The following is a 43,794-nucleotide window of genomic DNA, read 5'->3' as shown; positions in this document are numbered from 1 at the left end:
GGCCTACCACTCCGGCTCGTCCGGGGCGACTGTCGGCCTTCCGACGGTCAATTCTCCGGCCACCGGGCTCTGGATGTAGCGCGCCAGGGCCCCGGACGAGCCGGAGTGGTAGGCCAGCCCCTGCATCAGCTTCACCAGGGCCGCCGACGGCGTCATGTCCGCGCCGCCCATCGCCCCGGCCTCCAGGGCCGCCGCCCCGGACTCATACAAGGAGAGATCCACGCCATTCCGGTGCGCCTGGCTCACCACCACCACCGGGACGCCCCGCTCGCGCGCCTGGAGGAAGAGGGGCGTCAGCGAGCGCCCCAGCTCCGGAGCGATGGGGAAGTTACCTGCCCCGTAGGCCTCCAGCACCAGTCCCCGGACGTGCGGTAGCAGCTGGAGCGGCAGCGCAGGGTCCAGCCCCGGGTACACCTTGAGGAGGAAGACCTTGGCGTCCAACCGCTCATAGAGGCGGAAGGCCCCGCGGGACTTGAGGCCCGGCTCGAAGGTGGTGTCCACGCCCAGCGTGCCCAGCACGGGGAAGTTGGGGCTGTCGAAGGCGTCGTACTCGGACACCTTCACCTTGCGGGCCCGGTTGCCCCGGTACAGGCGCGAGTCGAAGCAGATGGTGACCTCGCGGGGCCCGTGCAGCGCGGACAGCACCGCGTCGATGAGGTTGAGCCGCGCGTCCGAGCGAATCTTGCCCAACGGCCGCTGCGAACCCGTCAGCACCACGGGGCAGGGCGGGTTGCGCAACATGAAGGAGAGGGCGCTCGCGGTGTAGGCGAGCGTGTCCGTGCCATGGGTCACCACGGCCCCGTCGAAGTGGGGCAGGCGCGCGTGGAGGTGCGCGGCCATCCGGCTCCAGAGCTCCGGCTGCATCTCCGAGCTGTCCAGGTTGCTGAACAGCTCCAGCTCGATGTCGGCCAGCTCGAACAGCTCCGGCACGCGGGCCTTGAGTGTCTTGAAGAAGGCCGCGGGCTTCAGGGCGGACGGGCGCCCCCCGGCCATTCCGAGCGTACCCCCGGTATGCAGCAGCAGGACTCTGGGCATGATGAACAGGCGCTTCCCTGCCAAGGCTGGCGTTGCTTTACAAGCCCCGCGCGCGTCGCTAAGACCCGCCGCGTGCTCCTTTTCTGCTGGAAGCGTGTCGTTCCCCTGCTGGCCGTTGCGGTCCTGACGGCCCCGGGGTGCAAGAACCCCGAGAGCGCGGCCCCGACGGGTGGGCAGTCGGCGTCGCCCGCCCCGCAGGCTTCCGCCGCTCCGGCCCCGGCCGAGCCCGCCGCCGCGCCTGTGGACCCGGCCGAGGCCGTGTCGGGCATCCCGGGCATGGATTTCTCTTCGCTGTCGCCCACGGCGAAGCGGGAGTTGGGCACGGTCTTCAACGACGAGTTCTGCTACTGCGGCTGCCCCCACACGCTGGGCGCCTGTCTGAAGTCGCACACTCCCTGCAAGCACGCCCGGCGCATGGCGCAACTGGCCGCGCGCAGGGTGTCCGAGGGCAGCCCGGCCACCGAGGTCATCCTCTCCCTGTCGACGTACTACTCCGCCTTCCGTGACCCGCGGGCGCAGTTCAAGGTGGATGACCGGATGTGCATGGGCCCGGCCGGCGCGCCGGTGACGGTGGTGGAGTTCTCCGACTTCGAGTGCCCGTATTGCGCCAAGGCCCGGCCGGTGCTGGAGGCCTTCGCCAAGAAGCACGCGCAGCAGGTGCGCTTCTGCTACCTGCCGTTCCCCCTGTCCATGCACGCCAACGCGAAGCAGGCCGCCCAGGCGGCGCTGTGGGCGAGGGACCAGGGCAAGTTCTGGCAGATGCACGACGCCCTCTTCGAGCACCAGTCCAACCTCAAGCCCGATGCGATTGCCGCCCTGGCGACGTCGCTGGGCCTGGATGGCGCGAAGCTGGCGGCGCTGCTGAAGACGGACGCGTATAAGGAAGAGCTGGACGGCTACCGCAGCCAGGGCCGCGCGGCGGGCATCAGCGGCACGCCCTCCGTGTACTTCAACGGACGTGCGCTGGACCTGTCCTTCGTGGAGGCGGAGATGCTGTCGCACAGCCTGGAAGACGAGCTGGAGTGGTCCGCCAACAAGAACGCCTGGGCGGCTGACTGACGCCGCCATGACACCCCGCTTCCGCATCGACGCGTCGGCGCAGCTCGTCCCCGAGGACCGGCATGTGCCTTCACCGCTGGCGGGGCGGTCGGGAACGTACGCGCTGATGGCGACGGCGCCCGACCTGCTGGTGTTCTCCCGCACGCCCGCGGAGGGCGGCTCCATCCCGGTGCCGCGCGTGGTGCTGGCGGGGGACGCGGGCGGCTTCCCGCTGTCGGACCTCATCGCCTTCCTCAGCCAGTCGCGCTGGAGCGGCGTGGTGCGCGTCCACTCGCCGGGCGGAGAGCGCTCCGTCACCCTGCGCGAGGGGGAGGTGCGCGGCGCCTCCTCCGACGACCCGGCCGACCGGCTGGGCGAGGTGCTGGTGCGGATGGGCTACGTGGAGCGCGCCCAGGTGGAGGCGGCGCTGCGTGAGCAACCGCCCTCCAAGGTGGGGCGCTCGCTGGTGGAGAAGGGGCTGCTCAAGTCGCACGACCTCTTCAAGTGCGTCACCCACCAGGTGAGCGAAATCTTCCACGCCATCGTCCTGTGCCGGGAGGGGACCTTCTTCCTCATCGACCAGCCGGTGGAGGACAAGTCCGGTCACATCATCCAACTGTCCACGCAGAGCCTGCTGATGGACAGCATCCGGAAGATTGACGAGATGGCGCACTTCCGGAAGCGCATCCCCCACGGCCGGCTGTACGTGACGCGCAAGCGCGCCTCGGACGGCAAGCTGGAGGAGGACGAGGACCGGGTGCTGGGCCTGCTCGACGGCCGGCGCACGATTCTGGAGCTGGGGCACGCAGCGCGCCTGTCGGAGTTCGACGTCACCAAGGTGGTCTTCCGCCTGCTGGAGGGCGGCTTCGCCTCGGTGACGGACAAGCCGCTGATGGTTCCTGGCCCGGGCGTCCCGACGCCGATTCCCCAGCCGTCCGAGCGCACGGCGCAGGCTCCGGCCCGCGCGCCCTCGCGCCCGGTGGTGACGGTGGATCCGCGCCCGGTGGCCCGCGTCTTCAACTTCATCTTCCGGGAGATTCGCGACGAGGTGGCCAAGCAGGGCATGGATCGCGAGTTCATCGCCGCGGCCAACGCGGCCCTCTCCGGTCAGGGCCTGTCGTCGTCGCCGGTGCTGGAAGGGCTGGCCTTCGCTCCGGATGGCAGCCTCCCGGAGAACAAGCTCATCGAGAGCTTCGAGCGCCACCGCGCACAGCTGGGCAGTGAGCCCCTGGCGACCTTCAGGCAGGCGCTCAGCGACATGATGTTCTTCCTGCTCTTCCAGGCCGGTGAGTTGCTGGAGTCTCGCGCGGACGAGGACCTGGCCCGCCGCGTGAAGGAACTGCTGTCCACGCTCGAGGCATCGTGACGGATTTGGGTTGGCCGCGCCTGACGGCGGAGGTGCCCGGCTGTGGGGGCGCCTTCAAGCTGGTTCCCGAGGACTTCGAGGTCGAGGAGGTTCCCGCCTACCTGCCTTCCGGCGAGGGCGAGCACCTCTACCTCTGGGTGGAGAAGCGGGGCCGTGACACGCGTGAGCTGGTGCGCGCGCTGGCCGCGTCGTTGGGCGTGTCCGAGGACGACATTGGCGTGGCGGGGATGAAGGACCGGCACGCCATCACCCGGCAGTTGGTGTCCGTGCCCGCGCGCGCCGAGCCGAAGGTGCCGGAGTTCGCCCTGGACGGCGTCCAGGTGCTGTGGACGAAGCGCCACGGCAACAAGCTCCGCACCGGGCACCTGCGGGGCAACCGCTTCCGCCTGCGCCTGCGCGACGTGAAGGATTCCGGCGCGGCGCGGGAGACGTTCTCCCGGCTGGTGGCGCAGGGCGTGCCCAACTACTTCGGCGAGCAGCGCTTCGGCCGGGCAGGGGACAACGCCGACCTGGGCCGGCTGCTGGTGCTGGGCCAGCGGCTGCCGAAGCGGCCGGACCGTTTCCAGCGCAAGCTGTACCTGTCCGCCTTCCAGTCGCGCCTCTTCAACCAGGCGCTGGCGGCGCGGCTGCACGCGGGGACGCTGGCCACCGCGCTCGCTGGCGACGTGCTGCGCAAGGAGGAGACGGGCGGCCTCTTCGTGTGCGAGTCACCCGAGGTGGACGGCCCCCGCGTGGCCGCCTTCGAGGTGAGCCCGGCAGGCCCGCTCTTCGGGCCGAAGATGACGGCCTCCGCCGGAGCCGTGGCCGAGCTCGAGGCGCGGCTGCTGACGGAAGCGGGCGTCACGCCGGAGGACTTCAAGCGCGGCGGTGGTGAGACGGAAGGCAGCCGCCGCCCCTACCGCGTCCGCCTGGGCTCGCCCGAGCTGACCGCGGAGAAGACGGCGGACGGCGAGGACCTCTGGCTCACCTTCGAGCTGCCTCGGGGCGCATATGCCACCGAGGTCCTCCACGAGCTGCTCAAGGACGGCTGAGCCCCAAAACGACGACGCCTCCGCGGGCGCGAGGCCCCGGAGGCGTCTGGTGCGTCGTGCCCCGGCCAGGTGCGGCCGGGGCAGGGCGGTTGCTACTCCGCCACCTTGAACTCGGTCCGGCGGTTCATCGCGCGGCCCGTCTTGGTGCTGTTGGGGGCAATGGGCTGCGTCTCGCCAAAGCCCACGGCCTGGATGCGGCCCGGGTCGATGCCGCGGCGGAGGAGCTGCGCCATGACGGCGTCCGCGCGGCGCTGGGACAGCCGCAGGTTGGAGGCGTCGTTGCCCATCGAGTCGGTGTGGCCCTCGATGCGGATGCGCTTGATCCACGGCGCGTCGCGCAGGGCCTGCGCCACGTCGTCGAGCACCGCGGTGCTCTGCTTGCCGTAGATCTTGTGCGAACCGGAGCTGAAGAGGATCTGCTTCTTGATTTCAATCCGGTCGCGCTTGATGACGACCATCTTGTACTGCTTGGCGCAGCCGCGCTCCTCCTGGACGCCCGGTTCCTCGGGGCACGCATCCAGCCGGTCCACGATGCCGTCACCGTCGGTGTCCTTGTCCGGGCAGCCGCCGTTCTCCGTCGGGCCGGCCTCGTTCGGGCACTTGTCCTGGACGTCCGGCGTACCGTCGGCGTCATTGTCCAGGTCGGGGCAGCCGTCCTCGTCCTGGAAGCCGTCCTTGTCCTCGGGCTCGTCCGGGCACTTGTCGTCCACGTCGAGGACGCCGTCACCGTCCTTGTCGACGATGGGGCAGCCCAGGTTCTGCATGGGGCCGGCCTCGTTGGGGCACTTGTCGGCCGTGTCGACGATGCCGTCGCCGTCATTGTCCAGCTCAGGGCAGCCGTCCTCGTCCTGGAAGCCGTCCTTGTCCTCGGCCTGGTCGGGGCACTTGTCCTCGGAGTCGATGATGCCGTCGCCGTCGCGGTCCTTGGGGGCCTCGGCCGGGCAGCCCTGGTTCTCCGGCACGCCGGGGGTGAGCGGGCACTTGTCGTTGCCGTCCAGCACGCCGTCGTTGTCGTTGTCCGGGTCGGGGCAGCCGTCCTCGTCCTGGAACCCGTCCATGTCTTCGGCCTGGTCGGGGCAGGGGTCGTCCTTGTCCAGGATGCCGTCGCCGTCGCTGTCCGTCTCCTCGATGCGGACCACCACTTGCGGCTGTTGCGGCTGCTGGGGCTGTTGCGGCTGCGAGGCCTCCGGCCGGTCGCGGACCAGCACCTGGCGCGGGCCACAGTTCTTGGAGAGCTCCAGCGCGCGGTTCACCGCGGCGTCGGCGGTGCGCGCGTGGGTGTCGGCGCGGCCGCTGTTGCCCTGGCTCAGCTCGCCACGGGCGAAGTCGAGGTGGGCCTCGGCGGTGGCCAGCTCCACGGGCGCGCAGCGCAGGGCGCCGCTACGGCGGGCGCGCTCCACGTTGGCCGCGAGCACCTCCGTGTCCGCGCGAATCTTGCTGCCGCTGACACAGGAGAGGGAGAAGAGGAGGGGAAGCAGCGTGACCAGGGAAGGACGCGTCATCGGGAAGCGCTCGGTCATCACGGGTTCGGAGTCCGGCCGCCGGCCTCGGTGCTTCCGGCCACGGCCATGGCCTTCTCGCGGGCCTCGTTGGCGTAGCGGGAGGCCTTCACGGCGAAGTCGACGCCGGCTTGATAGTCGGAGTACCCCACCTCCTCGCGGGCCTTGCCGATGTACAGGTTGGCGGCGGTCCACTCGTAGGGAGCGAGCTTCTCCGCCCCGGCGGTGCGCGCGGCCTGAATCTGCACTTCAGCGTCGAGGATGTTCGCGGTGGACTTCACGGGGCCGCACGCGGTGAGCGTCCCCGACACCGCCACCAACGCCATCAGCTTCTTCATAGGGTGGCGCCTTGAGAGAGAGGTGAAACCTGGCGGTCGTATCAATCGCCCCCTGGAGGGTCAAGAATCGGGCAGACGTGCCGGCCGGGGAACCGGGCATGTGGTGGGACTTTGACGGCCGCCGCCGCCCTTGCCATCGTCGGGGGCCCGTGCCTCCGTCCGTCCGACTCGTCCTCCTGCTCTCGCTGCTCCTCCCCTGGACCGCCCTGTCCGGCCCCGCGTCCGCCGCCAAACGGAGCTCCCGGCGCGCGGACACGGACGCGGTCATCCAGACCGTGGTTCAGGGGGGCGCCGTCCCCGCGGCCGTCTCCCGCCTGCGTTTCCTGCGCGAGGAGGCCTACGCGGCCCGGGAAATCGCCACCACGCTGCGCACCGTCCACGAGGAGCGGCTCCGTCGCAACCTCACCGCGGTGCTTGCGGGGCTGGGAACGCGCGCCGCCGAGCCCACCCTGGCGGGCCTGGCGTCGGATGAAGACAGCGCGGTGCGGATGTATGCCGCGCAGGGCCTGGCGAAGCTCAACAGCCGGTACACCCAGGTGCTGGTGCCGCTGCTGGAGGACAAGAGCAGCGGGGTCCGTCGCGAGGCGGCGCGGGCCCTGGGCGCCTCACGCAATCCGAAGATGGGCGCCCTGTTGGTGAAGACCGCCCGGAAGGAGCCGGAGGTGGAGGTGCGCGCGGCCCTGCTCGCCGCCGCGGGGGAGGCCGGGGACGCCAAGCAGGCGTCGGCCCTCAAGGAGTTCCTCGCCAGCGATTCGGAGAGCACCCGCTTCGCGGCGGCGCGCGGCCTGTGCCGGCTGGGCTCGCCGGAGGGCTTCGCCTTCGCGGGCAAGCTGCTCGGCTCGGACGACCGCTTCGTGCGCCGGCAGGGCCTGGAGCTCTACGAAGGCGTCAGCGCGAAGAAGGCTTCGCCCGCGCTCAAGCCGCTGCTGGAGGACAAGGACCGCGCGCTGGCCGCCAGCGCCGCCCGCATCCTCCACGAGGGCGGGGACGCGTCGATGTTGGAGTGGCTGGTGCTGGCGTCGTGGAACGCGAAGTCCGACGAGAAGCTCGCGTACGAGCGGGAGCTGGAGACGCTCCAGCTGCGTGACGACCGGCGCAAGGCCATCCTCCGCAAGGCGGGTGTCGCGCAATGAAGGTCGTCGCGGTCCTGGCCGCGGCCCTGCTATCGCAGGCGCCCGCGGTCCCCACGCCCCCGGAGGACGTGGACACCCGGCCCGGTGCCGAAGTGCTCCTGGAGTCGCCCTCGGCGTCCAAGCAGCTCGCCACGGCCCGTCCGGTGAAGCCCAATGGCTGGGGGGGGCTCAGCGCGGAGGCGCGCGCCGCGCTCGTGTCGGAGGACGCGGACGCGCCGCTGGCCGGGCGGCTGCTGCGGATGAGCGAGCGCTTCATCAACACCCCATATGTCCTGTCGCCGCTGGGCGAGGGCCAGGGCGTGGACCCCGACCCCACCTTCCGGCTGGACGCGGTGGACTGCCTCACCTTCGTGGAGCAGTCGATGGCGCTGAGCCTCGCGGGCAGTGAGGACGAGGTGGCGCCGCTGCTCGAGCGCATCCGCTACGCGAGCTCGCCCACCTATGAGGACCGCAACCACCTCATGGAGGCGCAGTGGCTGCCCAACAACATCCGCAAGGGCTTCCTGAAGGATGTGACGCGGCGCTACGCGGGGGAGGACGCCGTCACGGTGACGAAGTCGCTGACGAAGGTCACCTGGCAGTCGCGCTCGTCGCAGGCGCTGGGCCTGCCCAAGGCGCAGCAGGTGGTGGGCACGTACCCGCTGAACATGCTGCCTCTGGAGCGGGTGATGGCGCACGCGCGCGACATCCCCTCGGGCACCATCCTGGTGGTGATGCGCGAGGACCTGCCGCTGAAGGCCACCCGCATCACCCACCTGGGCTTCGTGGTGCAGCGCAAGAAGCGCACGTACCTGCGCCACGCCTCACGCGGCGGCTACAATCGCGTGGTGGACGAGGACCTGGAGACGTTCCTGGCCCGCAACGGCCGCTACTCGAAGTGGAAGGTGACGGGCGTCAGCCTCTTCGAGCCGCGCCGCCCCGATACGGCGAGCGGCGGCTCGGTGGCGCGCCCGGTGCCCTGAGCGCGTTCAGTAGGCCGGTGGTGGCGCGGCGGGGGATTCGGTCTCCCGCTCCTCGGCCTCGGCGGCGGGGGATTCGGTCTCCCGCTCCTCGGCCTCGGCGGCGGCCGCGGCCTCGTCGTTGGTGGCCAGCTCCCGCAGGCGCTCCTGCTCAATCAGCGTCGTGGCCCGGACCTGCTGGTCGGCGGGGACGTGGATTTCCCACCAGGGCAGCACGTTGCCGGTGGTCAGCTTGTCCACGACACCCGAGCGGCCAGCGCGCACCAGGACGGGGATGTTCGCGTCCTGGAGGAGCTGTGTGTAGACCTCGGCGGTGAAGGGGTCCTCCGCGGAGCCGGCCCGGACGAAGACGCGGGTATCCAGCTCATGCGGGAGCGGCAGCCCCCTGCTGCGCATCTCCTCCGCGCTCACGAGGAGCGGGTTGCCTGGACAGTCAGCACACGCGTTGACGCTGTCCTGATACTCGGAGCCGCACCTGGCACAGTATTTCATCGCCGTCCCTCCAGCCCGTGGGTGTCTGGAGGGAAATAGTAGGTCTGGGGGGCCGTGGACGGCACCCGGGGCTCGTCACTTCGTTCAGTGTCGAGCTTCGTCGCCCAGCCTGCACACCGCGGCGCTGAGGCGCTCCACGTCGATGGGCTTGCGCAGCACCACGTCACAGTGTTCGGAGCCCTGCACCTGTGTGTAACCGGACACGAGGATGACGCGGGCGCGGGGTTCGCGCTCCTTGACCTTCTGCGCCAGCTCGGTGCCGCACATGCCTGGGAGGGATTCGTCCGTTACCACCACGTCCGGGTGCTCGGCCTCGAACATCTCGAGGCCGGCCAGTCCATCCGTGGCCGTCTTCACGTCGAACTCCGACTCCAACAGCTCCGCCAGCAGCTCCCGGCTGTCCCCGTCGTCCTCGACCAGCAAGACCTTGATTCGTTCGGCGCCCATGCCCTTGAGAAACCCGCGCGGCGGTGGGGATTCGTCCATCCCGGATGCGAGCGCTTCGCTGCCCACCCGGCCGGAGAGCAGGGGAGCGTCAGGCGGGCTCCATTAATGGGCAGGGGGTGGCTCACCACCGGGCGTCAGGCTGCCCATCTTTGGGCTCGGAGGAAATGCCATGAAGGTGTTGCTGCGTGGAGTGCACCTGAACCTGTCGGATGCTCTCAAGTCGTATGTCGACGAACACCTGGTGCGCCATATCGAACGGTTCGCGGATGACGAGGCAGCGGAAATCGACATCTCGCTGGTGGACACCAACGGGCCCAAGGGCGGCATGGACAAGGAATGCCGGGTCACGGTGCGACTGCCCGGGCTCTCCTCGGTGCATGTGACGGAGACGGCGGACTCGTTGTTCCCCGCCATCGACGCATCGCGTGACCGGTTGGAGACGAGCCTCAAGCGCATGCTGGGGAAACGGCGCGACGTTCATACCAACGGCCTGCCCGAGGACGTGGCGGCCGACGTTCCCACCTACTAATCGCGGTTGGCGGTGGCAAGAGCCCGGCCCCCCAGGTCGTACACCTGGCGGCCGGGCTCGTCGTGTCCAGTGCCCGAATCTTGCTGGGGCCGAACGGTGAACGCTATAAGCGGAACCCTTCAACCTCGGGCTAAAAGGACGGCGATGGTCCGCCTCAAGTTCCTCGTCTTCGCATTCCTGGTCATCGGACTGGGCGTTGCTCATCTGCCGATGCTGTCGGGACCGCTGCGCGAGCGCGCCGTCGCCGGTGCATCGGCCCAGGCTTCCGCGGGCGCCGCCGAGGTGGCGCGCCGTGTGGACTCTCGTCGTGCCGAAGTGCAGTCGCTGGCGCTGAAGCTCGCGGCCATGCCGGAGGTGGTGTCCGCCGCCGCGCCGCCGCTTCCGGAGCAGCCCGCGCCGCGCAACCAGCGCGAGCGTGAGCGTGAGCGCGTCGAGGTGGATGCCTCCGCCGCCCGCGCTTTCACCGCCGAGCGCTTCGCCGCGTTGCGTAGCGCCGTCGAAGCCTTGATTCCCCAGGAACTCAAGGGCGCGGTGGTGGCCGTGGTCGCCCAGGACACGCAGTTCCACGCGGTGGCCGGGGCCGAGCCGTCCTCGGACGCGGCGAAGCTGGACGTGGTGAGCCTCGTCAAGTCCGGGGCCAGCGTGGTGGATGCCTTCGGTGCGCCGCATGCCTTCGCGGCGGTGCCGCTGTCGTGGAATGCCGGGGCGCCGGCGGTGACGCTGGTGCTGGGCGCGCCGCTGCTGGATGAGGGCGGGCTGGAGGCCGCCGTCCAGGCGTCGGGCGCGGCCGCGCTGGCGCTGGTGAAGGGCGACGCGCTGGCGGGCGTCGCCGGTCCGCAGAAGCTGCTGGCGGAAGGTTCGTTGACGAAGGTCGCCGCGGATGCCTCGGGCGTGGTGCTGAGCACCGGCAAGTTCCTGGAGCTGGGCCCGGTGGCGCTGCCTGTCTTCACCCAGAATGACCCCCTGGGGGGGAACGCGCCGTTGATGGTGGGCTCGCGCCGCGCGCTGGCCAGCACGCCGCTGGAGGTGCTCGCCATCGCCAGCACGCAGCCGGTGCTGGGCATGCTGGCCGCGTATCAGCAGAACGCGCTGTTCGCCCTGGCGGGGCTGCTGGGCCTGAGCCTCCTGTGGACGCTGATGATGGGCTCCGGCCGCAAGGCGGCTGACGTGGAGGCCTCCAGTGGCAGCTCCGACACGTTGAGCCTGTCGGCCGCCATGGCCTCGGCGCCCGCGCCGGCCGCCGTCACGCCGCCGCCGGCCCCTGTGCCTGCCGCGGACCCGTTCGCTTTCGCGCCGCCGCCCGCCGCTCCGGCACCTGCCGCGGACCCGTTCGCCTTCGCGCCGCCGCCCGCCGCGGACCCGTTCGCCTTCGCGCCGCCGCCCGCGGCTCCCGCGCCCGCCGCCGACGCGTTCGCTTTTGCTCCTCCGGCCCCCGCGCCCGCCGCCGACCCGTTCGCGCTGCAGGCGCCGCCGCCGACGGGAGACCCGTTCGCGATGTCGCGCCCGGCGCAGGCGCCCGTGGGCGATCCATTCGCGTTCGCCCCGCCGGCTCCGCCTCCGGCCCCCGCGGCGGACCCGTTTGCCTTTGCCCCTCCGGCGCCCCCGCCCGCGGCGGACCCCTTCGGCTCGGCCGAGGCGTTCCCGTTCCCCGCGCCGCCGCAGCAGCCCGCGCACGCGGGGGCGATGCCGTTCGAGTCCTCACCCGAGTCCTTCGGTGGGCCCGAGCCGCTGTCGCCCGCGTCGCCTCGCCGGGGTGCGTTCGCCTTCGAGGACCAGCCTACGGCGGCGTACTCGCTGCAACAGGCGGCGGACCCCTTCGCCCTGGCGGCCTCCCAGGCCGCACCGGACAGCCCGGAGACGACGCGCGTGGCGGCGATTCCGCGCGAGTTGCTCCAAGCCAGCGCGCGGCCTCCGACGTCGGACGCCATCCCCATGCCGCCGCCGCGCTCCGCCCCTCAGCCCGCCGCGATTCCGCTGCCGGGCCTGGGCAACTCCGCGGTGGCGCTCACCGACGAACAGCACTTCCAGGAGGTCTTCCGCGAGTTCCTCACCACCCGTGAGCGGTGTGGCGAGGCGGCCGACGGCCTGACGTACGACAAGTTCGTGCAGAAGCTCCGCAAGAACAAGGAGCAGCTCGTCCAGAAGTACGCGTGCAAGACGGTGCGCTTCCAGGTCTACGTGAAGGAAGGCAAGGCGGCCCTCAAGGCCACGCCCGTCAAGGACTGAGCCCGAGCGCGGCCCTGGCCGCTGCTGAAGCACCGAAGGCCCGTGGTCTCCTCGAGAGGCCGCGGGCCTTCTCGTTTCGGATGTTCGCGCGGGCCGCCTTCGGAGCCAGTGGTTATAGAGGCCCGCGGAGGCGGTTCATGCACAACGCGGTCTATCTGGGGATTGCCATCGTGGCCGAGGTGGTGGCGACCTCGGCGCTCAAGAGCTCCAACGGCTTCACGCGGCTGGGGCCGTCCATCCTCGTGGTGCTGGGCTATGGCGTGGCCTTCTTCTGCCTGTCCTTCGCGCTGAGGACCATCCCCACGGGCATCGCCTACGCCATCTGGTCCGGGGCGGGCATCGTCCTCATCTCCGGTGTGGCGTGGCTCCTTCACGGCCAGCGGTTGGACGTCCCCGCGCTCGTGGGCATCGGGCTCATCCTGGCGGGCGTCATCGTCATCAACATCTTCTCCAGGTCGGCGGCGCACTGAGGCGCCTGGCGGAGCTCGCCCGGGAGATGGCGTCGATATCAGGAGGGGGACGATGCAGACGCGGTACGTGCCGAACCTCACGGGGATTCCGGAGACGATGCTCTGGACGCTGCACTCCCGGGCAGGGGAGGCGAAGCGGCCGGACGGAGTCCTGAAGGACGCGGAGGCGCTGCGCATCTACGGCGCCATCGACTACGACTTCGAGAAGTCCTTTGGCCGCGCGGAGCCGTCCCTCGCGATTCGCGCGGTGGAGATGGACCGGAGCATTCGCGCGTGGCTGGCCACGCACCCTGACGGCTTCGTGGTGTCGCTGGGAGAAGGACTGGAGACGCAAGCGCATCGGCTGGACAACGGGCAGCTGCGCTGGCTGAGCGTGGACCTTCCGGAAGCCGTGGCCATCCGGGAGCGCTTCCTCACGCCGAACGAGCGGCTGATGCACTGCCCGGTGAGCGCCTTGGACCGCGCATGGATGGACCGCGTGGACGCCAGCAAGGGCGTGTTCATCGTCGCGCAGGGCCTCTTCATGTACTTCGAGGAAGACGACGTCCGTCGGCTCATCGTGGACATCGCCGAGCGCTTCCCGGGCGCCGAGCTCCTCTTCGACACGATTCCCCGCTGGTTCTCGCGGCGCACGCTCAAGGGGCTGCGCCGCACCCTCGCGTACCGGCTGCCACCCATGCCCTGGGGCATCAACCGCGACGCGCTGGAGGCGACGCTGCGGCGGTGGGTGCCGCGAATCCGCCAGGTGGAATTGAAGCCCTACACCTTCCCGAGGGGCTTCTTCCGGTACGGTTACAACGGTCTCAACAGGCTGCCCTGGGTGAAAGAGCGGTTGCCCGCGCTGGTCCATGTCCGCTTCGCGGAGCGCAGCGTCTGAGTCAGGCCGCGCGCGGCAGCACGAGGCTGAAGCGCGCGCCGTGGCCGGGCTCTCCGCCAAGCTCCAGCTTGCCGCCGTGCTCCTGGAGGATGCGCGAGGCGATGGCCAACCCCAGGCCGGTGCCGCCGTCCTTGGTGGTGAAGTAGGGCTCGAAGATCCGGGCGCGGTGCTCCAGGGGAATGCCGGGGCCGCTGTCCTCCACCTCGACGATGGCGTCGGCTTCGGTGGAGCGTACGCGCACGCGCAGGGTGCCGCCCGTGGACGCCATGGCCTCCTCGGCGTTCTTCACCAGGTTCACCAGCACCTGGGTGAGCTGGTCGCGGTCCGCCCGCGCCACCACGCCCGTCTGGAGCGTGGGCAGAATCTGGATGCCGGCCGGCGGCGTGGCGTACAGCGCCAGCACGCTCTGCGCCAGCTCGCCCAGGTCCACGGGCGCCAGCTGCGGCTTGGGCATCCGCGCGAAGTGGCTGAACTCGTCGACGATGCGGCGCAGTCGGTCCACTTCCTCCAGCACCACGCCCGCGCTCTCCTTGAACATGTCGGGGAAGCGCGGGTGCTTCGCTTCCTGCGCGGCCTGGAGCGTCTCCAGCGACATGCGGATGGGCGTCAGCGGGTTCTTGATTTCGTGGGCCAGTCGCCGCGCCACTTCCTGCCACGCGGCGATGCGCTCGCTGGCCATCAGCCGCTCGGTGGTGGCCTTCAGCTCGGACGTCATGCGGTTGAACGTCCGCACCAGCTCGCCCACCTCGCCGCTGGCCTCCACCGTCACCTGGGACTCCAGCGCGCCTTCGGCCACGCGCCGGGCGCCCTCGGTGAGGGCCTCCACTGGCCGCGTCATCCACCGGGACACCAGCAGGCCCAGCAGCACCGCGAAAGTGCCGCCCAGCGCCGCCAGCAGGAGGAAGGCGCGCATGACGCCCTGTTCCGCTTCACGCGCGGCGGCGCGGCTGAAGACGAGCCGCACCGTGGCCGCCTCTCCCAGCGGCAGCGCCTTCGTCACCGTCGGCGGTTCGGCCGTGCCCGCGCTGGCCAGGGGCGTGTCACCCGCCAGCAGCGTCACCTGCGTCTGGGTGAGGCGGGCCAGGTGCTGCGCCAGGCTCTCATCGAGCAGCACGCCGCCCACGGCCCACAGCCGCAGGTCCCCGAAGTCCACCGGGCGCGCGGTGACGAGCGCCGGAAGCTGACGGAGTCCGGAGGCCGTGCGCACGTCCACGCGCACTGGCACGGGCCGGGGGGACTTCTGCTTCGTGACGGCGAAGAGGGCCGGGTCCGGGTCTCCCCGGCGCGCGGGCAGGTGGCCGGAGGAGAGCACCCTTCCTTCGCGGTCGAAGAGGGCCAGCACGCTCAGGCCGCGGCTCTTCATCAGGGCCTCGGCGGTGCCGGCCTGGATGGCGCGGGTGGGGCGGTCGCGGGCCTCGCGGGCCAGGTCCTCCATGCTGGTGCTGTCCACCAGCTCCTCCACCGCGCGGCGGGCCGTGGCGCTGGAGCGCTCCAGGGACTCCTGCGCGGAGGCGGTGGCGGCCTCCATGCGCGCGTCCAGCTCGCGCGATAACGTGTCGCGCAAGCGGGTGAGGGTGGGGGGCACGACGACCGCGAGCGGAACCAGGGCCAGCAGGGCGAAGGCGAGCGCCAGCCGCGTCCTCAAGCGCATGCCGTTCTCCTCAAGGACGTCCTCCCATCGCCGTCCCCTCCGGTGGAAGCACGTGCAGTCCGTCCAGCGAGGGGAGGCCTTGTGCATCCATCATCACCCCGCCCACGTCCGGAGCGAAGCGCATTCCCAGCCCCTGCACGTACAGGGGGACCAGGGGCACGGACGCGGCCAGGGCCAGGGCCCGCTCACGCGCACGTGCGTCCCGCGCCGCGGAGGACGGAAGCACGCCGATGGCGGGCAGCTCCACGCCCAGCAAGTCCTTGCGCCCACCGGCATCCAGCACCACCGCCAGCGCAGGCCCGGGGATGGGGGGCAGCAGCAGCGCGTGCAGCATCAGCTCGAAGTCACCCTGGGCCCAGCGGGCGCGCAGGGCCGCGCGCGGGAGCGCCTCCAGCGCCACGGTGTAGCCGCGCTCGTGCAGCTTCACCTGGATGCGCTCCGCCACCGCGCGCTGGTCCTCCACCGATGCGTCGTAGCGCAGCGTCACCGTCCGCGCGGGGCGCGCCGACGGCGCGGACGGCCGGGGGCGCGCGGGCGCGTCCAGCATCACCGGCGGGAGCAGGTGCGGCATGGGCTGCGCGGGCGCCTGGACGAAGAGTCGGGTCAGGTCCTCGCGGTCGATGGCGCTCTCCACGGCCTGCCGGAAGTCCGGGGGCAGCCGCCGTGGGGAGAAGGCCAGGAAGGTGGCGTAGAGCGGCGCGCCAGCCGTGGTGTCCGTCTCCGACGCGACGCCCAGCTCCACCTGGACCTGCCGGGACGACCACAGCCGGGAGAGGCCGCGCTGGTCCGTGGCGGTGAGCAGCAACCGGTCCAGGTACGGGCGCCCCTGGGGCCAGGCCGTCTGCGCTTCCAGGGCCCCGCGTCCCGCGGCGGTGAAGGGGCCCAGCGCGTTGGGGGCGGCGGGCGGCGCCAGCGCCGGATGGCACAGCGCGCGCTCGAGGTCCGGCCAGGGGTAGGCCAGCGTCAGCTCCAGCGTGGCGCCCTGGGGCGTCACCTGCCGCGCCTCTCCGCGCAGCGGATGGAAGAGGGCCCGGTACGGTGATGCGCCGTCGTTGCTCGCCAGCCGCATCCATGCACGCGCGAGCGCGGTGGCGGACGCGGGGCCGGGCAGGGTGATGCGCAGGGACTGGGGCGTGGGGCGTGACACCTCCCGTGCGAGCGCGGGCTCGAAGCCGCCGTCCCGCGTGGCACGGCACACCGGTGGGGAAAGCAGCCCCAGCAGCGTTGCTTCCAGGGGCGTGTCGGCCAGCGCGGGCTCGGCCACTTCCGGCGGGCCGCCATGGGCGACGCGCAGCTCACCCCCGTAACGAGGGCGGCCGGCCGCCTGCGCGGACGCGGACGCGAGCAACGCGAGGCAGGCAAGGGTGGAGCGGAGTCTCATGGCGCCCCCTGGCGCAGGAGGAGCAGCTCGCTGGTGCCGTCCGGCTTCCAGAGGCCCACGATGACCTCGCGGCGCTTGTCGCCGTCCAGGCGGGCCGTCACCACGTACAGCGCGCGGCCCGTGGGCAGGGCGCCCTGCCACAGGGGTTCGTGCGTGCCGGGGTCGTCCCCGGAGGTGCCGTGCACGCGCAGCACATCGGGGGCGGGGGTGAGCTGAGTCGAGGTGGTGATGAGCTCCGGCACGCCGTCCCCATCCAGGTCTCCCAGCGCGCTGCCGGCGCCCAGGTTCGTCCAGCGCGCTGGTGCCGCGCCTGCGTGCGCGTAGAAGGCCGCGGTGCCATCCGGGTGGACGAACAGCATCCGCTGGGCATCCATGCTCGCGGTGGTGAAGGGCGCGGGCACCGTCAGCGCGCGGCCCTCCGCCAGCTTCAGGGTGGGCGCGAAGGCTGTCTGGCCCGGAACGAAAGTGCCTCGTTCGGTGGCGCCCAGCGGCGCCGTGTCCAGCGTCCCCACGGCGCGCAGGGTGGCGCGGGCCTTGTCCAGCGCCAGCAGCTCGCCGTGCGCATGGCGGGTGCTCCACGCGGCCAACCGGGGGGGCCCCGGCAGGAACGCCAACGCGCCAAAGGGCTCCCGGGTGGTGGCGCTTCCAACGGGCAAGGAGTCCAGCTCCTTGCGCGCGACGAGCCGTCCCTCCGCGTCGAAGACGGAGACGTCATGCTCCGTCAGGGCCACCACTTCATCCCGGCCATCCCCGTCCATGTCCCCGGCGGCGAGCGCCGCCAGGGGATGCTCCAGACGCGCCAGCGCCGCGCCCAGCAGACGGATGCCTTGAGGGCTCGTTTCCGGGGGCGACGTGGGCGAAGTGCCTCCGCCCTCCAACGCGAGCGCCAACACGGTCGGGTCCGCGGGCACCGTCTCCACCAGCGTGGCGGCGGGCTTGGGCGGCCGCGTGGGCGTGCGGCCGGACCAGAAGTTCACCCAGGTGCCAATCACATCACCTCGGGCGCGCAGTTCGCCGCCTTCGACGTTCAGCGAGAGTCGCACCAGCGTCCGGGCACCTTGCGCGCGCGCCAGCGTCTCGGCGGCGTCGGCCGTGGGCGCCTCCAGCACCACGGGCGACAGGCCCGCGGAGGAGAGCTGCGAGGCGAGCATCGTGCTCACCGCGCGGCGGAGCTCGGCCGAGCCGCCCGTGACATTCACCGCCACCGGCGACTCCACGCCACGCTGCGCGCGCACGGCCCCCGTCACCTGCCGGGCGAGCCGGGGAAGGGCGGCGGTGGTGTCGGACGCAGGCGCCGCCCGCGCCACGAGCGTGGCCAGCACGGGGGCGAGCAGCAGGGCTCGGGCAGGACTCACAGTCCCCGCCTGTTGCCTTCGTCGAGGAAGAACTGGTCGGTGGTCACCTGTCCCGGCGGCGGCGCCTCCGCGGTGGGCTGCGTGCCTTCGAGGAAGGGCTCCAGCCGGCCCGGGACGGAGTTGCCCGCCAGCAGTCCGCTGATGGGGTCGATGCGCACTTGCACGACGCCGGGGGGCACCTCGAACTCCCGCGTGGGCAGTCCTTCGTGGGCCACGCGCATGAACTGGAGCCAGATGGGCAGCGCGGCGCGGCCACCCGTCTCACTGCCGCCCAGCGGCGCGTTGTTGTCGAAGCCCACCCACGCGCTGGCCACCCAGTCCGCCGTGTAGCCGGAGAACCACGTGTCGCGGGACTGCTGCGTGGTGCCCGTCTTGCCAGCGGCGGGGCGCTCCAGCGCGAGCACGGCCCGGCCCGAACCGTCCTCCACCACGCTGCGCATCAGCGACGTGGTGAGGTAGGCCACCGCGGGCGGCAGCGTCTCCTCGAAGGCCGGCTGATGCTCCTCCAGCACCTTGCCGCGCGCGTCGCGCACGCGCAGCAGCATCAAGGGCTCCGCATAGCGGCCATTGGCCTGGAGCGTGGCGTAGGCGTTGGCGGCCTCCAGCATCGTGACTTCACCGGTGCCCAGGGCCAGCGTGAGGTTCTCCGGCAGCGGGGAGTGGATGCCAGCCCGGCGCGCGAAGTCGATGGTGGTGGCCGGGGTGAGCGCCTCGATGAGGCGCACGGACACCGTGTTCTTCGACTTGGTGAGCGCCTCGCGCAGCGTCATCGGCCCGTGGAACTGACGGTCGTAGTTCTGCGGCTTCCACGTCTTGCCCGTGTACGGGTCGCGGACGGCTTCGGGGGCGTCATTGACCTTGGACAGCGGCGTGTAGCGGCCACTGCCCATGGCGGCGGCGTAGAGGAACGGCTTGAAGGACGAGCCAGGCTGCCGCTTCGCCTGCGTGGCGCGGTTGAAGGAGGAGCGCTCCGCGTCGTAGCCGCCCACCAGCGCCACCACGTGCCGGTTCTCCGGACGGATGACCACCAGCCCGCCCTGCACCTCGGGAACCTGGTCCAGCGTCGCTTCCACGAAGGCTGGCGCGGGCGGTGCCTTGAGCACGCGCACGAAGACGAGCTGCCCCTCCGTGAAGACGTCGGAAATCTTCTTCGGCGCGCTCTTGCCCTTCTGCCGCGCCCAGGAGACGGCCGTGAAGGCCACCTCGGCGGTGCGGCCCACCAGGTCCACGCGCGCCACGTTGCGCTTGTCGTCCACCTGCATGACGTAGCCCGTGAGGCGCAGACCTTCCTCCATGGGCTTGAGGCGCACGGACTGCGCCAGGAGCTGGTCCGCGGAGAGGGGCGCCTCGTCCTCGGGCGACAGGTCCGGCCGCTGCTCCTCGGTGCCTTCCTCTTCCAGCGGGTCCAGGGGCGCGCCCGCGGTCTCGGGCGTCTTCGGCGCTTCCTTCTCCACCTTCGCCAGCGAGGACAGGTCCGCGACGTAGCCCTGGTCCTTCTGCCGGCGGCCCGCCTCCTCGATGCGCGTGGCGATGAGGGCCCGGTATCGCTCCCACTGGCCCTTCTCCAGCGCGCCACGGGGACCGCGGTAGCCCTGGCGCCGGTCCACCGCCTCCAGGCCGTCACGCACCGCCTGTTCCGCCGCGAGCTGGAGCTTGGGCACCATGGCGATGTCCACGCGCAGCCCGCCCTCCATCACCGCCTGCTCGCCGTAGCGCGCGATGAGCGTGCGGCGAATCTCCTCCGTGTAATACGGCCCCACCACCTTGCCCCGCCGGGGAGCCAGGACGATGGGCTTCTCCTTCTCCGCCTCCGCCACGTCCGCGGACACGAAGCCGTTGCGCGCCATCTGGTCCAGCACGTAGCGCTGACGCGACTTCGCCCGCGTGATGTTCGTCACCGGGTTGATGCGGTGCGGGAGCTGCACCGTGCCCGCGAGCACGGCGGCCTCGCCCACGTTCAAGTCCTTGGCGTGCTTGCCGAAGTAGAAGAGCGCCGCCTCCTCCATGCCGTAGCGGCGCTGCCCGTAGTAGGACTGGTTGATGTAGAGCGAGAGAATCTGGTCCTTGGTGAGCGCTTCCTCCACGCGCGGCGTGAGAATCCACTCGCGCGCCTTGCGGGTGAAGCTGCGCTCAGGGGACAGCAGCAGGTTCTTCACCACCTGCTGGGTGATGGTGGACGCGCCGGACTTGCGGCTGTTGGGGATGAGGTTCTTGATGGCCGCGCGGGTGATGCCGAAGAAGTCCAGGCCCTCGTGCTTGTAGAAGTCAGCGTCCTCGGCGGCCAGGAAGGCGTTGCGGACGTGGGGCGGCAGGTCCTCCACGCGAATCAACGTGCGTCGCTCGTGCGCGAACTCGGCGCAGAGCGTGCCGTCACCGCACGTCACCTTCGTCACCTGCGGCGGCTGGTAGTTGCGCAGCGCGTCCACGGAGGGCAGGTCCCGGCTGTAGTACGCGTAGCCGCCCGCCACGGTGATGGCGCCGAGCACCAGGCACACGAGGCCGGTGATGAGCAGCCGCTTCGTCCAGCGCCACAGCCGGGCACCGAACCCCGGTCGCGAAGGCGGCGCGGGGGGAGTGGGTGTGGAGGAATCGGGCGAAGAGGGCATCTGGGGAGCCGTGGTCATTGCGCTGGAAAGAAAGTCCGCAGGTTAGACCGGGGGACACCGAACGGGAACCGCTCTGGAGGCCCGCCCGGCGCAGGGCCTCCAGGCAGGAAGGCGCTACCGGGAAGCAGGCGCCTCTCCCTGGGTGTGGCGCGGCTGCTCACGCACCGTCCGGGCGACGCCCATGTCCGCGTGGGCCGTGCGGCGCATTCGGTCCGCGTTGACGCGGGCCTGGACGTAGCGCGGTGACAAGTGCATGGCGGCGGCATAGGCCGCCCGGGCCTCGTCCACCTGTCCGAGCCGCTCGTAGGCCACGCCCAGGTTGTTGTGCACATAGGCCACGTGCGGGAGCAGCTCCGCCGCCCGGACGAGCACGTCCGCGGCCTTCTGGGCTTCTCCGGCACGCAGGTAGGTGAGGCCCAGGTTGTTGAGGGCGTAGCCGTGCTCGGGGTGGAGGTGGACGGCCTGCTCGAAGCGCAGCATCGCTTTCGCCAGCGCCCCCTGCGCCAGGTGCGCGCGCCCGAGCACCTGATAGGCCTCCACGTACTCGGGATTGCGCAGCACGGCTTCCTCGCCCACGAACACCGCTTCGTCATGGCGGCCCAGGGACACCAGCAACCTCGCCTGACGCACCAAGGGGCGGGCATCCAGGGGAAGCAGGCGGCCGAGCTGGGCATGGGCACGCACGGCCAGGTCCGTCCGGCCCGTGAGCCCGGCGAGCTCCGCCGCCAGCGCCAAGGCGGCCACGTCGTCGGGGGCGTCATGAATCGCACGGCGGCACTCGGTGAGCGCGCCAGCGAGGTCGTCCCAGTCGCGCAACAGGTGGGCCCGGCTCAAGTGGTCCACGCGCCGCCCATGTCTGTGTGGCAACGCGAGCTCGGCGTCCGGCGCGATGTTCGAACCTTCCGACGCGGCTCCGGACGCGGCGCCGAGGTGCGCGACGCCGATGTCTCGACGCGGCGCGCGCTGCTCGAAATCCGGCGGGAACGCGGCGGCGTCACCCCGAGGACTGGCTGCATCCGGTGCCGCGGCGTCCGCGTTGGACGGGGACTGCTCCTCCGCGGCCAGCCACGCGCGCAGCGCCCGGGGCAGCGGCGCATCCGCCCACGCCAGGGCCAGTCCGAGCACCACGAGGCTTGCCAGCACCAGCGCGCGCCGCACGGAGGCCGGCGGGCGGAAGCGGGTGTGGGACGTGGGCTTCGTGGGGTTGCGGCGCATGGCGGCGGCCTCGACTGCTGGCGGAGCTCCCGGGACGGGGGCTCCGGGGTGCCGTGTGCCGGCCTCCCACCCGGCGTCATTGCGACTGGCGTGCCACGCATGCTCCCAGAGGGACGGAGGGGGCTGTGTGGCCCTGTGGCCACAGGGCCGGGGAAAAGCATGGCGGGGGGCGCGGGCGGCATGCGACGGTCCGCGCGATGAAGATCGCCACCTGGAACGTGAACTCGGTGCGGGCCCGTCAGGAACGGCTGCTCGCCTGGTTGAAGAAAGCCCAGCCGGATGTCCTCTGCCTGCAGGAGCTCAAGTGCGTGGACGACGACTTCCCCATGGAGGCCGTGCGGGAGTTGGGCTACCACGCCGCCGTCCACGGGCAGAAGACGTACAACGGCGTCGCCATCCTCGCGAAGGAGGAGCCGAAGGACGTCGTGAAGGGCCTGTCCGACGGCGTGGATGATTCGCATGCGCGCCTCATCGCGGCGACCGTGGGCGGCATCCGCGTGGTGAGCGCGTACGCGCCCAATGGCCAGTCGGTGGACTCGCCGCAGTACCAGTACAAGCTGGAGTGGTACGGCCGGCTGCGGCGCTACCTGGACACACGGCACAAGCCCGACGAGCCCCTGGTGCTGGGCGGGGACTGGAACGTGGCGCCCGAGGACATCGACACCTATGACCCGAAGTTGTGGGAAGGCCAGACGCTCTTCACGCTGAAGGAGCGGGATGCCCTCCAACGCCTGGGCGCCTTCGGCCTTTCGGATGCCTTCCGCAGGCTGCACCCTGGCGTTCAGAAGTTCACCTGGTGGGATTACCGCATGCTCGGCTTCCCGAAGAACCTGGGCCTGCGCATCGACCACCTCTACGTGACGGCGCCCGTGGCCGAGCGACTGACGGTCGTGGACGTGGACCGCGAGGAGCGCAAGGGCAAGCAGCCCTCGGACCACGCTCCCGTGTGGCTCGAGCTGCGCGACTGAAGTGGTACTCGCGAGCGGCCATGTCATCGCTGGCATGGCCGCTCTCCACGAGCACCGGGCACGCGGTGGGATTCGTGCGATGCTCCAGGACCGAAGGCCATGACGACGCCCCCGCCCGAATCGCTGCCGTTTCCCGACAGCCTTTGCCACCGCTGCGCCGCGCCACCTCGCTACGTCCAGTCGAGGACCACGACCTTCATCCTCTGCCCACTGCTGCCTCAGAAGTACCCGCCGCAGCCGGTCCGCGCGTGCGCGCTTTTCAAGCCGAAGCCGCCGGAGACGCCCCCGGTGTCCCGCTGACGTTGGTCTCGATATCCCAGGAATCCTGGGCCCATCCTGAATGCCGGGCGCCCCGACTTCCGGCAGGGTAGATTCCGCGCTGTGTCCGAGGAGAAAAACCGGAGTGCGCCACCCGAGGGGACCGATGCGACGTTGCTATCGCCGCACCCGCGTCCCGCCATCACCGACGTGACGGAGGGCGCGCTGTTCGCCGGGCGCTATGTCCTCGAGGAGTTGGCCGGGCGCGGTGGAATGGGCGCGGTGTACCGGGCGCGGGACACGCTGGTGGGCGACGTGGTGGCGTTGAAGCTGCTGGAGCTGGGCGCTTCGCCCGCGCCGGAGTGGCTGGAGCGCTTCCGCCGCGAGGTCCGTCTGGCCCGGCGCATCACCCATCGGCACGTGGCGCGGACCTTCGACCTGGGCGAGCACTCGGGCCGCCTCTACCTGACCATGGAGTACGTGGAGGGAGAGAGCCTTCAAACGTTGATGGAACGCGAGCACACGGTGCCTCCCGCGCGGGCGGCGCGGCTGGTCCTGGCGCTCTGTGAGGGCCTGGCGGCGGCGCATGCCGCGGGCGTCGTGCACCGGGACTTGAAGCCGGCCAACGTCCTGGTGGAGGCCCGTGGCCGCGTGGTGCTCACCGACTTCGGCATTGCCCGGGCATTGGCGGGCGAGGGGGCTTCGCGCACGCAGGGACTGGTGGGCACGCCCATGTACATGGCGCCCGAGCAACTGGAGAGTGGCGAGGTGGATGCCCGCGCCGACCTCTACGCCACGGGCCTGGTGCTCTACCAGTTGCTCACCGGAACGCCTCCGTTCGCCGGTGATTCGCCCATGGCCGTGGCCATGGCCCGTCTGAGGCAGCCGCCGCCGGATCCACGCCTGCTGGCGGCGGTGCCGGATGCGCTGGCGGAGTTGGTGCTCGCGTGCTTGTCGCGTGAGCCCTCCGGCCGGCCGCAGGACGCGGCCTGTGTGGCGGATGCGCTGAGGCAGTGGCTTGGTTCCGTCGGCGAGGCCATCGAGCCCGAACATGCCCATGGCGTGCACCTCGGGACGAGAGGACACGCGCTGGGTGGCGATAGCGTGTCCTCCGTGGTGGGAACCCACGGCTCGTCCACGCCAAGGTCCAGCGGCGCTTTCCAGGTTTCGGCTGCTACCCATGGCGCGTCCACGCCACGGCCCAGCGGTTTCGGTCATGACTCGATGTCCTCGGGCGGGCTGGTCGCTCGCACGCCGTTGCGCCCGGATGAGCAGTCGCTGGCGGTGCTGCCGCTGCGCTTCCTGGGCGCTTCGGACCAGGCGTTTCTGGGCGACGGGGTGACGGAGGCGCTCATCGACGTGCTGTCGAAGACGCGGGGGCTCCGGGTGCAGAGCAGCGGGGCCACGGAGCGTTTCCGGCAGGAGCGGGATCCTCGCGTCGCGGCGCGCGAGCTGGGAGTGGAGTTGCTGGTGGATGGGACGCTCCAGGCCGCGGGCAAGACGGTGCGCGTGACGCTCCGGGTGGTGGAGGGCGCGTCAGGCACGCAGTTGTGGAGCGGCCGTTTCGACGATGCGGATGACGACCCATTCCAGCTCCAGGACCGGCTGGGGCAGCGTCTGGCGGAAGCCCTCCGCGGCGAGCTGACCCTCCTGGCCTACCGCTCCACCGTGCCAGCGGAGGCCCTTGCCCTCTACCGGCAGGCCCTCTCCCGGATGCTCGCGCACTCGATGACGGGGGAGTTGAAGGACGAGGTCATCACGCCGCTCGAACAGCTTCACGACTCGGTGCCTGGCTTCCCGCACGCGGCGGCGCAGCATGCGGTGGCGACGCTTCGGGCGGGCTTCATCAGCTCCCTGGCGGACGAGGTCGACTGGGATGCCCTGGCGCGGACGAGCCTGGAACGGGCCCGCCAGGTGGCGCCGGAGCTCGTGGAGACGAAGCTGGCCCAGGCCATCCTGGCCACCCGCGAAGGCCGGTGGCGGGACGCGGTGGTGGCCTTGCGCACGGCGCTCGACACGGCTCCCACGTTCGCGCCCGCGCTCCAACTCCTCGGCAACCTCCAATGCGAGGCGGGGCGCGCGGACGAAGGCCTGCCGCGCCTGAAGCTGGCCTACGCACTGGAGCCGGGCATGGCCATCTGTCTGGTCGAGGTGGCGCGGTGCAGTGCGCTGCGTGGCGACGACGTGACCTACCAGTGGTGCATGGCGCGTCTGAACAGTCAGCCCCTGCTGGGCATGGCGGTCCTCATCCTCCGCATGCGGGTCGCGGCCTGGAGGGGCGACATGGACGATGTCCGCCAGTGCCGGGACGCGTTGAACGAAGACCCGAACCACATGGCCTCCTACGTGGCCACCTACTGCTCGGCGGCGCTGGGCGAGGTGTCGGTGGAGTCCGCGATGGCCACCCTGGACGGCATGCTCACCCGGCAGCAGGTGAACTCGCGCTTCACGTCGATGGTGTGTCAGCTCGCGGCGGAGCTGATGTGCATCCGGGGCGCGCCCGCCGAGGCGCTGCGTTATCTCCAGCAGGCGGCGAACCTCGCGCTCATCGACCTGGAGTGGATGGACCGCTGCCCGGCGCTGACGCCCCTGCGCGCGCAGCCCGGCTTCGCGGAGGCGCGGCGCAAGGTGCGCTCCCGCGTGGAAGCCATCTGGTCCGCATGACGCGCTCCTCGGCGCCTGTCCACGCATCCCCGTGACGGCGGGGAGCTGGACGTAGCGCGCGGGGGACACCCGCTACGCCAGCCGAGGCATGCGGCCGTGCTTGCACTCCACCAGGAACCCGTGGAGCGACTCCTCGGACCATTCGTGCAACAGCAGCCGGAAGCCCCCGCGCGTAACACCCGCATCGGCTTCACGCTGGCGGACACGTCGTCCCGCCAGGGGCCCCGATGCGTGTCTCGCGCCGGGGGAGGATGTGGCGCCGCGAGAGTATCAGTTCACCAATTTTACATGGAGTAGGGGTCTAAATTGATTTCAGCAATTTACATGGAGAGGTGATTGACCCTGAGCTTCGCGCTCGGGCACGCTTTGCGTCCATTCGCCAGCGTTGCTCGGAGGAAGCCCGTGTCTGTTCAAAGTCCAGGAGAGCCAATCCGGCCCACGGCAGAAATGCTGGATGGCGCGATTGGCGCGGCGGTTGCCGCACTGGAGCAGCTTCCCGTCGCGGAGATGCTGGCTTCCACGGGAGCGGGCGTTCATTCCGTGGACTCGCCGGCGGCGGCAACGCTGGTTCTTCTCGCGCTGGCCGAGAGCGAGGGGGCTGCGAATGCGCATGGGACGTCCTGCGTGCGGCGGCTGCTCTCCAGTCGCGCATCGACCGGCTTCTGGCGTTTCTCCCCGGATTCGGAACGGTCGGAAGCGGGGGAGTCGGCCCGCGCGCTGGTGGCGTTGAGGCAATGGAACATGCCGCTGGACCCACCCCCGGCGCTCGCTGCGCTCCTGTCGCGCGACGCAGCGCAGACATCGTCCGAGTCAGGGGCGGCGGCCAGCGAGGGCGTTCCTCCTGAAGCGGATGTCGCCACGACCACGGACCTCCTGCTCCTGGCGGCGCACGAAGGGCGGTCGCTACCGGGCCGCGCCGCGCTTGTTTCCGAGAAGGTTCGCACGCAGGGGCTTCTGGGCTGCGCACGCGGCGAGCCCGCGGTTTCGCCTTTCCTGCTGGGTTACCTGCTGACGCGCTGGGTTCGTCACGTGGGTGACCACTGGCAGCTCGCGGTCCCCCTTCGGGCAGAACTCATTTCGCTCTGGGAGAAGGGGGAGGTGCGCGGCGCGGTCAATGTCGCCCTCGCGATGAGCGCCCTGATGAACCTGGGGCGCCCCACGGACGTCAACCTCTTCGAGCGGACGTTGGATTCCATGGCGTCCCTGCTGCTGAGCGGGCAGAGCGGGGAGGGACTCTGGCCCGTGGCACCGCTGTACGAGGCCGAGGACGTCGTCTACGGCTCGCTCGAGGCATCGGCGGCGCTGTGTGTCGAAGCGCTCGTCCGGTACGTCCGAATCGCGCGCATCGCGGCGGACCGGACCGACAACTTCCTCCCGGGGGCGCTCCCGCCTCGGTCGGGCACCTGGAAGGAGACGTTGGCGGCCTTCGACAATGACTATCCGCCCGCGCTGTTTTCTCCCGAGTCGCGAGCCCGCCTGCTCGCGCTGGGCGAATGGCTGCCCGCGGCGCTGGAGGGCGATGGAGGCTTCGAGGTCCGGCTGCTGGAGGGGACGCCTCGGGTGGACTTCATCCTGGGAATCAAACACGACGGTCAGGCGCTGCTTGCTGGCAGGCATCCTCACTCAGAACTCCCAGCGCCCTTGTTCGCCGCTCCCGAGTGGCGGCGCATTCGCGACTTCGCGCGAGGATGGGCTGAGCCGGGTGGGCTGCTCGACCGGGAAGTCGACGCGTTCTGGCTGGAGTTCGACCTGGATGCGCCAGTGGCCTCGCCTCCGCTGCCCATCGTGTTCCTCTGCACACGGGACCAGCCTGTCGCCGTCAACGAAGAGCTCCACCGGCGGAAGTCGGATACCTACCGCGCGACGCTCCACGCGGGGCTTCCGCTCTTGCGTGGGGATGAGGCGCCGCTCACGCCAGAGCTTCAACGGGGAATGGATGTCTGCATCGAGGCGCTGCCTCCCGGTGCACACCTCTATGCGGCCTGCGTGATGATGTCGCGGCGCAGCAAGAACCTCCGCTTCACGCTCAAGAACGTGCCTCCCGAGAGCATGGTGTCGTACCTGGAAGCCGTGGCGTGGCCTGGAGACATCCAGCAGCTGCGGGACACCCTCGCGTGGGTCCTCCCGCTCGGCGTCAATCGCTTCATGCTCAACCTGGACCTGGCGCCGCAGCTGCTGCCGACGCTGGGGCTCGAGTGCTCGTTCCAGGGACGTGCGCAGCCCGCCGAGGAACCCCGGTGGCAACGCCTGCTCGACGAACTCGTGACGCGGGGGCTCTGCGCACCCTCCCGGCGTGACGCGCTGCTGGCGTGGCCGGGGCGCACGCAGGTCAACCTGCCCGCTGCCTCGGCCACGCGAGAGAGTGTCTTCGATAAGCGGCTCGCGCACGTCAAGCTGGGCTTGACGGGGGCCCCGGTGATTGAGGCCAAGGCCTATCTGGCCACACATCGCACGTCTGAGCTGCTCCGGCCGCGCTGAGTCGTCATCCCCGGGGCCTGGATTGACGCTCGGGGATACGAATTGATACGTTGAATTCTGAATATTCATAATGGGCAGGCTGTGCAGACTTTCATCGAGCACCTGGGCCACACTTCTTTTGTCATTCAGCGCGGTCCTCTGAGGGTTCTCATCGACCCGGTGCTGGTGCTGCGGGAGCTGGAGTTTCGGCAGCCTGCGTGTCCCGCGTGGTTCTTCGATGACCTGTCGTCGGTGGACGCGGTCTTCTTCTCCCACGCGCACGACGACCATCTCCATCCACCCAGCCTGTTGGGGCTTCGGGAAGACGTCGCCCTCTACTTCCTCGACAGGCCGAAGCCGGGCGCGGCGCCCGAGTCGAGCGCTCGCGCGATTCTCACGGCGCTGGGCTTTCGCAATCTCCATCCCTTCCTGGAGGGGGACGTCGTCGAGCTGACCCAGGACCTACGCATCCACATCCTGCCCGCGCAGTCTTCGGGGGAGGGCGAGGAGCAATGTGCCCTGCTGGTGGAGACGCCGGATGTGCTGGCGCTGGACGCGGTGGACGTGACGGATTCACCCCGGACGCGCGAAGCGCTGGAGCCTTTCCGGGGCCGGGTTGATGTCGCCTTCGTTCCCACGGGGGCCTCGGTCCAGTGGCAGGGCTTCTGGAATCAGATGGACTCCGTGGGCGCGCTCGCGTTCTGTGACTGGTTGAAGCCAGCGCGTATCGCGACGTGTGGGGGCACGCTGTCCATGGCGGGGCGGCCGCGGGAAGACCGCCTGGAGCGCTACCCGGTCGACCGGGCGCATTGGATGGCCGCCGCGGTGTCGCGCGCTCATGACTCGGCGCTCCTGCCCTGGAAGCCTCCGTATCGGCTCGTCTATGGCGAGCACGTCCTGGAGCGCTGCGCGCTGCTGCAGCCCGGCCGTCGTTTCGAACCGGCGCGGGGGCAGCGGCGTCCTCAGGCCCTGCTGACGACCTTCTTCACGGGATATCACCCGAGCAAACCCATTCAGCGTTGGGGCTGGGGAGACAACAACGACCTCGTGCGTTGGCTGGAGCCGTTCGAGGCCATCCGGGAAGTGGTGCGCGCATCCACCCGCGACCTGCGCTACTTGCTGGAGCGGTGCCAGATGTCCGTCAACAAGACCCCCGCGGCGGTCCTGGCGCCCCGGACGCTCCGCTACCTCGTGGAGGGGAAGGCCTTCGAGCTCGCGGCGAGGCTGGTCTCGCTCCTCCCGTCGAAGGTCTCGGAGCCCACGGACATGGATGCTGGCTACTTCGCCGCTGTCGAGGCCGCGCTCCTGTCTGAGCCGGCGCTCGAGGAGCCGCAGCGGGAGGACCTGGCGGCCTGCCTGTGGATGGACCGGGGCCTGTTCCACATTCAGTGCATGTCACGCCGGATGAAGGAGCTGGCCCGCCGTGACGAGCGCACCGAGGCGCTTCGCGCGAGCCTCGTGTCGGTCCTGCGTGACAGCCTCCTCCAGCGCCGCCCGGTGTTGGGGCCCTACCACCTGCGAGTCACGCGAGACCTGGCGCGGCTGGTGGACGCGCGCCCGCTGTCGCCGGAGACGTCCGAGGTCCTGTGTTACGCGAGCCCGGCGGGCGTCCGCTATCAGCCGCTGTCGACGCTCGAGGCGCTCCTGCTGGACCAGTGTGACGGACGCACGGTCGCCGAGATGGTCGGCGACGTGAGCGCGGCCCTCTCCCTGCCTCACGATGACGTCCGGTCGGCCATCTTCACGTTCCTGTCCCATCTGTCGCACGAGTCGCCGTTGGTGCTCGACTGGAGTCACTGATGCAATTCCAAGATGCATTCACGTTCCCGACGCCGTTGTCCCCCGAGACGGAAGCCTCGGCGCGTGAGCTGTTGCGTGCGCAGCAGATGGGGCAGCTCGACCTGCTCATGGGCTGGGTCCAGCAGCCGGAGCGGCTCGGGAAGTTGGGGGGATGTGCCGCGGAGCTCCAGTCCCTCCTCTCCGAGGCGTTCGAGCTCGTCGAGCGCGCGCCGGCGCGGGCGCGTGAGTTCCTGGAGCATTGGAGCACGACGGTGCTGCTCGGCCGCTTGCTGGGGCCCGCCGCCGTCGGGCCTGGCTTGATTCAATGCCTGATGGGCAACCTCGCGTCCCTGCTCATCGTCCAGCGGCTGCGGGGAGAGGTCACCCACGGCGAAGCCTTCTTCGTGACGCCGCGGACCCTCTACTGCCTGCCTCGGGGGGAGCGGCTCGACGTGCGCGGCCCCGGAGAGGGGCGCGTCGTTTGGCACTTCTCTGGCGCGGAGTGCCTGCTCTCCGCGGAGGGGCACGCCGGCTCCGGGGTGCGCATCCCGCTGCCGCTCACGGGCGATGCGGCCGTGAGCATCCAGCCGTTGCCCTGGTCCAAGACCTGGAACGTTCCGGTGCTGGACGACAGCGAGATGCTCGGCATCACCGGCCGGCGCGACCAGGCGGGCATCCCGGATGATGGGAGCACGGGCTCCTGGCGGCCCATGCCCCTGCTGCAAAGCACGGAGGAGGCCTTCCACATCCTGGGAGAGCTGTGGCCCGAAGTGCTCGACTGGGCCCGCGTGTTGCTCCCCGCGCTCGTCGACATGGGCGGCCCGGAGAACCGGAGCGTGCGTTGCTCGTCCTCGTATGGGGCTGGCACGCCTGTCTTCCTCACGCGCGTGGCCAACGGCCTGGAGCATGCGGAGGACCTGGTCCACGAGCTGCAACACGAGCGCATGTATCTGCTGCTCGACTCGCGCGCATTCGGACGGTGGGACGACTCACGTCCCGAGTTCGTCTCCGCCTACCGCACCGACCCTCGCCCCATCCGAGGCGTGCATCTGGGCCTGCACTCCTTCCTGGCGGTGAACCGGCTCCGGCTGCTGGCGCTGGACAGGCCCGAGTTCAAGCAGCGGGAGTGGCGCTTCCAACTGCTCAAGTCACACCGCTGCAACCTGCTCTCCTTCCGGACCCTCCTGGACTTCGAGCGTCCCACGCCCGAAGGGCGCGTGCTCCTCGCGCAGATGGCCCAGGCCCTGAGTGAGCAGCATCCGCTCATCGAGCGTGTCGCGGATGCGGACATGGACCAGGCCTTCGACGCCTGGATGAAGCAGCACTTCTCGCGGGTGGCCGCCAGCGGCCCCGTGGTGAATGACGCCGAGACATACATGGACTGGCGCGAGGCGGCAGTGCTCGCGGCCCGCTATTCCCAGCACGCCGGAGGTGCCGCATGAGGGTCCCAGGGTTGCGTTATCGCGACGAGTGGCTTCCCAACTTCTTCCCCGCGAAGCAGGTGGGCCCCGACCACTTCGTGCGGCTGTCCCGGACGGGCGCCATGCAGCTGCTGTCCGGCGCGGAGAATGCCCAGCTCGACGAAATCTCCATGGATGAGGCCCTGTTCGAGCGGCTCGAGCAGACCAGCCACCTCATCACCGCGCAGAACTCGTCGCGCGTGCTGGAGGACCTCAAGCGCTGGCATGACCGGACCTACGCGGGGCCGGGGCTCCATATCGTCGTGCTGTCCAAGCGGTGCAACCTCAACTGCACCTACTGCCACATGAACCCGGAGAACATCTCCGCGGACTCCAAGCGCTTCGACATGCAGCCCGACGTCGCGGATGCCATCATCCGCTTCGCGCTTGGTTCTCCGGCCCCCTTCCTGGGCTTCGAGTTCCAGGGCGGCGAGCCCTTCTTGAACTTCGAGGGCATGAAGTACTTCGTCGAGGAGGCCCGCCGGCAGAACGAATCCGTGGGCAAGCGGCTCCGCTTCTCCGTGGTGAGCAACCTCATGGTCGCCACCGACGAGCACATCGCGTACTGCAAGGAGAACCGCATCAACGTGTCGTATTCGTTGAACGGTCCCGAGGACATTCACGACTCATTCCGAGTCACGCGGAGCGGGGCGGGCAGCTTCCGCAAGGTCATGGAGCGGCTGACCCACTTCCGCGACCGATACCCCGGGGTGCTCAGCGCGTCGCCCCTGTGCGTGGTGGGGGCCTCCAACGCCAAGGAGCTGAAGCGCACCATCGACTTCTATCATGCGGAGGGCTTCAAGGACCTCGCCATCCTGAAGCTCAAGGCCCTGGGTAACGCCCGCAAGGAGAAGCTGCCCTTCGACATCAAGGACTTCCTCCACTACTACCTGGACGCGCTCGACTACATCTACGAGAAGAACCGCCAGGAGAACGAGAACTACTCCGAGCGCGTGGTCCGGGTCGTCCTGGCCAAGATTCTCCAGTCGACGGATACGGGCTTCGTGGACTGGCGCAACCCGGTCGGGGACTTCGGTTCGGCCATCACCTATGACCATGACGGCGAAATCCTGCCGTCGGACGAAGCCCGTTCGATGCGCTCCGAGTTCGGCTTGGGCAACGTGAAGGGGACGACCTATGATGCGCTCATCCGCAACAAGGCCACGTTCCGGTCCATGAACCTGTCGCTGCGGGATCGTGACCCGCAGTGCCGCGAGTGCGCCTTCAATCCCTACTGTGGCGTGCTGCCGGTGCTCGACTATGCCCGGACCGGGGACGCGACGCCGCGCCCCCATGCGTCCGAGGAATGCCTGCAGACGTTGGCGGTCGTGGAGTGGGTCCTGCGCAAGCTCGTGGAGGACCCCATCCCCCTGCTGCGGATGATGCCTGGAATGGACGCCGCCCTGGTGGAGATGGCCAACGGTCTGCCGACAGAGTCTTCCTCGCAGGCCATGCCGCCGATGCTGAGCGTGCAGAGCGGCTGAGGCCAGCCGGGGCTGGCGCCCTCGCCGCCGCTCAGGCGGGGCGCAGCCGCCCGGCGGCGAGGTCCGTGAGCGCGCCGAGGACTTCTTCCTCGGTGATGTCGTCCATGCTCCCGTTCCCGGTGGGCTCGCGGAAGGCCGGCGTGAAACGGAAGCCCCATTGCTGGGGGGAGGTCGTTCCGAACAGGCCCACCGAGGGGAGCCGGAAGAAGTCCGCCGCGTGCAGCATGCAGGAGTCGATGCCGAGGAAGCCATCACAGGCGCCGAGCAGCGCCATGGCGACATCGAGTGGGGCGCCTGCGACGGACAGCACGCGGCCTTCATGGACCATGGGCGCCAGCTCCGTGGCGTTGTAGTCCACGTTGAGCACGAGCCATTCGGGGTGGGCTGCCAGGAAGGCATCCAGCACGGCGCGGTAGCGGGCGACGGGCCACTGTTTCCGGGAGCCGGTCTCCGTATGGAGCGCGAGCACCTTGGCCCCATCGGGGACGCTGTCACGAAAGTGCCTGGCGGCCTCGGTGGCCTCGGCCGTCAGCACGGGGGCCTGGGCGAAATCCTCCAGCCGCAGGGTGGGATCCACCTGCTGGGCCAGCGAGAAGAGCCGGTCCGCGGAATGCTGGGATTCTTCACTCCGGACCCACTGCTTGTAACGGCGATACAGGCCGACCGTCTCGGTGGCCGCCGGAAACCCCTCGAGCAGCTCGGAGACACCCGTCGCGTGCCAGGTGTTGAAACAGACAAACAAGTCGCAGGCCCCCACCGCCTGCCGGAGCATCTCGGCGTCGATGCTTCGCTCCGTGCCTTGCGTGGTCGCGCGGACCTCGTGAATCTTCATGAGCCCGAGCTCTTGATAGAAGAACAGGCTTGAATCACCTGGCGCACCCACCAGTCTGATTCGACCCGGGTACAGCTGACTCAGGGCTCGCAGGGCGGGCAGGGCGAGGAGCCGGTCCCCAATCCCATTCAGGTGAAATACGACGGGGGCCTGGGCAGAACGAAGTTTCTGCTGCATGGAGGGGGCAATCCTTGCGTCAAGACATCCTGCTCCCCGGCGTGCCGGGTGGGGTCACCGGGGCGCAGGGGCCTGCTAGAACCAGCCGTCAGACGTGTGGTTGGAGTGCTCCCACGGATAATCGACGGGGGCGACCGCGCGCGCGGAGATCTGGGCGAAGTCACCGCGACCCAGGATGATGCTCAGCTGGCTGCGGAGCGCGTCCACCTTCGCGGGATCCAGCTGCTTGTACGTCACCACCTCGGGCTTCAGAACGACGTTGCTCTCAACCATGAGGGACTCCTGGGGAGGTGAATCAAACCACACGCGCAGCACGAGCTTGCCGCCGGAGGCGCCGGTCTCCAATCCCATCCAGGTGGAACACTGCCGGGGCTTGGAGCGAGTGATGCTCCTGCGGCGGGGAGAGGGCAATCCTTGCGTCAAGGCAACCTGCTCCCCGGCGCCCAGGGATGAGCGCCGGGGAGCAGAGACCTGCTAGAACCAGCCGTCAGACGTGTGGCTGGTGTGATCCTGCGGCTCCTTGACGACCGCACGCGCGGACATCATGGGGAACTCGCCACGACCGAGGATCATGCTCAGCTGGCCGCGGAGCGCGTCCACCTTCGCGGGATCCAGCTGCTTGAACGTCACCACCTCGGGCTTCAGAACGATGTTGCTCTCAACCATGAGGAACTCCTGGGGAGGTGAATCAAAACACACGCGCGGCACGAACTTGTCGCCGAACGTGCCGAGTCTGACGCCAGTGGATGCTCGCAGCTCGGATCCCCAAGGGTATGGCGTACCTCGAACGAATGTCCAGGCGTAGACGTGTTTTCGATGAAATAAATGCTACACGGGAGATTCGGCGCGTTTGACCCGGGTACGGCTGACTCAGGGCTCGCGGGTTGGGAAGGGCGAGGAGCCGGTCTCCAATCCCATCCAGGTGGAACACCACCGGGGCTCGGAGCGAGTGATGCTCCTGCGGCGGGAAGGGGGCAATCCTTGCGTCAAGACAACCTGCTCCCCGGTGCCCAGGGATGAGCGCCGGGGAGCAGAGACCTGCTAGAACCAGCCGTCAGACGTGTGGCTGGTGTGATCCTGCGGCTCCTTGACGACGACGGCGCCCGCGCGAGCGGAGAGCGTGGGGAACTCGCCACGGCCCAGGATCATGCTCAGCTGGCCGCGGAGCGCGTCCACCTTCGCGGGATCCAGCTGCTTGAACGTCACCACCTCGGGCTTCAGAACGATGTTGCTCTCAACCATGAGGAACTCCTGGGGAGGTGAATCAAACCACACGCGCGGCACGAACTTGTCGCCGAACGTGCCGAGCCTGACGCCAGTTGATGCATTCAGCTCGGATCTCGAAGAGTACGGTGAAGCCCGAGCGAATGTCCAGGCTTAGACATGTTTTTGATGAAATGTCTGCCAGCTTTGAAAATTCGCGGACTTGGGTGTTCTCGGGCGCCGGGCCTGGGCCTTTGTGGTGATGCGCATCGCCGCGGTGCACGCCGCATGGCATGCTCTTGCGCGAGAGGGTCATGGATACAATTCGTCAGGACATCCGGTTTGGCGCCAGGTTGTTGCTCAAGAGTCCGACGTTCACCCTGGTCGCGATGATGACGCTGGCGCTGGGGATTGGCGCGAGCACGGCGATATTCAGCGTGGTCAACTCCATCTGGCTGCAGCCCATGCGTTTCCCGCATGAGGAGCGTCTGGTGATGGTGTGGGACTCGCTTCCCAAGGCGGGTGTCGAGCGGAGCGAGACATCCCTGGCGACGCTGGAGGACTGGACCGCGCAGGCGGGGGTCTTCGAGCACGTGGCGGGGATTGTTCCGCGAAGCTTGAACATGGGCGGCGCGCTGGAGCCGGAGCGGCTCCAGGCGTTTCGGGTGGGCGCCGCGCTGTTCCCCGCGCTGGAGGCGAGGCCCTCGCTGGGCAGGGCGTTCTCCGCGGAAGAAGACCGCGTGGGTGGCGAGGCGGTGGTGGTGCTGTCGGACGCGTTGTGGCGGCGCCGGTTTGGTGGCGCGCCCTCCGTGTTGGGTGAGTCCGTCACGCTGGATGGTGAGCCCTACACGGTCGTGGGCGTGATGCCGAAGAGCTTCGACTTCCCGCCTGGCGCCGAAGCCTGGGTGCCGCTCGCGCCGACGCAGGCGGAGCTGGATGCGCGCGGGGACCGGAAGGTGCGGGTGGTGGGCCGCCTCAAGCCTGGCTTCTCCGTGTCGATGGCGGAGGACGCCCTGCGGGTCCTCGCGGGGCAACTGGCGGAGCGGTACCCCGACACGGATTCGGAGCGCACCGTGCGGCTGACGTCCGTGCGCGAGGCCTACCTGGGGCCCTTGAGGCCGCTGCTCATCACCCTGGCGGGCGCGGTGGGCTTCGTGTTGCTCATCGGGTGCGCGAACGTCGCGAGCCTGCTGCTGGCGCGCGCGGCGGCCCGGCGGCGGGAGCTGGCCATTCGTGGGGCGCTGGGGGCGAGCCCCACGCGCCTGATGGTCCAGGCCCTGACCGAGAGCGTCTTGCTGTCGCTCCTGGGCGGGGGATTGGGAATCCTGGGCGCGCTGTGGGGCACGCACATGATTGCCACCATGCTGCCGCCTGGATTGGCGGAGCGCCTGCCAGGGTGGCAATCCATCCAGGTGGATGGAGGGGCGCTGCTGTTCTGTGTCGGGCTGTCCGCCATCACCGGGGTGCTGTTTGGTCTGGCGCCCGCGTTCCAGATGTCGCGACAGAACCCGCTGGAGGCGATGCGGGAGGGGGCGGGCGCCACGGCGGGGCGAAAGCGCATCCGCTCGGCCCTGGTGACGGCGGAGGTGGCCCTGGCCTTGATGCTGGTCGTCGGCGCGAGCCTGATGCTTCGAAGCCTCTACCAGCTCCAGGGGACCTCACCCGGCTTCGCCGCCGAACGCGTGTTCTACTTCGACGTCACGCTGCCGGAGACCAAGTATCCGACGGACGCCGAGCGGGTGCGCTTCTTCCATGCGCTGCAGGAGCGGTTGTCCTCCATGCCGGGAGCCCAGGCCGTCTCGGCGGCGAGCCTGCCGCCCATCAGCCGTCGCAGTCAGAGCTCGAACATCTATCCAGATGGGCAGCCGAAGCCGCTGCCCGGGCAGCTTCCCGAGGCCAGTCAGCGCGTCATCTCCCCGGGCTATTTCCGGACCATGGGCATCCCCTTGCACGAGGGGCGCGATTTCAACGCGTTGGACGTGGAGGACTCGCCCCGGGTCGCGATGATCAACTCGGCCCTGGCGCGGCGCTTCTGGCCCGGAGAGTCGCCGCTGGGCAAGCGCTTCTTCACGGGCGGCACCGAGCCGTGGGAGGTCATTGGCGTGGTGGGGGACGTCCGGACGCTGTGGCGCGGGCAGGTGCGTTCATCCGTGCCGGAGTTCTACCTGCCGCTGGCGCAGGCCCCACGTGACGCGATGGTGATGATGGTGACCGTGGGAGGGACGGGAGCGGCGGCGTCGTCGCTGGCGCTGTCCGTGCGTGAGGGAATGGCGTCGTTGGACCCCGAGCAACCACCGCCGTCGCCGCGGCCTTTGGAGGAGCTCATCGCGGAGTCGTTCGGCTCCAGGCACCTGTTGGCCGCGCTGCTGGGGTTCTTCGCGTGCGTGGCGCTGCTGCTGGCCGCCGGGGGCGTCTACGGCATCATGGCCTACTCCGTCACCCAGCGGCGGACGGAGATTGGCGTGCGCATGGCGCTGGGCGCGCGGGAGGGGAGCATCTTCTGGTTGATATTGAGCCAGGCGCTGCGGCTCGCCGGGCTGGGGGTCATCATCGGCTCCGTGCTGGCGCTGGTCCTGGCGCGGGGCCTGTCGAAGTTGCTCTTCGAGGTCAGCCCCGCGGACCCGCTCGTCTTCCTCGGGACGGCTTGCGTGCTGCTCTTCGTGGCGCTGGTGGCGGGCTACGTGCCCGCCTGGCGCGCCGCGCGCGTCCCACCCAGCATGGCCATGCGCGAGGAGTGAGGGCTCAGGCGGCGATGAACTGCCGTTCCACGAGGCGCTTGTAGAGGCCGTCCTGGGTGATGAGCGCCTCGTGGTTTCCGTGCTGGACGACGCGGCCCTGGTCCAGCACGAAGATGCGGTCGACGCCCGCCACGGTGGACAGGCGGTGGGCGATGATGAGGGTGGTGCGGCCCACCATGAGCCGGTCCAGCGCCTCCTTGACCAGGTGCTCGCTTTCGGAGTCCAGCGCGCTGGTGGCTTCGTCCAGGATGAGCAGCCGCGGATCCTTGAGGACCGCGCGGGCAATGGCGACGCGCTGCTTCTGCCCTCCGGAGAGCTGGATGCCCCGCTCGCCGACGCGCGTGCGGTAGCCTTCTGGAAACCGGCTCACGAAGTCGTGGGCATTGGCGACGCGGGCCGCGGCTTCCACTTCCGCATCGGTGGCGTCGGTGCGTCCGTAGCGGATGTTGTCGGCGATGCTGCCTGAGAAGAGCGTGGGCTCCTGCGACACGATGCCGATGTTCTGGCGGAGCCAGCGGACGTCGAGCGTTCGCAGGTCCGTCCCATCGACGAGGATGGTCCCCCGCTCCGGATCGTAGAAGCGCATCAACATCGAGGCGACAGTCGACTTGCCCGCGCCCGAGTGTCCCACCAGCGCCACGACTTCACCTGGGGCGACATCCAGGTCCAGGCCTTGGAGGACGGGCACGTCGCGGCGCGTGGGGTAGCTGAAGCTGACGTCGCGGAAGCGCAGGTGGCCTTCCATGTTCGCGGGCCGCTCGCCGCCGCTGACGGCGATGGCGGGCGTACGGTCGATGAGCTCGAAGACGCGCTCGGTGGCGCCTCCGGCCTTCATGAACTCCGCCCACAGCTCGCTCAGGGCGCCGACGGCCATGACGACCATCAGCGTGTACATCAGGAAGGAGGTCAGTCCACCCACCGTGATGTCGCCCGAAACGACCATGTGCGTGCCGTACCAGAAGACGAGCAGGGTCGAAGCCAGGCCGGTGAAGCCCGTTCCTCCCATGAAGAAGCCCGAGGAGACGATTCTCGTGCGCGCCAGCGCCAGGGCCTTGCCGATGGCACGGCCATAGCTCCGGCGCTCCGCGTCTTCGGCGACGAAGGCCTGGACGGTCTGAATGCCGTAGAGGGACTCGGCGGCGACTTCATTGGCTTCGGCCACCGCGGCCTGGGCGTCTCGCGCGAGCTGCCGGGCCTTGCGGCCGTAGAACAGCGCCCCCAGCGTCACGGGGGGGACGACCGCCAGCATGACGAGCGTCAACCGGGGCGAGGTGTAGAGCAGCAGCGCCAGCCCTCCAATCAACGTGGTCGCGTTGCGGAGCATGATGGCGATGTGCGTGCTGACGGCGCCCTGGATGAGGGCGGTGTCCGTGGACAGCCGGCTGGTGAGGCCGCCTGTGCGGTGCTGGTCGAAGAACGCGATCTCCTGCTCCAGCAAGCTGCGATACAGCCGCTCCCGCAGGTCACTGACAATGCGCTCACCCGCGATGTTGAAGAAGGCGAAGCGCAGTCCGATGGCCACTGACTGGATGAAACACACCCCCAGCATCCACAGGGTGGTGTCGTTCACCATGTCGAGCGTGGCGGTGGTCAATGCTTCGTCGAGGATGACCCGGATGGCCTGTGGGAAGAGCAGGCCTCCCGCGCTCCCGATGAAGAGGAAGCACGTGCCGAGCAAGAGCAGCCTCCACTCGGGACGAGCCAGTGCCAGGACGCGACGAAGGGATGCGTGGCTCAGCGGCGGATTCTGAATCAAGCCCATTGCACGCAGGCTAGTCCAGATGCCGGCAAAGTTGTAATCCCGACAAAACTGGTGATGCAGGAGGCCCCGGTGCATGTCTCGCGCCGGGGCCCCTGGGCTTCAGGGCCTACTGCGCGGTGCCCTTGGCCAGCTCGGCGACATAGGCAGCGGCAATCTTGGAGAACTTGAGCGCGTGCGCGGCGCTGCTGTCGGAGTTCAGCAGGGTGTCCCTGGGGGTGTGGATGTTGGGATTCTTCTGGGCGACGGTCCCCTCGAAGGGGATGGAGGCCGCGTAGCCCTGGTTGTGCCAGGAGGCGTGGTCCGAGCAACCGTAGCCGCAGGTCGTGTCGATGTACTGCACGCCGACGTACGTCGTTATCAGGTTGCGGATGAACTGGTTCTGGGCGGCGTTCGTGTTGTCAATGACGATGCCCACATCCCTTGTGGCGTTGGGGTGCTTGTAGTTCGTCATGTCGAGCTGCATCACCCCCACGACGTTGATGTTGTTGCTCTTGTGGGAGAGGGCGATTTCCCGCGAGCCGCGCAGGCCCGTCTCCTCCGCGGCGTAGGCCATGAACTTCACCGTCCGCTCGGGGCGGTAGTTGCGAGCCATGGCGGCGCGGATGACTTCGGTGAACGTCGCGATGCCGGACGCGTCGTCATCGGCGCCAGGCGCGGCGCTGGTGGTGCTGATGGAGTCCAGGTGTCCGCCCACCACGACGACCTCGTTGGACAGCGTGGTGCCGGGGATGGTGAGGATGACCGAGGGCTGCCGCCAGCCCGCGTGCGGGTAGTACGTCACGGTGACGTCCGTGCGCCCCGCGCCGGTGGCGTAGCCCTGCCACTTCGCCAGGAGCATGGCCGCGGCGTCCACGCCCCCTTGCGAGCTCTGGCTGCGCGTGGGGAAGGCGGACAGGTCGGCGATGGTGGTGCGGATGTTCGCGGCAGAGAGCTCACCCATCAGGGTGTTCACGGTCGCGGCGTTGGTGAGGGTGTAGCTGACGGCCTTCTGGGTCGCACTGGGGGCTACGGGCGTCAGGGACGCCAGTGCTTCCTCCTTCGTCTCGTAGGTGATGAAGCCCGCGCACCGGTCGAACTTCTCGTGCATCATCAGCGCCAGCCGCGACAGCTGGGACTCCTTCAGCTGGAACACGCCCGCGTGCTCCTGCTGCTTGAGGGCGGTGGGCACGTTCCAGCCTTCGGCCGCGAAGGTCTCCTGCATGGGCGTGATGGCATCCGTGCCAATCGCAATCCAGACAGTCTTGTCAGCTGGCTTGGCCTTGATCGGCTCGGCAAAGGCCAGCGGGGCATTCAGCAGCAACAGCGAGACCGGCATCCAGGTCTTCATCCGCATTGCTCCTCCAGGGAGACGGCGTTGCGTCGCAGCACGGGGGACGTGCTGCGGAGAGGAGCCTCTGCTTTTCGAGAAATAAAGGCTTTCTTAGACCTGGTCGTAGTGTGAAAAAGAGGACACGCCTAGAGTGAAATCGCACTGGGCGGGCAGGCGCTTCGTTCCCCGCACCGCCTGAATCTCCGCGCCGGGCTGATGCATCCCTTTGTCGTAGAGTGGCGCCGCCGGCATGCGCTGGTGCGTGACCTGTGTGGCGTGGTTCCCGTCGGGAGGCAGGATGGCCATGGACTGCGACTGGCTCATCATCGGCTCGGGGTTCGGCGGCAGCGTCAGCGCGCTCCGGCTGACCGAGAAGGGCTACCGCGTCGTGGTGCTGGAGAAGGGGCGGCGCTTGCGCGCCCCGGACTTCCCGAAGACGAACTGGGCGCTGAAGCGCTGGCTCTGGATGCCCACGCTGGGGTGGCGGGGCCTGTTCGAGATGACGTTCTTCCGCCACGTCACCGTTCTGTCGGGCGTGGGCGTGGGCGGCGGCTCGCTCGTGTACGCCAACACGCTCCCCATCCCCCGGGACGACTTCTTCCAGGCCCCTTCGTGGGGCCACCTCGCCCCGTGGAAGGAGGAGCTGGCGCCGCACTACACCACTGCGCGGCGGATGCTGGGCGCCACGCCGAATCCGCTGCGCACCGTGCCAGACCAGGTGCTCCAGGACGTGGGCACGGACCTGGGCCGCACCGACTTCCAGCCCACCACCGTGGCCGTGTACTTCGGCGAGCCGGGCGTCACCGTGAAGGACCCGTACTTCAACGGTGAGGGACCGGACCGGACGGGTTGCACTGCGTGTGGCGGATGCATGCTGGGGTGTCGCTTCGACGCCAAGAACACGCTCGACAAGAACTACCTCTACCTGGCGGAGCGGCGCGGCCTCACGCTGCACGCAGACACCGAAGTCACCTGGGTGCGACCGCTGCCAGACGGGGGCTACGAGGTCGAAGCGCTCCAGGGGGCGCGGCGCTTCTTACGGAAGAAGGTGCGGTTCACCGCGAAGCACGTCGTCTTCGCGGGGGGCGTGCTGGGCACCCTGGACCTGCTGCTCAAGTTGAAGGCGAGCCCGGACGGACTGCCGCGCCTGTCGGACCGGCTGGGAGACGGCGTGCGCACCAACTCCGAGGCGCTCGTGGGGGTGGTGAGCGGCCGCAAGGGGCAGGACTTGTCACGGGGCATCGCCATCGGTTCCATCCTGCACACCGATGCCCAGTCGCACCTGGAGCCGGTGCGCTACTCGGCGGGCTCGGGCTTCTTCCGGTTGCTGATGGCGCCGCAGGTGTCCGGGGCCACGATGCTCCAGCGCTTCGTGCGGCTGGTGGGCCTGCTGGTCCGGCATCCGCTGCGCTTTCTCAAGGCGTGGTTCGTCCCGGACTTCGCGCGGAGGACGATGATTCTGCTCTACATGCGCACCCTGGAAGGGCACCTGCGCATGAAGCGCTCGCGGAGGCTGGGGCTGAGCACGGCGCTCCAGGCGGGCCCGGCGCCGAGCGCCAACATGCCGGAGGCGTTCGACCTGGCCCGGCGCGTAGCGGACAAGCTGGATGGCTATCCGATGACCATCGTCAGCGAGACCCTGCTGGGCATTCCGACGACGGCGCACATCCTGGGTGGATGCTGCATGGGGGACTCGGAGGAGACGGGCGTCATCGACTCGCGGCACCGCGTGTTCGGCCATGAGGGGTTGTATGTGGTGGACGGCTCCGCCATCTCCGCCAACCCGGGCGTCAATCCGTCGCTCACGATTACGGCGCTGGCCGAGCGCGCGATGACCTTCATTCCCGCGGCCCGGACGGCACCGCGGGACGAGGTGGCCGCGCCCGCGGGGCCCGTGTCCTCGGGCGCCCGCGCGAGCTGAGGCTACAGGCGGACCTGGAGCTCGTAGCGGCGGTTCTTCGCCTTCTTGGCGGCGGTGTCGTCGGGCTTCACCAGCGGCTTCTCGGAGCCGTAGCCCACGGCGATGATTTCGCCCCGGGGGATGCCGCGCGCGATGAGCTCCTTGACGATGGTCTCCGCGCGCTGCTCGCTGAGCTTCTTGTTCTTGGCCGCGTCACCGGTGGAGTCGGTGTGGCCGGAGACCTCGAACTTGTAGGACTTCACGCCGGCGGCGACGAGCTGCTTCTTGGCGTCGACGAGCGCGTTGGTCAGCTTCTTGAGCTTGGCGTCGCAGCCGGCATCGAGCTGGGCAGTGCCTGTCTTGAAGCTGCACTGGTTCTGCCGGCCCTCGTCCATCAGCTTGGTGTTGACGCGCTTCTCCACGGCGGACTTGCCGGCATCGCCTGCGGCCTTGGTGAGGGCGCCGAACCCGCCCTGCGCGAAGGCCACGCCGGGAAGGGTGAGTAGCGACACGGTGATGCACAGGGCCTTGAGCTTCATACGTGAGGACGCCTCCGTTGGATGGGCGGTGTTCGCCGGGCGGAAGGCTGCCCGGGGGCCGCGCCTTCGTCCAGCGGCGCGGTGTCTCTTGGGAGGGGGGACGGGGGCCCGTCCGCCCGGCTGGTAAAACTTGCCTCGGTGCGGGAGGGGGGCAGCATGTCACCCCGGGTCCCTTCGCACAGCGAGGCAGGCGTGAGCAGCAGCAGTCGAACGGAGCGTTGGCGGCGGCTTCTTTCAGGTTACCGGGTGGGCTCGGAGAAGAAGCCGGTGGAGGAGCCGGCGCCGGTCCTGAGTGACATGGACGCGCTGCTCCAGGACGAGCGGACCGACTACGACCGGGACTATGACCGCATCGTCTTCTCCGCGGAGTTCCGTTGCCTGCACGACAAGACGCAGGTGTTTCCGCTGTCCACGAGCGACTACACGCGCACGCGGCTGACGCACAGCATCGAGGCTTCCTGTGTCGGGCGCTCGCTGGGGAATCTGGCGGGGCGGGGACTGCAGGCGCGCGACGTCATGGTGAATCCCTCGCACCTGGGCACCATCGTCGCGGCGGCGTGTCTGGCGCATGACATTGGCAATCCGCCCTTCGGCCACTCGGGTGAGGCGGCCATCC

36 protein-coding genes (1 of these 36 only partly in view) are annotated in these 43,794 nt (G+C 69.7%); 19 read left to right on the top strand and 17 right to left on the bottom strand.

Features of this window, described 5'->3' with window-relative positions; all coding sequences use genetic code 11:
• Window positions 1-3: 3 nt before the first annotated feature.
• Window positions 4-1,035, bottom strand: a complete 1,032-nt coding sequence (locus FL344_RS04500; RefSeq protein ID WP_141617641.1) for an asparaginase — start codon at window positions 1,033-1,035, stop codon at window positions 4-6.
• A 72-nt stretch (window positions 1,036-1,107) separates the two neighbouring features.
• On the opposite strand from FL344_RS04500, the gene FL344_RS04495 reads away from it, so the two are divergent.
• Genes FL344_RS04495 through truD form a run of 3 tightly spaced genes read left to right on the top strand, consistent with a single transcriptional unit; the run spans window position 1,108 to window position 4,470 of the window.
• Complete coding sequence (locus FL344_RS04495) at window positions 1,108-2,094, top strand: thioredoxin domain-containing protein (RefSeq protein WP_141617640.1); 987 nt, start codon at window positions 1,108-1,110, stop codon at window positions 2,092-2,094.
• 7 nt (window positions 2,095-2,101) lie between these two features.
• Window positions 2,102-3,439 carry a DUF4388 domain-containing protein gene (locus FL344_RS04490; protein ID WP_194862984.1) on the top strand — a complete coding sequence of 446 codons (1,338 nt, stop codon included), beginning with the start codon at window positions 2,102-2,104 and terminating at the stop codon, window positions 3,437-3,439.
• Window positions 3,436-4,470, top strand: coding sequence for a tRNA pseudouridine(13) synthase TruD (gene truD, locus FL344_RS04485; protein WP_141617638.1), 1,035 nt, complete (start codon window positions 3,436-3,438; stop codon window positions 4,468-4,470). The genes FL344_RS04490 and truD overlap by 4 nt, the downstream gene beginning before the upstream one ends.
• 92 nt (window positions 4,471-4,562) lie before the next feature.
• Here the strand turns inward: truD and FL344_RS04480 are convergent, their stop codons facing one another.
• On the bottom strand, window positions 4,563-5,972 hold the full coding sequence (locus tag FL344_RS04480; RefSeq protein ID WP_194858519.1) for an OmpA family protein: 1,410 nt from the start codon (window positions 5,970-5,972) through the stop codon (window positions 4,563-4,565).
• Between the two features lie 17 nt (window positions 5,973-5,989).
• Window positions 5,990-6,307, bottom strand: coding sequence for a DUF4398 domain-containing protein (locus FL344_RS04475; protein WP_141592280.1), 318 nt, complete (start codon window positions 6,305-6,307; stop codon window positions 5,990-5,992).
• 77 nt (window positions 6,308-6,384) lie between these two features.
• Between FL344_RS04475 and FL344_RS04470 the strand changes: the two genes are divergently transcribed.
• Both FL344_RS04470 and FL344_RS04465 read left to right on the top strand, forming a co-directional pair.
• Window positions 6,385-7,440 carry a HEAT repeat domain-containing protein gene (locus FL344_RS04470; protein ID WP_141592281.1) on the top strand — a complete coding sequence of 352 codons (1,056 nt, stop codon included), beginning with the start codon at window positions 6,385-6,387 and terminating at the stop codon, window positions 7,438-7,440.
• Window positions 7,437-8,402 (top strand): N-acetylmuramoyl-L-alanine amidase-like domain-containing protein, encoded by a 966-nt coding sequence (locus FL344_RS04465; RefSeq protein WP_141617637.1) that lies wholly within the window; start codon window positions 7,437-7,439, stop codon window positions 8,400-8,402. Before FL344_RS04470 ends, FL344_RS04465 begins: the two co-directional genes overlap by 4 nt.
• A gap of 6 nt (window positions 8,403-8,408) precedes the next feature.
• Here FL344_RS04465 and FL344_RS04460 read toward each other — a convergent pair whose 3' ends face one another.
• Both FL344_RS04460 and FL344_RS04455 read right to left on the bottom strand, forming a co-directional pair.
• Window positions 8,409-8,891, bottom strand: coding sequence for a DUF2007 domain-containing protein (locus FL344_RS04460; RefSeq protein ID WP_141617636.1), 483 nt, complete (start codon window positions 8,889-8,891; stop codon window positions 8,409-8,411).
• A gap of 84 nt (window positions 8,892-8,975) precedes the next feature.
• On the bottom strand, window positions 8,976-9,338 hold the full coding sequence (locus FL344_RS04455) for a response regulator (protein ID WP_026114334.1): 363 nt from the start codon (window positions 9,336-9,338) through the stop codon (window positions 8,976-8,978).
• A gap of 169 nt (window positions 9,339-9,507) precedes the next feature.
• Between FL344_RS04455 and raiA the strand changes: the two genes are divergently transcribed.
• The 4 genes from raiA to FL344_RS04435 all read left to right on the top strand — a co-directional run bounded on the left by raiA (window position 9,508) and on the right by FL344_RS04435 (window position 13,440).
• Window positions 9,508-9,867, top strand: a complete 360-nt coding sequence (raiA, locus tag FL344_RS04450; protein WP_090491726.1) for a ribosome-associated translation inhibitor RaiA — start codon at window positions 9,508-9,510, stop codon at window positions 9,865-9,867.
• Between the two features lie 144 nt (window positions 9,868-10,011).
• Window positions 10,012-12,093 carry an MXAN_5187 family protein gene (locus FL344_RS04445; protein WP_141617635.1) on the top strand — a complete coding sequence of 694 codons (2,082 nt, stop codon included), beginning with the start codon at window positions 10,012-10,014 and terminating at the stop codon, window positions 12,091-12,093.
• Window positions 12,094-12,230: 137 nt separating this feature from the next.
• Entirely contained in the window at window positions 12,231-12,563 is a 333-nt protein-coding gene (locus FL344_RS04440; RefSeq protein ID WP_141592285.1) for an SMR family transporter, read from the top strand.
• 52 nt (window positions 12,564-12,615) lie between these two features.
• On the top strand, window positions 12,616-13,440 hold the full coding sequence (locus tag FL344_RS04435) for a class I SAM-dependent methyltransferase (protein WP_141617634.1): 825 nt from the start codon (window positions 12,616-12,618) through the stop codon (window positions 13,438-13,440).
• Between the two features lies 1 nt (window position 13,441).
• Here the strand turns inward: FL344_RS04435 and FL344_RS04430 are convergent, their stop codons facing one another.
• The 5 genes from FL344_RS04430 to FL344_RS04405 form a co-directional block, all read right to left on the bottom strand.
• Window positions 13,442-15,091, bottom strand: coding sequence for an ATP-binding protein (locus FL344_RS04430; RefSeq protein ID WP_141592287.1), 1,650 nt, complete (start codon window positions 15,089-15,091; stop codon window positions 13,442-13,444).
• Between the two features lie 10 nt (window positions 15,092-15,101).
• A complete protein-coding gene (locus FL344_RS04425) occupies window positions 15,102-16,472 on the bottom strand; it encodes a peptide ABC transporter substrate-binding protein (RefSeq protein WP_141617633.1) in 1,371 nt (456 codons plus the stop codon).
• The gene (locus FL344_RS04420; RefSeq protein ID WP_141617632.1) at window positions 16,469-17,827 is read right to left on the bottom strand and encodes a VCBS repeat-containing protein; all 1,359 of its coding nucleotides are present in this window, start codon (window positions 17,825-17,827) and stop codon (window positions 16,469-16,471) included. Before FL344_RS04420 ends, FL344_RS04425 begins: the two co-directional genes overlap by 4 nt.
• Complete coding sequence (locus FL344_RS04415; protein WP_228564778.1) at window positions 17,824-20,451, bottom strand: penicillin-binding protein 1A; 2,628 nt, start codon at window positions 20,449-20,451, stop codon at window positions 17,824-17,826. The genes FL344_RS04420 and FL344_RS04415 overlap by 4 nt, the downstream gene beginning before the upstream one ends.
• 96 nt (window positions 20,452-20,547) lie before the next feature.
• Window positions 20,548-21,648, bottom strand: coding sequence for a tetratricopeptide repeat protein (locus FL344_RS04405; protein ID WP_141617630.1), 1,101 nt, complete (start codon window positions 21,646-21,648; stop codon window positions 20,548-20,550).
• A 197-nt stretch (window positions 21,649-21,845) separates the two neighbouring features.
• Here FL344_RS04405 and xth point away from each other — a divergent pair, with 197 nt between their 5' ends.
• From xth to FL344_RS04370, 7 genes are all read left to right on the top strand, one after another.
• Entirely contained in the window at window positions 21,846-22,616 is a 771-nt protein-coding gene (gene xth / locus FL344_RS04400) for an exodeoxyribonuclease III (protein WP_011555149.1), read from the top strand.
• Window positions 22,617-22,715: 99 nt separating this feature from the next.
• Window positions 22,716-22,916, top strand: a complete 201-nt coding sequence (locus FL344_RS04395) for a hypothetical protein (protein WP_011555148.1) — start codon at window positions 22,716-22,718, stop codon at window positions 22,914-22,916.
• 81 nt (window positions 22,917-22,997) lie between these two features.
• A complete protein-coding gene (locus FL344_RS04390) occupies window positions 22,998-25,538 on the top strand; it encodes a serine/threonine-protein kinase (RefSeq protein ID WP_141617629.1) in 2,541 nt (846 codons plus the stop codon).
• 447 nt (window positions 25,539-25,985) lie between these two features.
• Window positions 25,986-28,016, top strand: a complete 2,031-nt coding sequence (locus FL344_RS04385) for a hypothetical protein (protein WP_228564777.1) — start codon at window positions 25,986-25,988, stop codon at window positions 28,014-28,016.
• 81 nt (window positions 28,017-28,097) lie between these two features.
• A complete protein-coding gene (locus FL344_RS04380) occupies window positions 28,098-29,795 on the top strand; it encodes an MBL fold metallo-hydrolase (RefSeq protein ID WP_141617627.1) in 1,698 nt (565 codons plus the stop codon).
• On the top strand, window positions 29,795-31,216 hold the full coding sequence (locus FL344_RS04375) for an HEXXH motif-containing putative peptide modification protein (protein ID WP_141617626.1): 1,422 nt from the start codon (window positions 29,795-29,797) through the stop codon (window positions 31,214-31,216). The genes FL344_RS04380 and FL344_RS04375 overlap by 1 nt, the downstream gene beginning before the upstream one ends.
• Window positions 31,213-32,718, top strand: coding sequence for a radical SAM protein (locus tag FL344_RS04370; RefSeq protein ID WP_141617625.1), 1,506 nt, complete (start codon window positions 31,213-31,215; stop codon window positions 32,716-32,718). Before FL344_RS04375 ends, FL344_RS04370 begins: the two co-directional genes overlap by 4 nt.
• Window positions 32,719-32,749: 31 nt before the next feature.
• Here FL344_RS04370 and FL344_RS04365 read toward each other — a convergent pair whose 3' ends face one another.
• The 4 genes from FL344_RS04365 to FL344_RS04350 form a co-directional block, all read right to left on the bottom strand.
• Window positions 32,750-33,550 carry a glycosyltransferase family 9 protein gene (locus FL344_RS04365; RefSeq protein WP_228564776.1) on the bottom strand — a complete coding sequence of 267 codons (801 nt, stop codon included), beginning with the start codon at window positions 33,548-33,550 and terminating at the stop codon, window positions 32,750-32,752.
• Window positions 33,551-33,802: 252 nt separating this feature from the next.
• Complete coding sequence (locus tag FL344_RS04360; protein ID WP_228564775.1) at window positions 33,803-34,078, bottom strand: hypothetical protein; 276 nt, start codon at window positions 34,076-34,078, stop codon at window positions 33,803-33,805.
• A 123-nt stretch (window positions 34,079-34,201) separates the two neighbouring features.
• Complete coding sequence (locus FL344_RS04355) at window positions 34,202-34,393, bottom strand: hypothetical protein (protein WP_216612286.1); 192 nt, start codon at window positions 34,391-34,393, stop codon at window positions 34,202-34,204.
• Between the two features lie 375 nt (window positions 34,394-34,768).
• Window positions 34,769-34,969 carry a hypothetical protein gene (locus FL344_RS04350; RefSeq protein ID WP_216619703.1) on the bottom strand — a complete coding sequence of 67 codons (201 nt, stop codon included), beginning with the start codon at window positions 34,967-34,969 and terminating at the stop codon, window positions 34,769-34,771.
• Window positions 34,970-35,244: 275 nt separating this feature from the next.
• Between FL344_RS04350 and FL344_RS04345 the strand changes: the two genes are divergently transcribed.
• Window positions 35,245-37,668, top strand: a complete 2,424-nt coding sequence (locus tag FL344_RS04345; protein WP_141617623.1) for an ABC transporter permease — start codon at window positions 35,245-35,247, stop codon at window positions 37,666-37,668.
• A gap of 4 nt (window positions 37,669-37,672) precedes the next feature.
• Here the strand turns inward: FL344_RS04345 and FL344_RS04340 are convergent, their stop codons facing one another.
• Window positions 37,673-39,430 (bottom strand): ABC transporter ATP-binding protein, encoded by a 1,758-nt coding sequence (locus FL344_RS04340; protein WP_141617622.1) that lies wholly within the window; start codon window positions 39,428-39,430, stop codon window positions 37,673-37,675.
• A 106-nt stretch (window positions 39,431-39,536) separates the two neighbouring features.
• A complete protein-coding gene (locus tag FL344_RS04335) occupies window positions 39,537-40,757 on the bottom strand; it encodes a M20/M25/M40 family metallo-hydrolase (protein ID WP_141592301.1) in 1,221 nt (406 codons plus the stop codon).
• A 286-nt stretch (window positions 40,758-41,043) separates the two neighbouring features.
• On the opposite strand from FL344_RS04335, the gene FL344_RS04330 reads away from it, so the two are divergent.
• Window positions 41,044-42,660 (top strand): GMC family oxidoreductase, encoded by a 1,617-nt coding sequence (locus tag FL344_RS04330; protein WP_194862987.1) that lies wholly within the window; start codon window positions 41,044-41,046, stop codon window positions 42,658-42,660.
• A gap of 2 nt (window positions 42,661-42,662) precedes the next feature.
• On the opposite strand, the gene FL344_RS04325 is transcribed toward FL344_RS04330, so the two are convergent.
• Window positions 42,663-43,178: an OmpA family protein gene (locus tag FL344_RS04325; RefSeq protein ID WP_090491704.1), complete on the bottom strand. Its 516-nt coding sequence runs from the start codon at window positions 43,176-43,178 to the stop codon at window positions 42,663-42,665.
• A 246-nt stretch (window positions 43,179-43,424) separates the two neighbouring features.
• Between FL344_RS04325 and dgt the strand changes: the two genes are divergently transcribed.
• A protein-coding gene (gene dgt, locus FL344_RS04320; protein WP_141617646.1) for a dGTP triphosphohydrolase crosses the window boundary here: on the top strand, window positions 43,425-43,794 show its beginning. It continues 1,049 nt past the right edge of the window; the window shows 370 of its 1,419 coding nt (coding positions 1-370); its start codon is at window positions 43,425-43,427; its stop codon lies off the right edge, out of view.

The sequence above is a fragment of the Myxococcus sp. AB036A genome, assembly GCF_006547355.1.
GTDB lineage: Bacteria > Myxococcota > Myxococcia > Myxococcales > Myxococcaceae > Myxococcus > Myxococcus virescens.
The sequence above is the reverse complement of the archived record's forward strand: the minus strand, read 5'-3'. Positions and strand labels throughout refer to the sequence as shown.

Bases quoted from the DNA above. Each gene is read 5' to 3' on its own strand.
- FL344_RS04500 (WP_141617641.1), bottom strand. From the start codon at position 1,035: ATGCCCAGAGTCCTGCTGCTGCATACCGGGGGTACGCTCGGAATGGCC.
- FL344_RS04490 (WP_194862984.1), top strand. From the start codon at position 2,102: ATGACACCCCGCTTCCGCATCGACGCGTCGGCGCAGCTCGTCCCCGAG.
- FL344_RS04480 (WP_194858519.1), bottom strand. From the start codon at position 5,972: ATGACGCGTCCTTCCCTGGTCACGCTGCTTCCCCTCCTCTTCTCCCTC.
- FL344_RS04475 (WP_141592280.1), bottom strand. From the start codon at position 6,307: ATGAAGAAGCTGATGGCGTTGGTGGCGGTGTCGGGGACGCTCACCGCG.
- FL344_RS04465 (WP_141617637.1), top strand. From the start codon at position 7,437: ATGAAGGTCGTCGCGGTCCTGGCCGCGGCCCTGCTATCGCAGGCGCCC.
- FL344_RS04460 (WP_141617636.1), bottom strand. From the start codon at position 8,891: ATGAAATACTGTGCCAGGTGCGGCTCCGAGTATCAGGACAGCGTCAAC.
- FL344_RS04455 (WP_026114334.1), bottom strand. From the start codon at position 9,338: ATGGGCGCCGAACGAATCAAGGTCTTGCTGGTCGAGGACGACGGGGAC.
- raiA (WP_090491726.1), top strand. From the start codon at position 9,508: ATGAAGGTGTTGCTGCGTGGAGTGCACCTGAACCTGTCGGATGCTCTC.
- FL344_RS04445 (WP_141617635.1), top strand. From the start codon at position 10,012: ATGGTCCGCCTCAAGTTCCTCGTCTTCGCATTCCTGGTCATCGGACTG.
- FL344_RS04440 (WP_141592285.1), top strand. From the start codon at position 12,231: ATGCACAACGCGGTCTATCTGGGGATTGCCATCGTGGCCGAGGTGGTG.
- FL344_RS04435 (WP_141617634.1), top strand. From the start codon at position 12,616: ATGCAGACGCGGTACGTGCCGAACCTCACGGGGATTCCGGAGACGATG.
- FL344_RS04430 (WP_141592287.1), bottom strand. From the start codon at position 15,091: ATGCGCTTGAGGACGCGGCTGGCGCTCGCCTTCGCCCTGCTGGCCCTG.
- FL344_RS04425 (WP_141617633.1), bottom strand. From the start codon at position 16,472: ATGAGACTCCGCTCCACCCTTGCCTGCCTCGCGTTGCTCGCGTCCGCG.
- FL344_RS04415 (WP_228564778.1), bottom strand. From the start codon at position 20,451: ATGACCACGGCTCCCCAGATGCCCTCTTCGCCCGATTCCTCCACACCC.
- FL344_RS04405 (WP_141617630.1), bottom strand. From the start codon at position 21,648: ATGCGCCGCAACCCCACGAAGCCCACGTCCCACACCCGCTTCCGCCCG.
- xth (WP_011555149.1), top strand. From the start codon at position 21,846: ATGAAGATCGCCACCTGGAACGTGAACTCGGTGCGGGCCCGTCAGGAA.
- FL344_RS04395 (WP_011555148.1), top strand. From the start codon at position 22,716: ATGACGACGCCCCCGCCCGAATCGCTGCCGTTTCCCGACAGCCTTTGC.
- FL344_RS04385 (WP_228564777.1), top strand. From the start codon at position 25,986: ATGCTGGATGGCGCGATTGGCGCGGCGGTTGCCGCACTGGAGCAGCTT.
- FL344_RS04375 (WP_141617626.1), top strand. From the start codon at position 29,795: ATGCAATTCCAAGATGCATTCACGTTCCCGACGCCGTTGTCCCCCGAG.
- FL344_RS04370 (WP_141617625.1), top strand. From the start codon at position 31,213: ATGAGGGTCCCAGGGTTGCGTTATCGCGACGAGTGGCTTCCCAACTTC.
- FL344_RS04365 (WP_228564776.1), bottom strand. From the start codon at position 33,550: ATGAAGATTCACGAGGTCCGCGCGACCACGCAAGGCACGGAGCGAAGC.
- FL344_RS04360 (WP_228564775.1), bottom strand. From the start codon at position 34,078: ATGGGATTGGAGACCGGCGCCTCCGGCGGCAAGCTCGTGCTGCGCGTG.
- FL344_RS04355 (WP_216612286.1), bottom strand. From the start codon at position 34,393: ATGGTTGAGAGCAACATCGTTCTGAAGCCCGAGGTGGTGACGTTCAAG.
- FL344_RS04350 (WP_216619703.1), bottom strand. From the start codon at position 34,969: ATGGTTGAGAGCAACATCGTTCTGAAGCCCGAGGTGGTGACGTTCAAG.
- FL344_RS04345 (WP_141617623.1), top strand. From the start codon at position 35,245: ATGGATACAATTCGTCAGGACATCCGGTTTGGCGCCAGGTTGTTGCTC.
- FL344_RS04340 (WP_141617622.1), bottom strand. From the start codon at position 39,430: ATGGGCTTGATTCAGAATCCGCCGCTGAGCCACGCATCCCTTCGTCGC.
- FL344_RS04335 (WP_141592301.1), bottom strand. From the start codon at position 40,757: ATGAAGACCTGGATGCCGGTCTCGCTGTTGCTGCTGAATGCCCCGCTG.
- FL344_RS04330 (WP_194862987.1), top strand. From the start codon at position 41,044: ATGGACTGCGACTGGCTCATCATCGGCTCGGGGTTCGGCGGCAGCGTC.
- FL344_RS04325 (WP_090491704.1), bottom strand. From the start codon at position 43,178: ATGAAGCTCAAGGCCCTGTGCATCACCGTGTCGCTACTCACCCTTCCC.